This is a genomic window from Vibrio sp. 10N.222.47.A9 (assembly GCF_963872585.1).
Taxonomy (GTDB): domain Bacteria; phylum Pseudomonadota; class Gammaproteobacteria; order Enterobacterales; family Vibrionaceae; genus Vibrio; species Vibrio splendidus.
This window is the reverse complement of the sequence record NZ_CAWNBB010000056.1, coordinates 1-57671: the sequence shown is the minus strand read 5'-3', so window position 1 is coordinate 57671 and position 57671 is coordinate 1. Positions and strand designations below refer to the sequence as shown.

General features: G+C 44.2%; 48 protein-coding genes and 1 riboswitch (1 of these 49 running past the window's edge). Of the genes, 25 read left to right on the top strand and 23 right to left on the bottom strand.

What is annotated here, in order from left to right; genetic code table 11:
- Window positions 1-212, bottom strand: partial view of a carboxypeptidase M32 gene (locus AACT19_RS18400; protein ID WP_076647972.1) — the 5' portion only. Its footprint begins 1261 nt before the window's first position; only the first 212 of its 1473 coding nucleotides appear in the window; the start codon lies at window positions 210-212; its stop codon lies off the left edge, out of view.
- A 298-nt stretch (window positions 213-510) separates the two neighbouring features.
- On the opposite strand from AACT19_RS18400, the gene AACT19_RS18395 reads away from it, so the two are divergent.
- The gene (locus AACT19_RS18395; protein ID WP_017077131.1) at window positions 511-1146 is read left to right on the top strand and encodes a LysE family translocator; all 636 of its coding nucleotides are present in this window, start codon (window positions 511-513) and stop codon (window positions 1144-1146) included.
- A gap of 154 nt (window positions 1147-1300) precedes the next feature.
- On the opposite strand, the gene AACT19_RS18390 is transcribed toward AACT19_RS18395, so the two are convergent.
- The 4 genes from AACT19_RS18390 to AACT19_RS18375 all read right to left on the bottom strand — a co-directional run bounded on the left by AACT19_RS18390 (window position 1301) and on the right by AACT19_RS18375 (window position 6381).
- On the bottom strand, window positions 1301-2776 hold the full coding sequence (locus AACT19_RS18390) for an aerolysin family beta-barrel pore-forming toxin (protein WP_065607570.1): 1476 nt from the start codon (window positions 2774-2776) through the stop codon (window positions 1301-1303).
- Between the two features lie 557 nt (window positions 2777-3333).
- Window positions 3334-3795: a hypothetical protein gene (locus tag AACT19_RS18385; protein WP_076647969.1), complete on the bottom strand. Its 462-nt coding sequence runs from the start codon at window positions 3793-3795 to the stop codon at window positions 3334-3336.
- Window positions 3792-4634 carry a winged helix-turn-helix domain-containing protein gene (locus AACT19_RS18380; protein WP_076647967.1) on the bottom strand — a complete coding sequence of 281 codons (843 nt, stop codon included), beginning with the start codon at window positions 4632-4634 and terminating at the stop codon, window positions 3792-3794. Before AACT19_RS18380 ends, AACT19_RS18385 begins: the two co-directional genes overlap by 4 nt.
- 376 nt (window positions 4635-5010) lie before the next feature.
- Window positions 5011-6381 carry an alanine/glycine:cation symporter family protein gene (locus tag AACT19_RS18375; RefSeq protein ID WP_076647964.1) on the bottom strand — a complete coding sequence of 457 codons (1371 nt, stop codon included), beginning with the start codon at window positions 6379-6381 and terminating at the stop codon, window positions 5011-5013.
- Between the two features lie 128 nt (window positions 6382-6509).
- A riboswitch (glycine riboswitch) is annotated at window positions 6510-6643 on the bottom strand.
- Window positions 6644-6944: 301 nt separating this feature from the next.
- Between AACT19_RS18375 and AACT19_RS18370 the strand changes: the two genes are divergently transcribed.
- From AACT19_RS18370 to AACT19_RS18360, 3 genes are all read left to right on the top strand, one after another.
- Window positions 6945-7103 carry a hypothetical protein gene (locus AACT19_RS18370; protein WP_004733573.1) on the top strand — a complete coding sequence of 53 codons (159 nt, stop codon included), beginning with the start codon at window positions 6945-6947 and terminating at the stop codon, window positions 7101-7103.
- Between the two features lie 167 nt (window positions 7104-7270).
- Window positions 7271-8005: a chromosome segregation ATPase gene (locus tag AACT19_RS18365; protein WP_004733574.1), complete on the top strand. Its 735-nt coding sequence runs from the start codon at window positions 7271-7273 to the stop codon at window positions 8003-8005.
- A 263-nt stretch (window positions 8006-8268) separates the two neighbouring features.
- Window positions 8269-8535 (top strand): hypothetical protein, encoded by a 267-nt coding sequence (locus AACT19_RS18360; protein WP_242658965.1) that lies wholly within the window; start codon window positions 8269-8271, stop codon window positions 8533-8535.
- Between the two features lie 143 nt (window positions 8536-8678).
- Here AACT19_RS18360 and AACT19_RS18355 read toward each other — a convergent pair whose 3' ends face one another.
- The 6 genes from AACT19_RS18355 to AACT19_RS18330 all read right to left on the bottom strand — a co-directional run bounded on the left by AACT19_RS18355 (window position 8679) and on the right by AACT19_RS18330 (window position 16193).
- On the bottom strand, window positions 8679-10220 hold the full coding sequence (locus AACT19_RS18355) for an alanine/glycine:cation symporter family protein (protein WP_004733576.1): 1542 nt from the start codon (window positions 10218-10220) through the stop codon (window positions 8679-8681).
- 577 nt (window positions 10221-10797) lie between these two features.
- The gene (locus AACT19_RS18350; RefSeq protein ID WP_076647962.1) at window positions 10798-11952 is read right to left on the bottom strand and encodes an ABC transporter permease; all 1155 of its coding nucleotides are present in this window, start codon (window positions 11950-11952) and stop codon (window positions 10798-10800) included.
- Window positions 11949-13319, bottom strand: a complete 1371-nt coding sequence (locus AACT19_RS18345) for an ABC transporter permease (RefSeq protein WP_076647959.1) — start codon at window positions 13317-13319, stop codon at window positions 11949-11951. Before AACT19_RS18345 ends, AACT19_RS18350 begins: the two co-directional genes overlap by 4 nt.
- Before the next feature lie 7 nt (window positions 13320-13326).
- Window positions 13327-14301, bottom strand: coding sequence for an HlyD family secretion protein (locus tag AACT19_RS18340; protein WP_004733580.1), 975 nt, complete (start codon window positions 14299-14301; stop codon window positions 13327-13329).
- A 3-nt stretch (window positions 14302-14304) separates the two neighbouring features.
- Window positions 14305-15750 carry a TolC family protein gene (locus AACT19_RS18335; RefSeq protein WP_017093984.1) on the bottom strand — a complete coding sequence of 482 codons (1446 nt, stop codon included), beginning with the start codon at window positions 15748-15750 and terminating at the stop codon, window positions 14305-14307.
- A gap of 215 nt (window positions 15751-15965) precedes the next feature.
- Window positions 15966-16193, bottom strand: coding sequence for a hypothetical protein (locus tag AACT19_RS18330; protein WP_004733582.1), 228 nt, complete (start codon window positions 16191-16193; stop codon window positions 15966-15968).
- Between the two features lie 617 nt (window positions 16194-16810).
- On the opposite strand from AACT19_RS18330, the gene AACT19_RS18325 reads away from it, so the two are divergent.
- The 5 genes from AACT19_RS18325 to gnd all read left to right on the top strand — a co-directional run bounded on the left by AACT19_RS18325 (window position 16811) and on the right by gnd (window position 23379).
- Window positions 16811-18463, top strand: coding sequence for an ATP-binding protein (locus AACT19_RS18325; RefSeq protein ID WP_017093985.1), 1653 nt, complete (start codon window positions 16811-16813; stop codon window positions 18461-18463).
- Between the two features lie 72 nt (window positions 18464-18535).
- Window positions 18536-19231, top strand: coding sequence for a response regulator (locus tag AACT19_RS18320; RefSeq protein WP_004733584.1), 696 nt, complete (start codon window positions 18536-18538; stop codon window positions 19229-19231).
- A gap of 437 nt (window positions 19232-19668) precedes the next feature.
- A complete protein-coding gene (gene zwf, locus AACT19_RS18315; RefSeq protein ID WP_004733585.1) occupies window positions 19669-21171 on the top strand; it encodes a glucose-6-phosphate dehydrogenase in 1503 nt (500 codons plus the stop codon).
- Window positions 21168-21902, top strand: a complete 735-nt coding sequence (gene pgl / locus AACT19_RS18310; protein WP_076647956.1) for a 6-phosphogluconolactonase — start codon at window positions 21168-21170, stop codon at window positions 21900-21902. The genes zwf and pgl overlap by 4 nt, the downstream gene beginning before the upstream one ends.
- 28 nt (window positions 21903-21930) lie before the next feature.
- On the top strand, window positions 21931-23379 hold the full coding sequence (gene gnd, locus AACT19_RS18305) for a decarboxylating NADP(+)-dependent phosphogluconate dehydrogenase (protein WP_004733587.1): 1449 nt from the start codon (window positions 21931-21933) through the stop codon (window positions 23377-23379).
- Window positions 23380-23513: 134 nt separating this feature from the next.
- Here gnd and AACT19_RS18300 read toward each other — a convergent pair whose 3' ends face one another.
- Complete coding sequence (locus tag AACT19_RS18300; RefSeq protein ID WP_076647953.1) at window positions 23514-24674, bottom strand: HD-GYP domain-containing protein; 1161 nt, start codon at window positions 24672-24674, stop codon at window positions 23514-23516.
- A 425-nt stretch (window positions 24675-25099) separates the two neighbouring features.
- On the opposite strand from AACT19_RS18300, the gene AACT19_RS18295 reads away from it, so the two are divergent.
- On the top strand, window positions 25100-25513 hold the full coding sequence (locus AACT19_RS18295; protein WP_076647950.1) for a VF530 family protein: 414 nt from the start codon (window positions 25100-25102) through the stop codon (window positions 25511-25513).
- A 136-nt stretch (window positions 25514-25649) separates the two neighbouring features.
- Here the strand turns inward: AACT19_RS18295 and AACT19_RS18290 are convergent, their stop codons facing one another.
- From AACT19_RS18290 to AACT19_RS18270, 5 genes are all read right to left on the bottom strand, one after another.
- Window positions 25650-25841: a hypothetical protein gene (locus AACT19_RS18290; protein ID WP_004733590.1), complete on the bottom strand. Its 192-nt coding sequence runs from the start codon at window positions 25839-25841 to the stop codon at window positions 25650-25652.
- A gap of 319 nt (window positions 25842-26160) precedes the next feature.
- Complete coding sequence (locus AACT19_RS18285; RefSeq protein WP_076647947.1) at window positions 26161-26934, bottom strand: sulfite exporter TauE/SafE family protein; 774 nt, start codon at window positions 26932-26934, stop codon at window positions 26161-26163.
- A gap of 191 nt (window positions 26935-27125) precedes the next feature.
- A complete protein-coding gene (locus AACT19_RS18280; RefSeq protein ID WP_004733593.1) occupies window positions 27126-28646 on the bottom strand; it encodes a tripartite tricarboxylate transporter permease in 1521 nt (506 codons plus the stop codon).
- 10 nt (window positions 28647-28656) lie between these two features.
- Window positions 28657-29157 carry a tripartite tricarboxylate transporter TctB family protein gene (locus AACT19_RS18275; protein ID WP_004733594.1) on the bottom strand — a complete coding sequence of 167 codons (501 nt, stop codon included), beginning with the start codon at window positions 29155-29157 and terminating at the stop codon, window positions 28657-28659.
- 245 nt (window positions 29158-29402) lie between these two features.
- Window positions 29403-30374 (bottom strand): tripartite tricarboxylate transporter substrate binding protein, encoded by a 972-nt coding sequence (locus AACT19_RS18270; RefSeq protein WP_004733595.1) that lies wholly within the window; start codon window positions 30372-30374, stop codon window positions 29403-29405.
- Window positions 30375-30823: 449 nt separating this feature from the next.
- On the opposite strand from AACT19_RS18270, the gene AACT19_RS18265 reads away from it, so the two are divergent.
- Complete coding sequence (locus AACT19_RS18265) at window positions 30824-33994, top strand: HD domain-containing phosphohydrolase (RefSeq protein WP_076647944.1); 3171 nt, start codon at window positions 30824-30826, stop codon at window positions 33992-33994.
- Between the two features lie 31 nt (window positions 33995-34025).
- Here AACT19_RS18265 and AACT19_RS18260 read toward each other — a convergent pair whose 3' ends face one another.
- Entirely contained in the window at window positions 34026-34790 is a 765-nt protein-coding gene (locus AACT19_RS18260) for an AraC family transcriptional regulator (protein ID WP_054542144.1), read from the bottom strand.
- 98 nt (window positions 34791-34888) lie between these two features.
- Between AACT19_RS18260 and AACT19_RS18255 the strand changes: the two genes are divergently transcribed.
- The 11 genes from AACT19_RS18255 to AACT19_RS18205 all read left to right on the top strand — a co-directional run bounded on the left by AACT19_RS18255 (window position 34889) and on the right by AACT19_RS18205 (window position 48812).
- Window positions 34889-36010, top strand: coding sequence for a multidrug effflux MFS transporter (locus tag AACT19_RS18255; protein ID WP_146162380.1), 1122 nt, complete (start codon window positions 34889-34891; stop codon window positions 36008-36010).
- 379 nt (window positions 36011-36389) lie between these two features.
- A complete protein-coding gene (locus tag AACT19_RS18250) occupies window positions 36390-37109 on the top strand; it encodes a GntR family transcriptional regulator (protein ID WP_076647941.1) in 720 nt (239 codons plus the stop codon).
- 100 nt (window positions 37110-37209) lie between these two features.
- The gene (gene prpB, locus AACT19_RS18245) at window positions 37210-38106 is read left to right on the top strand and encodes a methylisocitrate lyase (RefSeq protein WP_009846616.1); all 897 of its coding nucleotides are present in this window, start codon (window positions 37210-37212) and stop codon (window positions 38104-38106) included.
- Between the two features lie 146 nt (window positions 38107-38252).
- Complete coding sequence (prpC, locus tag AACT19_RS18240) at window positions 38253-39467, top strand: bifunctional 2-methylcitrate synthase/citrate synthase (RefSeq protein WP_076647938.1); 1215 nt, start codon at window positions 38253-38255, stop codon at window positions 39465-39467.
- Window positions 39468-39568: 101 nt separating this feature from the next.
- The gene (acnD, locus tag AACT19_RS18235) at window positions 39569-42205 is read left to right on the top strand and encodes a Fe/S-dependent 2-methylisocitrate dehydratase AcnD (protein ID WP_076647935.1); all 2637 of its coding nucleotides are present in this window, start codon (window positions 39569-39571) and stop codon (window positions 42203-42205) included.
- A 9-nt stretch (window positions 42206-42214) separates the two neighbouring features.
- Window positions 42215-43387, top strand: coding sequence for a 2-methylaconitate cis-trans isomerase PrpF (prpF, locus tag AACT19_RS18230; protein WP_076647932.1), 1173 nt, complete (start codon window positions 42215-42217; stop codon window positions 43385-43387).
- Window positions 43388-43505: 118 nt separating this feature from the next.
- On the top strand, window positions 43506-45410 hold the full coding sequence (locus tag AACT19_RS18225; protein WP_076647929.1) for a propionyl-CoA synthetase: 1905 nt from the start codon (window positions 43506-43508) through the stop codon (window positions 45408-45410).
- 147 nt (window positions 45411-45557) lie between these two features.
- Complete coding sequence (locus tag AACT19_RS18220) at window positions 45558-46004, top strand: hypothetical protein (protein ID WP_076647927.1); 447 nt, start codon at window positions 45558-45560, stop codon at window positions 46002-46004.
- Between the two features lie 238 nt (window positions 46005-46242).
- On the top strand, window positions 46243-46644 hold the full coding sequence (locus AACT19_RS18215; protein ID WP_004733606.1) for a glycine zipper domain-containing protein: 402 nt from the start codon (window positions 46243-46245) through the stop codon (window positions 46642-46644).
- A 203-nt stretch (window positions 46645-46847) separates the two neighbouring features.
- Entirely contained in the window at window positions 46848-47327 is a 480-nt protein-coding gene (locus AACT19_RS18210; protein WP_076647924.1) for a GNAT family N-acetyltransferase, read from the top strand.
- A 72-nt stretch (window positions 47328-47399) separates the two neighbouring features.
- A complete protein-coding gene (locus AACT19_RS18205; RefSeq protein WP_076647921.1) occupies window positions 47400-48812 on the top strand; it encodes a bifunctional NUDIX hydrolase/phosphatase PAP2 family protein in 1413 nt (470 codons plus the stop codon).
- 100 nt (window positions 48813-48912) lie between these two features.
- Here AACT19_RS18205 and AACT19_RS18200 read toward each other — a convergent pair whose 3' ends face one another.
- Window positions 48913-49722 (bottom strand): Cof-type HAD-IIB family hydrolase, encoded by an 810-nt coding sequence (locus AACT19_RS18200; protein WP_076647918.1) that lies wholly within the window; start codon window positions 49720-49722, stop codon window positions 48913-48915.
- Between the two features lie 185 nt (window positions 49723-49907).
- Here AACT19_RS18200 and queE point away from each other — a divergent pair, with 185 nt between their 5' ends.
- Together queE and queC are read left to right on the top strand one after the other, a co-directional pair.
- Window positions 49908-50576 (top strand): 7-carboxy-7-deazaguanine synthase QueE, encoded by a 669-nt coding sequence (queE, locus tag AACT19_RS18195; protein WP_017077101.1) that lies wholly within the window; start codon window positions 49908-49910, stop codon window positions 50574-50576.
- A gap of 60 nt (window positions 50577-50636) precedes the next feature.
- Entirely contained in the window at window positions 50637-51332 is a 696-nt protein-coding gene (queC, locus tag AACT19_RS18190; protein WP_017082670.1) for a 7-cyano-7-deazaguanine synthase QueC, read from the top strand.
- Between the two features lie 7 nt (window positions 51333-51339).
- On the opposite strand, the gene AACT19_RS18185 is transcribed toward queC, so the two are convergent.
- The 4 genes from AACT19_RS18185 to AACT19_RS18170 form a co-directional block, all read right to left on the bottom strand.
- Window positions 51340-53325 carry a tetratricopeptide repeat-containing diguanylate cyclase gene (locus AACT19_RS18185; RefSeq protein ID WP_076647916.1) on the bottom strand — a complete coding sequence of 662 codons (1986 nt, stop codon included), beginning with the start codon at window positions 53323-53325 and terminating at the stop codon, window positions 51340-51342.
- Between the two features lie 162 nt (window positions 53326-53487).
- Window positions 53488-53838 carry a DUF2750 domain-containing protein gene (locus tag AACT19_RS18180; RefSeq protein ID WP_004733613.1) on the bottom strand — a complete coding sequence of 117 codons (351 nt, stop codon included), beginning with the start codon at window positions 53836-53838 and terminating at the stop codon, window positions 53488-53490.
- A 136-nt stretch (window positions 53839-53974) separates the two neighbouring features.
- A complete protein-coding gene (locus AACT19_RS18175; protein ID WP_076647913.1) occupies window positions 53975-54592 on the bottom strand; it encodes an OmpA family protein in 618 nt (205 codons plus the stop codon).
- On the bottom strand, window positions 54592-55857 hold the full coding sequence (locus AACT19_RS18170; protein WP_032555413.1) for a TolC family outer membrane protein: 1266 nt from the start codon (window positions 55855-55857) through the stop codon (window positions 54592-54594). Before AACT19_RS18170 ends, AACT19_RS18175 begins: the two co-directional genes overlap by 1 nt.
- Before the next feature lie 443 nt (window positions 55858-56300).
- On the opposite strand from AACT19_RS18170, the gene AACT19_RS18165 reads away from it, so the two are divergent.
- On the top strand, window positions 56301-57671 hold a 1371-nt coding region (locus AACT19_RS18165), incomplete at its 3' end, for an Ig-like domain-containing protein (protein WP_242658964.1).

The following is a 57671-nucleotide window of genomic DNA, read 5'->3' as shown; positions in this document are numbered from 1 at the left end:
GCTTCGTTTTCAGCATCTGTAATCCAATCGCCAAGCTGTGGTTGCGTCATCAACCCGTGAATATGAACCGAAAGTTCGGCCATCGCTTCACTACGAGCTTGGTTACCACCGGCAGGCATCATGGAAGCTTGGTCCCAACCACAAATAGAGGCTAGGTGTTGAAAGCGTGAACATTTTTGAGAGTGCTCGACTAGTTTTTTGAATGCGCTCATTTGACTACTCTTAATTTGGTTTCTTTAAATGATCCCTAGGACAGCGTCAGCTTTAAGGTTCATCTCTCATGTACTTTGATTATGGCTCCGCTTCTTAATGACGCTGACCTTCGGAGTTGAAGATATAGCGATAAAAGCATGAGGCAGTACGATGCCTAGAATTTACTATTTCTTAACAAATCAAACTGTTCCATTGTGCACAAAATCAGTGACTTGTATAGCAGATGGCAATTGTTGCTTGCGAATTGTTCAGATAAGCGGTATTGATGATAGATCGCTGAACAACAATGACAATAATATGGATATTTTGAACTTTGAGGCATTTCTAATTGCCATCACTATTTTAACGCTAACGCCGGGCTTAGATACAGCTTTGGTGATTCGCAACACGAGCCGCTCGGGTTTATCTGACGGTGTAATGACCAGCTTTGGTATTTGTAGCGGCCTCTATGTACACGCCTTTTTCTCTGCTGTGGGTATTTCTGCAATTCTTGCCCAGTCTGCTGAACTCTTTCAAGCCGTTAAGATGGTAGGTGCAGTTTACCTCATCTGGCTTGGCTTAAGCAGTTTACGAGCGTTGATGAAAAACGGTGGTGGTTTGAAGGTCGGTGAACAAGCTCAGCAAGCATACAGTGCAAAACGTTCTTTGCGTGAAGGCTTCTTGTCTAACGTTCTTAACCCCAAAACAGCGGTTTTCTATTTGGCCTTTTTACCTCAATTTGTAAACCCTGAAGGTTCGCCTTTATTACAATCTATGTTGATGGCTTCGGTCCACTTTATGATTGCGATGGTGTGGCAATGCGGCTTGGCTGGGGCACTTAACTCCGCTAAAAACTTACTCAAGAACGCGAGTTTTATGAAGTGGATGGAAGGTGTGACGGGCATGGTGCTGGTGGGGCTGGGTGTTAAGCTTCTGATGGAAGAGCCAGTATAACCTGAACCGTTTTGGGTATAGGTTATTGAGAGTCGTCCTAAAGGCTCTACACAATTGAATTAAAAAGAAGAAAGCCCACGTCAGGTTTGTATATAAACACTGCCGTGGGCTTTTTTGTTACTGGTAAATAGAGTGTTAGATGTGAGCCACTGCGTTATTCAACAACGCTAATGTTCATCTCAGCACCTTCAAAACCTAAGTCACTCAACTCATCTGCATTAAAGTTGGTGGTAACTTCGATATCGCCAATACGCTCAGTGGTTTCGTTGACTGAATCAACGCTTCTTTTGCTTCGAACACTGTTAGTAATTGGTGTCGCTTGGCCAATCTCAATGGTGCCTGCAAATTGAGATTCAGCGTTGAAATCACCGGATACGTAGGAGTGGAATGGGCGTAAGCTTCCTCCAGTCGCGTACTGCATGCTTGATAAACCGGCTTCTTTGATCGCCCAGCCCCAGTCCCACCATTTCGTTTCTCCTGGAATGTATCTGTGATCCCATTGGTAGCGAATATCGGCTGATTCATTGCTGCTGCGGCCCATAGTGAAGGTGTGAGCTTTGTAAGGGCGGTTGTCTGGATGGCTGTGCCATGCGTTACCACCCCAACGTAGGAAGCCGTTAAACTCAACATCGTAACTGATGTCGGCGTTGAATCGGTACGGATAAGAAATGGTTGAACGATATAGCTCAACTCGAATCGGCAGCTCTGAATTTGCTGGAACCATAGGACGAGCTTGAAGTGTGACTTGCTCGCTCGTGGAGTTACCATTGGTTTCAGCGAAGCTCTGATTCGCTTCTAATTTAATCGTTAGCTTAGTCTCGCCAACCAGAGGCCATTTGAATGTATTCTCTGTTTGAACACTTTCGGAGAACCCGTAGCTATTCGTTTTCGACCAATTTGTAGACTCATCGACTTTTAGGTCGACAACGACTTGCTGCGCGATGTCGCTTCTGTTTCTCGCGGTTGCGTAAACCGTTTTAACCAGTTCACGATCGGACTCGACGACATCGCCGTGCCAAAAGTTATTGTCATTAACGGTGTAGGTGAAGTTGTCGACGGTGATCTTAGTCTTTTCGTTACAGCGATAACCATCACAAGAACCACTGTTGTTACCTTGTATTATCCAAGAGTCACCCGAGCGTTTAATCGTCATGTCTTCGCCAACATACTGACTGTTGTTACCGCCAACCCATGCATAACCTAGGTTGTGAGCTAGATAGCTAAGAGGGCGTACAAAATCATTGCGGTTGTTCACTAAGTCATATTCAACGTCTATCTCGCTGCCTTCTGTGACGGCTTTAGCAGAGTAATTTGGTATTTCAGATTGGTCATTGTTCGGATAACAGAACGTCGACCCGCTGTTTGATTGTTTAATTTCGCCATGATAACCAGGCCCCATGATTACCCAGTTTCCTTTTAACCCGGTAATCTGCCAAGTGCCCATACGAGCGACCAAAGCACTCTTCTGCTCTTCGGCTTCATAACGGTCTAAAGGACGATAACCAGAGCGACATACATCTTCACCAAGTTGGTCAAACACTATTTGGTCTGGGTACACCTTTGCGTTTACACCGGTTGATAGAACAGACAACACTGCGGTTGCTAAGAGACTTCTGTTTATACTAATCATTAACAATTCCCTCGTTTGTAATTTTTCTATTTTGATAATGTTTTGTGTGCCGTGTAGTTAACAAGACAAGTTCACTTTTTCATGTTGATAAATAGATAGATACTGAAAAGGCTTGAATTAATTTACCCTTTGAATTCATCGAGTTGTATTGTTGAATGTGTTTATATGGTGAAAGTGTATGCAACTTAAAGGAAATTATTTGATGGGGCTCAAACCGTTTTTAGAAAAATAGAGTGTTATTATTTGGGCATAAACGTCAAAACGCTTTGATGTTATTTCGTTACGCTTGATGTGAATGGTTAAGTAGAAAGTTAGACATAACCATTCACAATTTTCGTAACTTTAAGGCGGGTATTTAGCCATAAGGAGTCTAAATCTAGATTGGATACCTTGATGTGCGACCTTTTTTAACACTGAAACATTTTAAGTCAGGATAAAATCGTCGTTGTATTACTGATAGAAGAATAAAAATAACCATCCGTTTTCTATGTGTAACATCGACAAGGATCATCATTTGATAATAATGTAGCGGTTACTGGTGGCCAAACTGTTCCTAATTATCGCTTAGCCAGAAGTTGTGTTCGGCCTGTATTACACGTTTTTATTATGGCAAATAAATCATTTGAACTTAAGATATCAATCTTTACCGTTAATGGGTCATTGTTGATTAAAAGATAAGGCGACAATAGGCTGTCATTCATTGTTTTATTTATTTTTTGTACAGAGACTAAGTCGATGGTGCCAGATATAGAAAAGAAAAATGATTGAGAAGGGTTAGCTTTTCCTTTGAATCTCAGGACTATCGGGTTGGGCATGTTGTCATCCTGGACTGACATAAGGTGCAGGACTTCGTTGTTACTTATTTTTGTTAATCCATCGGTACGTAATACATTGTCATCCACTATGAAGTCCACCACGCTATGTTGATAGCGATGCTCTTCTTTTGGTTGGGGCGAAGGGACATTCCATATACCAATTAATAAAGCGAATGCGGAAATGAGTGCAACGAATGGCATCATAGCTGGCCTCTCTCTAAGAATAGCGCCAGTTCGGTGCTGGCTTGATCCAATTGTGTTGACGTGTAAAAGATATTGACAGACTGGCGTGTTGCTTTGTTGAGTACGGAGAGTTCTGAATAGCCGGGCTCTTCGCTAACGTACGCCACACAATCACATTGATACTGATAGAGGATGCTTTCTAGCTCAGGAGTCATCGCCATTTCAGGATCTTGGAAAACTTGTACTTGACCAATCCACTGCTCGTTGAGTCGATTAACAGGGTTGATATCACTGAGGTTTCTCTCATTAACTTTAGCAAAAGCCAATAACGCGGATGCCAGTAGCAAACATCCAGTAGTGAAGTAACACAGTCTATTTCGGTATGAGCCGACTTGATGATAAACAGGTGTTGTCTGTTTAGATTTAGATTCATGGCTACTTGCAAGAGAGAGCGCAATACTGCTTTGACCTTGTGAACTGTCATGACCTAGTGAACTGGTATGACCTAGTGATATGTGGTCGCTCACTGGAGTGAGAGGAATAGTGGCTCCGCTTTGTGGTTGAGATTCGATCAAGACACAACCATCAATAAGGCGGTAACCAACCTTTGGCACAGTCACGATTGGCGTCTCTTTGATACCGAGCTTAACGAATCCTTGGCGAAGCAAGCTGATACATTTCGCTAGTGACGTATCACCAATGAATTCGCTTCCCCATGCGAAACTAATAATATCTTGTTTACGCACAATTTCGGGCGATTTTTTAAGTAATAACTCTAAAACGCGAGTCTCACGATATCCTATTTTAATAGAACGTTCGTCGTTATAAATACGGTTTTTAATTGGGTCAAATCTGATCATATAGCCAACATTTTATTTTTATTATAATTCTCTCAAGAGTGTAGATGACTATAAACTGACTCATATGTGAATTAAAGTCACATATTTTATTATGGTGTCTTTTTGTGTGGTTGGAACAAAATGTTTCTTATTCGTTTATGATAAAAATGACGCTATTTAGACACAATCTGTTAAATATAAGTAACATCTAATTAAGCGTTGGTTTTATTAGTGGCCTTTTTATTAGTCTTTGCATTATTTTAATTAGAACAGTCGCCGAATAAATATCTTATTATATTTGTGGGTATATAGGACAAGTAATAATGTAGTCACTTTAAGTGTTGAATCAATAAAAAAGCCCGCATTTATTGCGGGCTTTGTATTCAATCAATTCAAGTTATGCTTTAACGGCTTCACAATCATTTGAAGAAGTTAAAGGTTTGAAGAATAGCTTTGTTTCTTCGATGACAACGTGGCGTAACAAGATAAGACCGATTAGGTTAGGAATAGCCATTAGGCCGTTCACGATATCTGCCATCAGCCAGATCATGTCGAGCTTTAGGAATGCACCAGAAGCAACCAACGCAATGAAGATGATTTTGTAAGGCAGTACAGCTTTGGTACCTAGTAAGAAAACAACACAGCGCTCACCATAGTAGTTCCAGCCTAAAATCGTTGTAAACGCAAAGAAGATTAAGCCAATCGAAACTAACATTGGACCTAAAGTATCGGCGTTTAAACCCACAGCGAATGCATGAGTGGTCATCGCTGCACCAGAGAGGTCGGTTTGCCAAGCACCCGTTAAGATTAGCGCCAAGCCTGTCATCGTACAGATGATGATAGTGTCAAAGAAGGTACCTGTCATCGAGATAAGGCCTTGCTTCACACACGAGTCCGTTTTAGCCGCGGCTGCTGCCATAGGCGCGCTACCAAGACCAGATTCGTTCGAGAATACACCACGAGCGATACCTGATTGGATAGCAAGCATGATGCTTGCACCAAAGAAACCACCGGTTGCAGCGGTGTTGGTAAACGCAGAGGTAACCACAAGGGTAATGGCATTCAGTAGTTGGTCGGCATTTGAAACCAGCACGCTCAAACACGCGACGATGTACATAATTGCCATGGTTGGAACCACTTTTCCTGCCACCTTCGCGATAGATTGAATACCACCAAGGGTTACAACTGCCACCAATATCGTAAGAACGACAGCAGACATCTCACGAGAAGCACCAAATGAAATTTGAGTTGCGTCTAAGATAGCGTTGACTTGTGGGAAGGTACCAATACCGAAGCAGGCAACACCTAACGCGAAGACAGCGAACATTACCGCTAAGATTCGTGAGCCGACACCGTATTGCAGGTAGTACATTGGGCCGCCAACCATTTCGCCATTGCTATCGGTTCTACGGTATTTAACGGCAAGTAGACATTCTGCGTATTTGGTCGCCATACCAAATACAGCGGCAAGCCACATCCAGAATAGGGCACCAGGGCCACCAATCTTGATTGCGGTCGCTACACCTACGATATTACCTGTACCAATAGTTGCGGAAAGTGCAGTACACAAAGCGGCAAAGCTTGATACGTCACCCTTGCCGGATTTGTCTTTGGTGAACACCATTTTCAGCGCGGTTGGGAGGTGTCTAAACTGGAGTAAGCCTAAGCGAAAAGTAAAGTAGATCCCCGTTCCCACTAGCAGAATAAGCAGCGGTGGTCCCCAAACGAATTGGTTGATGGTTTGAAGTGTAGCTTGTAGATGGTTCATAGTTTCCCCTTAATAAATTAAAAATTTAAGGAGAAGAGGGAAGGCAGTGCAGATCACAGGGATCGATAGCACTACTTAATACATACGGATTTCTAGATAGAATTCTTTTGTTAATTAAGGCTGTTGCTTTCCACTCCTCTGTCCTTTTGCCTGAGAGTTTCACTTAGCGAATCACTTATAGATAAGTAACGGGCACTAAGCTTGCTCCTTCGGCGACCGCTTGCTACAAAAAAGTAGTACGGTTCTCTCCAGAGGTTCCTCCAACGACAGTCCTCACTTTTCTGGATTTCTCCAGCACAAAGCGCCTGAAAGATTTACTTCTTCGGCGGGTTTATCTAACTAAATGTTAATATTTAGTTAAAAACCACTCTCCTGCAGTCTTCATCGGAACAATTACCTAAATAGTTAGGTAATCTGTAGGCGTATCCTAGATCATATAAAATGTGATGTCAGCTACAAAATATCTGTTTGCTCAAATGTTGTTCAACTAAATGATCAAACAACGAGTCTCTGACGTAACTTGCTTATTTAAATGGTATAAAATAGAGAAACAAGGAGGAGTTATGACTCGATTAATAGCGATTGTTTTTTTATTGGCTTTGGCATTTGTGCTGTTTCGTTACCGGACAAACGAAAAACTGCAAAAATGGGTAGTGATTGTTATCGTTAGCAGCTTCCTTTTGTATACTGCCAGCCTGATGATTTCGGAGTTAACTCGTTAAACCTGTCTGTGAGCAGATAGGATAAACGTGTTGGCAAAGCTCAAGTGCTTCTGGCTTGGGCAATAGGTTTAACTGAGCTTAAAGTATCAGTATCAGTATCAGTATCAGTATCAGTATCAGTATCAGTGACCGTGTAACGTTAAACAAATTTTTGGGAGTACCCGCTAGTGAACCAGCAATCTGGACAAAGCGAACAAGATGAAGTGGTTGTTATTGAAGAACGCGATAAGCGCAGTCAGCTTTATATCGGCATTGCTGCGGTTATAGGTTTGGCGTTAGGTGGCTTGATCGGTTCTACAATCACGGCTTCGAAGTGGGAGTCCACTTATCAGGTACTCGAAACTCGTTATCAAGAACTGCATGACAGCAAAACACAGTTGATGACATCCGTTGAAACTAAAGTGGCAAAAGTCGATACCGAAATCGATGCAAAAGTAGAAGCCGCTCTAGTAAAACAAACAGAAGAACATCAAAAAGAACTCCAAGACCTAGCGAAGCAGTCTTCGGTTTTAGAGAAAGCGAACTACTCGTTAGAGCAGCAGCTAAACGAACAGAAGCAAACGTTAGAGCAAACTCAGCAAGACAACCAGAAACTTAATCGTCAGGCTGACATGCAATCGACCTTGTTTGAGCGTTCGCGTGAAGTTTTCCGAAAAGAATTACAGATCTCTCAAGAACTTGAAAAGCTTGAGAAAGAAAAAAATGAACTTGAGCAGAACCTTGGTTCTCTAAAGAAAGCGTGCGACGTTTTCTTAGATGGCACATCATGGGATGCTAAATCTGACGCGTGTGAGAAGCAGGATAACGCCAACTCTCGTCTGAGTGATATCAGACAAATGATTGAAGTCCACACCATGGATCTTAAGCAGATCAAAACGCTCACTGAAGAAATGGGTCTATAAGCCACAGGCTTTAATCAACCCAAAGATAGTTTACGGTAAATATTGAAACGCCCACATCACACACGTGATGTGGGCGTTTTGCGTTCTCTCGGGAGCATAGATCCGGTGCTTTCTCATTATTGATTATTTGAGTGTTTTCATTGTTTGCTTAGATATTTGTGACTAGTTACGTATATCCACAGCGATATGTTACTTGTTGTCTATTAAATGACTTTGCATACATATTTTCAGATCAGAGTCGCTGCATAATAGTGTTGTTCAGGATGAACACGCAGTCGATTGCTAGCTCGCATTTGGCTGCTTTGACGACAAGGGATGAAGTGATGCCAGAGTATCTTTGTGAGAACTGCACCATAGCTTATTGTTTCGATGATTGTTGTTCGCCATTAGCGCAAAAAGATATGATCGAAGTAGAAGAATTAGTTCATCGTTTCGACGTTGAACACGATGATGAAAAGAGTGAGCAGGACATTGAGGATAGCAACTCGCCTAATCATTCAGGCATAAAAAATCCCCACAAGCAAAGCTAGTAGGGATTTGGATAAGTTGCAGTCCTGTTCTCGCTTTCTCAAGCAAAGGGTCTTACAAAAATTTTTAGAACAGTCTCGTTTATTAGAACTGTATCGTTATGAGACCTAAATTAGTTATTAGATCAACATCATTCCACTAAACGTTATTTATCGTAAGTTTTGATTTCACCTGATTTCACACGAGCAACAAATGATTGCAGTTCTTTCTTCACAACAGGCATTAGGAAGTACAGACCAAGAATGTTGAAGATAGACATCGCAAAGATAGCCGCATCAGAGAAGTCGATTACCGCGCCAAACTGAATCGTCGCACCAATAACAACAAACACACAGAACATCACTTTAAAAATCAGTTCCGTTGTTTTGCCTTCACCAAATAGGTAAGTCCAAGCCTTAAGACCGTAGTACGACCAAGAAATCATCGTCGAGAACGCAAACATGATTACCGCGAGAGCAAGTGTGTATTTAAATACTTCTGCCGTTTCAGTAAATGATGCAGCAGTAAGCGTTACACCCGTTAAACCTGTTCCATCATATGGGCCTACGTTTAAGCCAGCGATAGTGATGACCAATGCCGTCATTGTACAAATGATTACCGTATCAACGAATGGTTCTAGTAGTGATACAAGACCTTCAGTGATTGGTTCTTTTGTTTTAACTGCTGAGTGAGCAATTGCTGCTGAACCTACACCTGCTTCATTTGAGAATGTTGCACGTTTTAGACCTTGGATTAGGGCACCAATAAATCCACCAACCACGCCTTCACCAGTAAATGCACCTGTAAAGATTGCACTGAACGCAGGGCCAACTTGATCAAGATTAGAACCGATAACAATCAGAGCCATACCGATGTACAGAGCAGCCATCCAAGGAACAACTTTTTCTGTTACGGACGCAATAGAAGGCATACCGCCAACGATAACGGAAAACACTAAGGTAGCGAGTACAAGTCCTGTGATGACACCGTATTCACTTGGTACATCGAATGCGTAAGTTAACATGGCATGTGCTTGGTTAGCTTGGAACATGTTACCGCCGCCCAACGCACCCAAAATACACATTAACGCAAAACCAATTGCAAGGGCTTTACCTAGTCCACCGAGTCCTCTTTCGCTCAGACCTTGGCTTAGGTAGTACATTGGACCACCCGAAACGACACCTGAAGGTAAGATAGTTCGGTATTTTACACCTAAAGTACACTCACAAAATTTAGACGCCATACCCAGAAGACCACACAAGATCATCCAGAATGTCGCACCAGGGCCACCAATCGCAAGTGCAGCACCAACCCCGGCAATATTACCAAGTCCGACAGTACCAGAAAGCGCGGTTGTTAACGCTTGAAAGTGAGAAACCTCGCCATCCTCTTTGGAGTTAGGGTCGGTATACTTTCCTTTGATAATGTCTATGGCCATGCCAACACGTTTAAATTGAACAAAGCCAAAATAAACAGTAAAGATAATCGCGGCGAGCAATAGCCAGCCAACAATGATTGGGAAGTTTGCTTCACCAAGTGGAACACTTTTAAATATTAATCCAACGAACCAACCTGTGTAGTCATTGAAAAAACCATCAACACTTTGGCTCAAGTTACTGATACTTTGACTAAATGATCCTTCTTCTGCAAATGCACTGGAACTAAACAATAATATAAACCCAAAAAATAATTCACGTAAGTTTTTCATGGTTTTCCCTGTCTTTTTATTAAATTATGTTTGCTGCTGTTGTGTTTGTTTTTTATTTGATTTTTTACATTTCAGTGATTTATCTACTTCATTCGACGGCAACATAAACGGCTGTAGCTAGGTCGAAAAACGAAATAAATATAAGTACTGCTCTTGCTTTGTATGGATATCCTTTTGGTATGTGAACCAATAAGACTATGGTATTCGGCCTACCAAGTCCTACTGATAATCCTATACATAAAAATAATACCCTCAAAGAAATTTTTACAATAAATTTACAATTGTTCGGGTTTTGTCATTGTTTTGGAATAAGTCGATGCTTTTTAGGTTGCAAAAGGCATATGCAGTAGCGGTTATAGCGACGGGCTAAGGTGAAGTATAGTGCGGGATCACAGGGAAGTGGCGAGTTTGAATATTCGATATGTGCTTGTGAAGTGTTTAAACAATTGATAGCTGAAGATGGAATCAGGCCTGAGGGCATTAAAAAGGCCCTTTATCAGAGCCTTTTTAATGGGTTACGATGAGCATGAGCATGAGCATGAGCATGAGCATGAGGCTTAGCGTTTAGAGACTAGAGTTAAACCGAGCCAGTGATACGTTTACTCGACTTGTGGTAAAGCTTAAGTGCTAATAACGAACCCCATAAAGCGACCTGTCCCCATAGCAATGTCCATTGAGACGCTACTTCTTGCCAAGATGCACCCATCTGATTAAGCGCTAAGAAACCTTGGATAGCTGGTGTGCTTGGGAATAACTGTGACAGCAGTACTAACCATTCAGGCATCATTTCAACAGGCCAGATAAAACCTGAAGAGAAAATCAGCGGCATTGAACTGATTAACACCACAACCGTGACTAACTCTCTTCTTGGCACTAGCTCACCAATAAAAATCCCGATCAAACAACTGGCCAATAAGAAGGGCAACAGTAAGGTCAAAATTTGTGTCGTTGAGGCGAGCAAATTTATTCCATACATCGAAAAGCTCGCGCCGAAGTAGTACATCGACAACAAGTAATAAATGCCGACCAAGGTACAACAGCGAGCAAGCATCAGTTTTGCTGGAGAGGTCTTACTCCAATAGCCAAACGTAGATTGAGCGTTTTGGGTTGCCCCAACTAAACCAGAAGCCATGGCTAAGGTTTGTTGCAAGATCAACACAAAGACGGCTGGAACTACGTAATCGATGTATCCCATGCGGCTATTGAACGTTGGTTTTAGGTTCAAGCTGAATGCGCTGTAGCCTTTGGCTGCGGATTCTAAAGGCACTCCTTCGACTAACAAGTGACTGACCTTAACTTGCGCAGCTAACGTGCCACCTGCCTTGGCAAGCCCTTCAACTATGGTTCCGTACACTAAGAAGTAAGAAGCATCGCCAGCGTAAGAAAGCGTCGGGCTCTTACCGAGCAGTAAGTCTTTATAGAAGTTCTCTGGGATGACGAGGAACCCACCGATCTCTTGGTTAAGCACGGCTTGTTTTGCATCAGCGATGCTGGAGTCTCGACGTACCAACTCGATTTGAGAAGTGGCATCCACCATTCGTTCTAATTGGTAGCTGCTTTGACTCTTGTCCAAGTTTACTACCGAAGCTTTAAGCTGTTGAGGAACTTGGTGCGCGTAAGGCAATGGATACAAGAATGAATAGAAGACCACACCACCAAATACCGTAAGAAGTACAACAGGGTTACGCAATACCGCTAAGAATTCTTGCTTGAGCAGTTGAGTAAAGCTCATCGTTTTACTCCTTGTGGTGCTGATGCTTCTGGTTTCTCTTGCTGTGTTGCTTGTGTTGCTTGTGTTGCTTGTGTTGCTTGTGTTGCTTGTGTTGACGATGTTGCTTTTGCAGATAGAGCTGCTTGGGCTGTTAGATCCGTTTGTGCAGACAGAGCCGATTGCGCCAAGTGTTTCTTAATCAACAACATCACCACGAAAGCAGGAATCGCATACCACAACATCGAGGAGAGGCTGATAAGCGATTGTGCCGCGCTCGCGCCATAACTTGATTGTGCTGTTTGTACTTCGATGTAGTGACTCACGGGCAATAAGCTTCTCCAGATTTGCGCTGCAGTGTTCATGTCGGTTACTGGAAAGGTAATGCCCATGAACGCAAAGCTTGGTGCTGTAAAGGCGCCAGCGAAACTCATCGCCCTTGCTGGATCAAGCGTTAAGAAGAAAAACAAACACCCCATGATGATACAACTGATGACGGTAAGCAGTTGGGCGACGGTCAGTGCCACAAAACTGCCGTTAAACGGCCAGTCTAAGAGGACATAGAACCAAAAGCTAAACGCGATACCAAACATCAAGAACAAGACAAGGTAGGGCGTTAATGTTGATGTTAGTGACTTCATCGGGGCGTTGGATAACCAAGCATGAAGACCACGTGCTCTAACGTTCGCCGTCAAAACCAATATCGTGCCCACCACAATCATGATCTGCCATAGCGCTGGAATAACCGCAGACACCAAGAACTGAGCATAACTGGTGTTCTTGTTGAACAATGGCGTGATCTGGCTTTGCACTGTTACTGCTTGGCCTAATGCGGATTGCACCGTGGTATCACCGTGTGATAACTGCTTAACGACCTCAAGTTGCGCGTTAAAAGTCCCCTGAGCCTGCAACAACGCCGAATTCACTAGCTTACCTATCAAGATAAATTGGCTGTTGTAGAACACAGACACTTGCGGATTCAATCCGAGCAGAAGGTCTCGGTCAAAATGCCTTGGTATCACAACATAACCGTAGATATCACGTTCAATCATCGCTTTCGCCGCTTCACTCGCAGAGCTGTATTTCTGAGTGACTTGCAGCGTTGGTGATGCATCAACAAGGCGTGTGAACTGCTGCGAAATTTGACTGTGTTCCAAGTCAACAACCGCAACCGGTAAGTCACGAGCGATCCCTTGCGAAAAAATCAGCCAAATACTGGCAGCAAGAAGCAAAGGTATCCAAGTTAGGCAAGACAACAACCATTTGTCTTTGCGGACAATCGCCCACTGCCTAAGCAAGGTATTCTTCGCTCTATGATGCTCAGTTGATTGCGAGCCTCTAGATTGCGAGGCTGTAGATCGCGAGCCTATCGATCGAAAGTTAGCAGACATACGTCACCTAAAGCTCAACCACAAGGCTCATGCCCATACGCAGTGTTTCGCTAGTATTAACAGGGTGCGCTTCTACTTCAAAAGTACGTAAGTCGAAGCCTTGCGCTGCGTCTGTTGAACGCCAAGTTGCGAAATCACCCATTACGGCAATATGGGTGACTTGGAAAGTTAATGATTTGTCCAGAGCTGGTAGGTATGCCTCAAACTGGCTGCCTTTCTCGAAATGCTTAAGCATATCTTCACGCACATTGAGCACAGCCCATGCATCCTTGGTGTCGATAACAGTCACAACAGGGAAACCTTGTGGTGCGAGCTCACCGCTGCTTAATAGCACCTGAGACACTTCGCCATTAAACCAACTGTGGATCTGCGTGTCTTTTGCGTAAGCTTCAACTTCCGCTACCGCGCCTGCTGCCATTAATGCTTTTTGAGCGGCTGCTACTTTGGTTTCGTCACGAGCGCCTTCTCGTGCTAATTGATACATTTGGAACGCAGCGCTTTCCGTGTACTTCGCTGCTTGCCACTGTGTTTTGGCTTCATCGCGTTTTTGCTCGGCAACGACACCATCGTTGTAAAGGTTATTGACACGTTGATAAGTTTTGTCCATGAGATCGGCTGCTGCTTTTGCCTTCAGCCACTGGTCTTTAGCAGCTTGGATCTGTTGAGTACGGGCACCATTCTCTGCTTGTTTTGCTAATGCGCCAGCCGCTTTTTGACCTGCTTTTGCTTGTTCTAGCTTCGCGTCAATCTCAGGGCTAAGAAGAGAAAAGATCAATTCGCCTTTTTCAACTGAATCGCCTTTACGCACGAATATTTCATCAATTCTGCCAGGTACTTTCGATGAGATACTGTATTGCTGCGCATCGATTTGACCTTGAAGCTTAACCGGCTGAGGTTGGTAAGCTTGGTAGAAACTGTATCCGACCCAGCCAATAACGCCGATACCAACTAAAGATAGAAGAAGGGGCTTAATAGGTTTCATGAATTATCCTTTTGACTGGCTATCGGTGTCTGTTTTTGAGTCGAAGTCAGACGGAACAGAAGAGGTTAAGTAACTCGAGTAAGCATTCATTTCGCTGGTTAGCGCTAATAGCTTGTTCAGAGAGATTAGGTATTTGAATCGCGCAGCAGATTGCTGGGTTTTGATGCTCGCAAGGTAGAGCTCTGCATCAACCACTTCTAGCGAGTTCGAAAGTCCTTGAGTGAAGGCTTTTTTACGGAGTAATAGGTTTTCTTGAGCCAAAGCCAAGCTTGAGTTCAGGCCTTGAACCTCTTCAATTGCTTGGTTCGCTTCAAGGTAAGTCTTCTGTACCAACACGGTTAAGTCTTGCTTAGCTTGCGACTTCAGGAATTGAACCTGTGAGACAGCACTGTGAGCGGCGGCTACTTTGTCTGAACGGCCAGAAGTATCAAGTAGCGGCACATTCACACCAATGCCAACTAACCAATCGGGTTTCATTTCGCTGGCTAGAGAGTCATCTTCATACAGGCTGTAGTCACCGTAAAGGTATACCTCTGGATAGTATTTACCTTTCTCTGCCTTAATTAAGCTGCTTGCTTGTTTCTCTTTTGCATCAAGAATCTTAAGGCCGGGATAGGTCATGAGTGTTTGGTCAATGAACACATCCATATGAGGCAGGTTCTTATTGATAAACAGTTGCTCTGAAGGTTCTACACTTTGGCTCTGACCAAGGATTTGAGTCAGCGCTAATTGAGCAATCTTAAGATCGTTTTGAGCTTTAGTTCGCTCGACAACCGCTTTGTCTAGTGACGCATCCGCTTGCAAGCGTTCTACTCGTGCGATTTGCCCTTGTTGTTCAAGCTTGATGGCGAAATCACGATGCTGAGTTAAGCCAGCTTCAACGGCTTGACGCGTTTTCACTACGTCTTCCGCTAAGATCACCGAGAAGTAATATTTACTTAAGTCTTCGTAGCGAGCTTGTCTTTCCATCAACAGCTGGCTTTGCGCTTCTTCGCTTTTACCTTCAGCTGCATTTTGCGCAGCGGTAATTCGACCACCAGTAAAGATAGGCCAAACCGCGCGAATAGAAGAGCTAAAGATGTCTTGTTCTGTAATCGTTGAGGTAACGCCACCTAATATGGGCTGAAGAATCCCTCCAATAGCCCCCAAATTTGGTACGCCACTCAAACTGTTTGAAAACTGTTCACCATTAATCGTCACGTCACTATCAAGGTGCGTGTAGTTAGCCCCTAAGGTGATAGAAGGCAAGTTGAGGCTACTCGTTGAGTTCTGAAGGTGTTGATAACGTTCAACGTTGGCTTGTTGAGCCGCAAGTGAGTTGTTGTTTTCTTGTAATATTTGCCACGCTTCAGAAAAAGTGAGCGGGGCAGCATAGCCTGGCGAAGCCATAGTGCCGAGAAGCATACTGGCGATCGCAAGGTATCGAAATTTTGGTTTGGTCATCTGCATTAAATACCAATTAGAGTATTAACTCTAATGTTAACAGGGCAATAGTCATTTGTCTTGATTAGATTCTCTCACACTTAGAGAAAGTCTCATAACTCGTTAACCAAGTGTAAATAGGATTGAGTGATGAAGATATCAGAGATAAATGAAACTTAAAAAGCACGCATAAGCGTGCTTTTTAAGTTCAGTATAGAAGCGTTTTTACAAAATGAAGCGGCTTATTTAAAGCCAGGACAATGGTGATCGGCGCGCCACACCAATTGTCTTGAACCTTGCATTGTTTGTAATAAATCTCTGCCCGACATTTGCGGGAACGCTAACAATACCTTGAGATCGAGAGGGGAGGTACCGTCTTTCTCATAGGCTCTTACGTGAGTAAAAGTCGATTGCAAGTGTTTGAACAGCATGGTCTTAGTAAGACAAATTCCAAAATTATCGCGTTTCATTGCCTGGTTTCCTTTTCAACAATGTTTATACGTTATGTTTTTAATCCTGTTTCTATTGGACGTTGCCACTGATCGATACTTCCTGCTCATCAATGTTTTATTATTGGGCGCTGCTTTATCAGGCACCTCTGAGTTGTCATGCTGGCCTATAGTGTAAATAGAGATGTATGAATGAGGTTAGGTTGATAACCTGTTTGTTCAACAATCCTAGCGGCGAGCGTGCAACGTTTCGTTATAGATACGTCCAGTGAGCGAAGAGTTGTTGTCTTTTTGTTAACCGAAATTTCGATTTAAAGCAGAGTCTGAAAATCATGACTTATGGCTTGGCAACAATAAACTTCTTCATATGCAACTATTATAATTGTATTTATTTTAAACAACCTAAAAAACACCTAAAAGCTTAGTGATCCAGCTCAATATTTATTCGTTTATTTTGATTTTTAAGCTAATCCGTTCTAAAAGCGAACGATTGATCGAGGTGAACAATGTAAAGGATTATCAATTAATAATCTGCTCAATTATTTAGTTGAGTAACAGTCACAAATTCGCGTACGTAGAAAGGTCATCTAATTAACTTGGTGTTAACATTGCTCGTCTAACACTAGGGACGGTGGAATATGAAATGGAGTAGTATCAGCTTCCGTAAAAGGCTGCTGATTATCATGACGGTCACTGGTCTTGTTGAACTTTTGATACTTTCAGCGGCTGGTTTTTATTATATCAAACAATCTCAAGAACAAGAGATGGGTTTGAAAGCGTTAGGTGTTGCTGAATTTCTGTCTGAATCGCCACTTGTCACCAGCATTATTCAAGAAAATGGAACGATGGGCCCTAATGGCGCTCCCTACGTTCTGTCTGAAGAAACTCAAGTTAAATTTCGAAACCTTACCCAGCTCATTGGCGCGGCGTTTATCGTTGTGGGAGATGATAAAGGTATCCGCCTGATTCACCCTTATGATGACAGGCTTGGTAAACCAATGCGCGGTGGTGATAACCAAAAAGCATTGGTGTTGGGTGAATCTTATGTGTCGACGGCCAAAGGATCACTTGGCTTCTCTGTCCGTGGGAAATCCGCGGTTAAAGACCCACAAGGCACTGTCATTGGCGTGGTGTCGGTTGGCTACTTGTTGGACTCGTTACAAGACAGAATTGAACCTTATTTAGCCTTTTTGATCGTCATGGCATTGCTGGTGGTTGCGGTCAACGCTTTGATTTCAAGCTATGTGTCTCGTCGCTTTCAACGCGCTATTTTAGGCTTTGAACCCGAAGAGATCGGCCGACTGTATGTCGAGTTAGATGTGACTATGAGTACCGTGAAAGAAGGTATTCTGAGTATCGATAAGCACGGAATTTTACGTTCTATTAATAAGAGTGCCTGCGATATTTTGTCTATCGATAGAGAGTCTGCACTCAACCAACAGCGCCTTTCAGATGTATTGGCCGGCAGTGATTTAGAGCAACTGTTATCCACTGGTGAAACCGACCACGACGTCGAGCTGTACCTGAACAATAAGCGAATCGTTGCCAACCGCAGCCCGATTATAGTGGCAGGTGAGGTGGTCGGGGCGGTATCCAGTTTCCGATTACGAGATGAAATCAACGACTTAACAGACCAGCTCTCACAAACTAAAGAGTATGCAGATCTACTCCGTTCACAAACCCATGAGCATCAAAACAAGCTCAACACCATTAGTGGCTTGATCCAGATGGGCGAGTTGGATTCAGTACAACAGCTGATTGGCCAAGAAACAGCACACTATCAAAGCTTGATCGAGTTCTTGCGTGAAACCGTTAAAGACCCGCTCATTGCAGGCATGCTCTTGGGGAAAACGGAGCGTGCAAGAGAAATAGGTTTAGAGCTCAAAGTCGAAGAAGGCTCAAGGCTTGAAGCATTGCCTAGCTGGCTGAACGCGGATGACGTTGTCACAATTCTTGGCAACCTGATTGATAACGCCTTTGATGCCACCATGACGGCTATTAAGCAAGAGGGTCAAATTACTCCAGCGCGTCGAGTTATTGAAGTTTCAATCAGTGATTTTGGTAATGAAATTATCGTAGAAGTAGAAGACAAAGGGTGTGGTTTGCCGAAAGACTTGGCGACGAAAGCACTCACCGAAAAAGGCGTATCGAGCAAAGCGAAACAGAATCGCGGCGTCGGTTTGTATTTGATAAAGCAACTGGCAGACCGATATCAAGGACAGCTTGAAATGGTCGACAACCACGATTTTGGTACGCGAATGACGGTTTATCTGCCAAAAGAAGCACAATAATAATTAAGCGCGAAGTGATCGAGTAGTGAAGATCATCGTGACGGAAAAAGCATGGTTAAAGGAAGAACATAAATGAGCGCAATCACGAGAGTCATGGTCATTGAAGATGATATTGCGATTGCAGAGCTACACCATCGTTATTTAGAACAGATGGGTGGCTTTGATGTGGTGGGGATTGCGACCACGCAGTCTGAAGCGTTAATGCAATTAGACATATTAAAGCCTGACTTGGTTTTATTGGATGTGTATCTGCCGGATGGATGCGGGCTTGATATTTTGAACCACGTTCGTGGTAGTAATCAGGGTTGTGATGTGATTTTGATTACTGCTGCGCGAGACGTCGATACCTTGCAACAGGCAATGCGCGGTGGAGTCGTGGACTATCTGCTGAAACCTGTGATGTTTCCTCGCTTAGAAGCGGCGCTGAAAAAATATCAATCGCAGCTGCAAGAGTTTGAAAGTGTGTCTGATTTGAACCAAGGTTTGGTCGATAAGATGCTGCAAGCCAACGCGAAAGCGGACTCAGGAAAAGTGTCAACCTTACCCAAAGGGATTGATGGCGTAACGCTTGATAAAATTAGAGCCATTTTTCAACAAGCCGACATTGCTGATATTACAGCAGATGAAGCAGGTGAACGTATTGGAGCAAGCCGAACCACCGCTCGACGCTATTTGGAATTTCTAATCACGACTGGTGAGTTAGTGGCTGACTTAAATTACGGGTCAGTAGGCCGCCCAGAGCGCTGCTACAACAAAGCTAGAAGATAGATTTAGCGACAACAAATCACAAAGACAAACGCGATGCTGTCAAATAAATATAAAGCCAGTTGAATAGGCTGGTTTTGCCTTTCTCTCCATTTCCTATTATTCACTCCACCGACCAGATACCGTTCTTTCTTGACTACAATGTTTGAGAATACCGATTTGCTTCACTCTCGGGCTCGGCGAACTGAGCTATCGATTAGAATTTGTTCGAAATGAGTCAATATTTAATCGATTGCTTTCACAGTGGTTGATGTAAATCAAATACTCATAGACAATACTGTCCCGAATAGAGGTGATAGCTTTCACCCTCGTTTACCAAACGCATTCTCAAGTGTAATAGGCACTCGCTATTGATGTAATAGCCAAGACCTATTATCTATTTTCGTATGTCGCTGATACCTTTGGCGAATACTAAAAACCTTGTTTTTATAGGAAAGATGATGGTAATACCTGAAAACAGCAGCATCGTTATTTTTGGTGCATCGGGAGATCTAACTTACCGCAAGTTAATTCCTGCTTTGTACCACCTGTATGCTAGCAATCAACTACCAAAATCCTTTGCGATTCTTGGAGTGAGCCGTACTGAGTACAGCGATGAGTCTTACCGTGAGAAGCTGAAGAAGTCTCTTCAGGAAATGGAAAAAACTGAGCCAGAGACGCTGAATGCATTTATTGAACATCTGCATTACCAAGCGATCAACACTTCAGATGTAGACGACTACGCTCGTTTAGCACAACGTCTAGACAAGCTTGAGCAAGACTATCAATTCGAAAACCATAACACATTGTTTTACTTGGCAACCCCGCCAAGCCTATACGGTGTGATTCCAGCAAACCTTGCTGCGCATGGCCTGAACGATGAAAAGAACGGCTGGCGTCGTCTGATCATCGAGAAACCATTTGGTTACGACTTAGCATCAGCTCAAGCGTTAGATGAAGAGATCCATCATCACTTCCAAGAACACCAGATCTACCGTATCGACCATTACCTTGGTAAAGAGACGGTTCAAAACCTTCTAGTGCTTCGTTTCTCAAACGCGATGTTTGAACCACTGTGGAACCGTAACTTCATTGAATACGTTGAAATCACAGGTGCTGAGTTCCTTGGCGTTGAAGAGCGTGGCGGATACTACGACGGTTCTGGTGCAGTTCGTGACATGTTCCAAAATCACTTGCTACAAGTATTAGCAATGGTTGGCATGGAACCGCCTGCACAAATCAATGCGGATTCTATTCGTGACGAAGTGGTTAAAGTACTTCAGTGTCTGAAACCACTGGAAGAAGACGACCTGCGTAAAGATTTGGTTCTAGGTCAATACACAGCATCAGACGTTCGTGGTCAGCACTTGCCTGGTTACCGCGAAGAGCATGGTGTCGCAGACGACTCTCGTACTGAAACGTACATTGGTCTTAAAGCACACATCAACAACTGGCGTTGGAATGGTGTTCCTTTCTACGTACGTACGGGTAAACGCTTACCAACACGTGTGACTGAAATCGTGATTCACTTTAAGAACACGCCACACCCAGTGTTTGGTCAAGATGCACCAGAGAATAAGCTGATTATCCGTATCCAACCGGATGAAGGTATTCAGATGAGCTTTGGTTTGAAAGAGCCGGGTGCAGGCTTCAAAGCAAAAGAAGTGAAAATGAACTTCTCTTACTCTGACTTGCCTGAAACTCAAATGCTGACGGCTTATGAGCGTCTTCTTCTTGATGCGCTGAACGGGGATGCGACTCTATTTGCACGTACCGATGCAGTAGAAGCATGTTGGAAGTACGTTCAACCGATCTTAGATCTCAAACAAGACCCTCAAGCACTGTTTGGCTATGCTTGTGGTACTTGGGGCCCGCAAGAAGCCGATGAGCTTCTGCAGCGTGATGGCCGCGCATGGCGTTTCCCATGCAAAAACTTAACAGACACGGATTACTGCGAACTATGATCAATCACAAGATCTTTGCAACGCCTGAATTGGTCGTTGAAAACCTAGCAAATGAAATGAAAGCATACAGCGAGCAGGGCAAACCTGTTCACATTTCATTGTCGGGTGGCAGCACGCCAAAAATGCTTTTCAAGCTTTTAGCTCAAGCACCATACGCAGAAGGTATTCAATGGAATAACCTTCATTTCTGGTGGGGCGACGAACGTTGCGTGGCACCAGACGATGCGGAAAGCAACTTCGGTGAAGCGAATACACTCTTATTTTCGAAACTAAAAGAGTTTACAAACGTAAACCTGCCTGCAGAGAACATCCACCGCATCCGTGGTGAAGATGAGCCTAAAGCAGAAGCAGAACGTTTCGCGAAAGAAATGGCAGATGTGATTCCAACAGAAAACGGCACGCCAGTTTTTGATTGGATTCTGCTAGGTGTTGGCGCAGACGGCCACACAGCTTCACTATTCCCGGGTGCAACTGACTACCAAGATGAGAACCTATCTGTATTAGCTTCTCACCCAGAGTCGGGTCAAATCCGTGTTTCTAAAACGGCGAAAGTTTTAGAAGCAGCAAAACGAATCAGCTACCTAGTACTGGGTGCAGGTAAAGTTGAGATCGTTAAAGAAATTCATACAACTCCTGCTTCAGAACTGCCTTACCCGGCAGCAAAAATCCAGTCTAAAACTGGCGAAACAGAGTGGTTCCTAGATTCAAATGCAGCAAGTGCTATCGCATAAGTGCGAATAGCCGCAAGGAGATAAAATAATGAAAGGTGATATCGGTGTAATTGGCCTAGCAGTAATGGGTCAGAACCTTATCCTAAACATGAACGACCACGGCTTCAAAGTTGTGGCTCACAACCGTACTGCTGCTAAAGTAGACGAGTTCCTAGAAGGCCCAGCTAAAGGTACTAACATTGTTGGTGCTTACTCTCTAGAAGAGCTAGTTGAGAAGCTAGAAGCGCCACGTAAAGTGATGCTTATGGTTCGTGCTGGTGACGTTGTAGACACGTTCATCGACAAGCTTGTACCACTTCTAGACAAAGGCGACATCATCATTGATGGTGGTAACACTAACTTCCCAGACACTAACCGTCGTGTTGCTGCTCTTCGCGAGAAAGGCATCCACTTCATCGGTACGGGTGTTTCTGGTGGTGAAGAAGGCGCTCGTTTCGGTCCTTCTATCATGCCAGGCGGTTCTCCTGAAGCTTGGGAAGCGGTTAAGCCTATCTTCCAAGGTATCTCTGCGAAAACTGACGCAGGTGAGCCTTGTTGTGATTGGGTTGGTAACGATGGTGCTGGTCACTTCGTTAAGATGGTTCACAATGGCATCGAATACGGTGACATGCAGCTTATCACTGAAGCATACCAGTTCATGAAAGATGGCCTAGGTATGAACCACGACGAAATGCAGGCTGTATTTGCTGACTGGAACAAAACTGAGCTAGACAGCTACCTAGTAGAAATCACTGCTGACATCCTTGGTTACAAAGATGAAGACGGTGAAGCGCTAGTTGAGAAGATCCTAGACACTGCTGGCCAAAAAGGTACAGGCAAATGGACAGGTATCAACGCACTAGACATGGGTATCCCACTGACTCTAATCACTGAGTCTGTATTCTCTCGTTGCCTGTCTGCACTTAAAGATCAACGTGTTGAAGCTGAGAAACTGTTCGGCAAGACTGTTGCTCCAGTTGAAGGCGACAAGCAAGAGTGGGTTGATGCAATTCGTCAGGCTCTACTTGCTTCTAAGATCATCTCTTACGCTCAAGGTTTCATGTTAATGCGTGAAGCGTCGAACGAAAACGGCTGGGATCTAAACTACGGTAACGTTGCTCTTATGTGGCGTGGCGGTTGTATCATCCGTTCTGCATTCCTAGGCAACATTCGTGATGCTTACGAAGCGAACCCAGAGATCGCATTCCTAGGTTCAGATGCATACTTCAAAGGCATCCTAGACAACTGCATGGGCGCTTGGCGTAAAGTTGCAGCTAAGTCTATGGAATCTGGTATCCCAATGCCATGTATGACTTCTGCACTAACGTTCCTAGACGGCTACACTACAGCTCGTCTTCCAGCGAACCTTCTACAAGCTCAACGTGACTACTTCGGTGCTCACACTTACGAGCGTACTGACCGTCCACGTGGTGAATTCTTCCACACAAACTGGACTGGTACAGGCGGCGACACTGCTTCTACAACTTACGACGTATAATCGTTAGTTAGAATCAGTAAAGAACACGTTCGTTCTTTCAGCTGAAAACTAGAAAACAAAAGGATGCCAATTGGCATCCTTTTTTGTTGGTTCACGTTCTCTTACTTAGGCCTGAATAACAAAGGTGTCATAGTTTAAGCTGTCATTAAATGCGGCTGAGCATCGTCATTGTATTGCTCCCGAATTGCCATAAAGCCGTCTAGGTTCTGTTTAAGAGCCACAACACACTCTGGGTCGAACATTGAACCGTTCTGCGCCTCTATGTATTCCATCACTTCATCGAGTGACCACGCGTGCTTATAAGCTCTTTTGCTCATCAGCGCATCGAATACATCGGCTAATGTCACTATTCGAGCCTCTAGCGGTATCGCTGTGTTACTCAAAGCATCAGGCAATCCAGAGCCATCAAACCGTTCATGATGGTGGCGCACAATATTCTTGATGAATTGAATCTCTTCGCTGCACATCGAGCTGTGGTGGGAAAGGGCAACCACGTCATCAATCATCTCTTCGCCATACAAGGTGTGATTGTTCATGATGTTTCTTTCTTCTTCATTGAAACGCGCGCTACTGAATAGCACCTTATCTGGAATTCGATACTTTCCGATGTCGTGAAAGGGCGCATATAACCGGATTCGATGAATGAATTGATGGGTAATTTCTCTTTTGGTGTGCGACAGAGTTCGAGCAATTTGTTCACTGTATTTACCCATGCGAATTAGGTGTTCTTTGGTTTCTGGATCTCGAGCATGACCCATATTTAAAGCGATCGCTAAAGAAGATTGAAAGTGACGCTGGCGCTCAAACCACTGAACGAAAAGGCTAGAGATGACTTGAGTGAGATAGGCGATATCACACTGAATAGTTTGGTTAGCAAAAAATCCTGTCGATGAAGCATTGATAAACACAAACCCAAGATTACTTTCTTGATGATGAATCGGTGTTGTATAACTGCTTTGATGACCGAGATCGAGTAGGTGAGATATTTGTTTGGTTGAGCTAATGGTGGTGAGGTCGTTGATGATCCGGGTATCTAAAGACTCAGCCATGCGCGACAAAGCCGATTCTGGCGTAAGTTCTTGCTCGACATGGCGATGTTCGGCTTCTTGGCACAGAGTGTCCGAAACAAAGTAATTCGACGCTCTATTTTCGTTGCATAGCACAACCGAGAGCCTAGACAGAATGGGGTAATGTTCGCGAGCTAGCCGAAAGAGATCATCAACGATGGCGATAATGTCTTTATCTTGGGCGGCTACTCTACTGATTTTGGAGTAGTCAAACATGGTCAAAGCCAACCTTTATTTATAATTATATCATTGTTTAGTATCGTTATTTGTAGGTTTCTATACCACTTCTAACATAGCATCGCGCTGTTAATTAGCAACACTGCGTTCTAATAAGTTTATAATTCATTACTTAAATTAGGGATATTTCATGCTTCTATCATGGTTTTTGTTAACTTGAACGAATTTGGTCGAAATCTAAGAGAAGTACTCGTCGGGAGTGCATGGCGGTATTGCACGCAACCTTAGGATGATAAGTGACCATTTTAAAATTAAATTGAAAGATAAATAGGATAACGAGCATGCTTTATGCCATCATAAAGGCATAGATAAGGGCAATGGATGATATGCCCAAATGATTGAGCTAGATATGGTCAGTGATGACGGTGTTCTAGAGTATATTCAAGGCCTTTAGTTGCCTTGGAAAAGGTAAAGATATGACTGAAGAAGAAAGAATCGAACTGCAACAAAACAACCCACTGCACGGCTTAAAGCTAGATGCTATGATCACTGAATTAGTGGATCATTATGGTTGGGGAATTTTGGATGCAGCAATGCGCATGAACTGCTTTAACACTAAGCCGACAGTAGCAAGCGCCGTTAAGTACTTGAAGAAAACAGAGTGGGCTCGTGAGAAGGTTGAGAACTTCTACCTTTACCGTTTCAAGCGCATGCCTAAAGCTTCAGATATCGAATACCAGATGCCTCCGCGTTCACGTACGTTCCGCCATGGGTTAGAACCTCGTGAGCCAATGGAATTGACGGTTGAATCGATTCTAGCATCACAAGCTAAAGCAGCGTCTGCATTTAAAGAGCGCCGCGGCGGTAACGGTCGTAACTTTCGTCGTTAATAGAAATGCGTCGCTAAGTAAGGCTATCGCTAATAGAAAGCCGTCGAAATAGCCTAATCAACTAAAGCGATAAGCATAAAATACAAAAGGAGCCTAAGTGCTCCTTTTTTAATGCGTGTCGCTTTAGTCGTTCGTCTTAAGCTTCGCGGTTCTTTCTTTGATTCTTCCAAAGGTCAACGACATAAACAATGGCGCTGATCAGCAAGAATAGCGCTGACACAGAAAACAGAGCGGGCATTTTTAAGATCCACGCGAATGTGGCAGCAAGAAAAGCGACAAAGCAAATGAGTCGACTTGATGACATGACATGACCGAGTTTAATGTTCATAACGCCTCCTAATGAAGTCTCACCTTCGACAGGAGAATTATCCCACCTTTGGCAAAATAAAGGCTAAAAAACAGTCTAAATTGTTATCAAATTTGCTAATTGAAGGACTCGCCTCACACATTTTGCCTTGGCTATTTTATAAGCAATAAAATAACGAGATAGATATTAAGAGGGTGTTTGTTTCGGTCTCTCCATCCGGTTTGAAGCCTAGAGCAGCACTCGGTTTAGTTGACATTAAATCCAGTTAGCATAGAACTTAGTTGGTACAAACCTAGCTAGCATAGAACCTACTTAACACAAGACCTAGTTGGTATAGGGCCTACTTAGCATAAAACCTAATTTGTATAAAAAAGTAAGCGGTGATCAAAAAGCTCGCGATGATCACTGTGGTACGAACATATTGTTGTGGGATACGGCGAGAAACTTTTGCTGAATAGTAACCACCAACCAATGTCCCAAACAAAACGGCCATGCCTGACGGCCAATCAATCGAACCATTCACAACAAAGAACACGATTGCCGCGAGTGATGCACACGCAGACACGAGCAATTTGATGCCATTCATTACGTTGATGTTGGTGTAACCAGCCAGAGCTAAGTAACTCAACGTTACTATCCCCAAACCTGCGTTAAAGTAACCACCATAGATACACACGACCAAAAGCAATAAAGCGGAAAAGAATACCCCTGCGCTGGTGGCGTGCTTATGTTTTACTGTTGCTTGCTTAAGCCATTTATTGAGTGTGCCACCAAACGTGAAAAGCAAAGCAGCAAATAGCAGTAGCCAAGGAACGGATTGAGTGAACAGGGCTTCTGGTGTGTGCAGCAGTAGAAATGCTCCGATGCCACCACCAATTACACACAAACCAATGGTCAGTTTTAGCTGCTTAGTACCAGATTGAATTTCGTGGCGTAGAGCGTAGGCTCCGCTAATGTAGCCAGCGCATGAAGCAAAGGTATTGGTCGCGTTGGCTGCAATTGGTGGAACTCCAGCGAACAAAAGAGCAGGGAAGGTGATGAAGCTACCGCCACCCGCAATTGAGTTGAGCACACCGCCAGTCACTCCCGATAAGAATAGAATCAACCAATCCATAGTTTTGAATCCAATGCGTTAAATGATGAATCACCTTACTTGATTTTGTTATTAATATCAGGGATATGTGTTTTTCAGGAGTCGGATTGTGAGTTTGCTACCATCTTAGAGCTGCGGTTTTTTTGAAGTGCTGATACGAAAAAAGGAGCCAATGGCTCCTTTCGTTGAGGTTTCGTTGAATTGGTAGAGTTTTACACTTCTACTGGCTTCGATTTAAAGCTTCTAAATAGTTTTACTAAGATTGGGCTAGATAGTACCAGCACAGCCAGAATAGTGAACGTCATCGTGATTGGTCGTTCCCATAGGAAGCTCAGCTCGCCATCGCTGATCATCAATGCACGTCGTAGGTTCTCTTCCATTAATCCACCAAGGATAAAACCTAGGAGTAATGGGGCAAGTGGGAAGTTAGCTAACCTCAGCGCAATCGCAACCATAGCAACAATGAGCATTACAAAAACATCCATCGTGTTGAAAGACACCAAGTACACGCCTGTGATTGAGAAGAAGATAATCATTGGCAGTAGTACCGTTCTTGGTACCGCGAGCAGTTTAGAGATGTAAGGGATTAAAGGCAGATTCAAGATAACCAGTACGATGTTACCAAAGTACATCGAGATAATTACTGACCAAAATACATCTGGGTGTTCAACGAACAAGCGAGGGCCCGGCTGAATACCGTATGCGATTAGGGCGCCAAGCATGATTGCGGTAGTACCAGAGCCGGGAATCCCAAGCGTCAGTAGCGGAACGAATGAACCACTCGAAGCTGCGTTGTTTGCAGATTCAGGAGCAACAAGACCACGAATACTGCCTTTACCAAACTCTTTCTGTTTGTCTTTTGGCGCAAGGCTACGTTCCATACCGTAACTTAGGAATGCCGCAATAGTGGCTCCTGCGCCCGGTAGAACACCGGTAAAGAAACCGAGAATAGAAGAGCGAATCGAAACTGGCGCCACTTCTTTGAACTCTTCTTTGGTAATTTTCATGCTACCAATATCAGCCATCTTTTGGCTTTCTTCGCCGCTAGTGTCTTTCTCCGGTTTCAAAATACCCATTAAAGTCTCACCTAAAGCGAAGGTTGCCATAGCAAGAAGTAGGAAACTAAAGCCATCCATCAGGTCTGTTAGACCAAACGTGAAACGCTCAACACCAACGCCTTTGTCGATGCCAACAGTAGACAGCATCAAACCAAGAATGGTCATCATCCATGCCTTGATTACCTGACCTGGGCCCGCAAACGCCGCTACTGCCGATAAACCTAACAACATCAATGCGAAGTAGTCTGAAGACTGGAAGCTCAATGACACGCTGGCTAAAGCCGGAGCCGCAATCAAAAGCATGATTGCCGAAAGTGTGCCACCAGTGAAAGAAGAGTAAGCCGCGAGTGCAAGTGCTTTACCCGCTTGGCCTTTTTGTGCCATCGGGTAGCCATCGAATGCGGTTACTACCGTTGAAGAACAACCTGGAGCGTTGATTAATATTGATGACGTCGAGCCACCAAATACAGCGCCGTAGTACACACCAGCCATCAAGATTAGGCCAGAAGAAGGGTCTAGGCCGTATGTAATCGGGATCATCAACGCGATTGCTGAAATTGGACCGAGTCCCGGTAGCATCCCAATAAAGGTACCAACAAAGCAGCCAACAATTACCATCATGATGTTCATTGGCATCACGGCGGTCGAAAGTCCTTGTAAAATTCCGTCTAACATAATGTTATCCCTACCAAAGAGTGAAGATTAAACCAGGCTCTAGGTAGATATCTAAGCCTTGAGTTAATAAAAGAAAGAACGCGATAACGAAAGGAAACGACGCGCCAAATAAGACAGCTTTGCGGCGCTCACCCAGTAGGTAAAAGCCTGCAAGTAAGAAGAAGCTGGTTGCTAAAACAAAGCCAAGATAAGTCAGCCCAACACCGTACAGAGCCATTAACACCAAGAAGCCAATAAGCAGTTTCCAGTTCAACGGCGTAGTGTCGCATGTGACTTTTTTATCTGGCTGTCCGGTTATAAGCAGGATCAACGAAAGGCCAATGCCGATAAACGTTAGCAGGATAGGTAAGGTTCTTGCTGTGAAGGGTTCGTACTCGTCACCGGGGAACAAAGGAATCAGCGTGGTTTGGTAGCCATAGCATAAACACGCAAGCATAAAGAGCATGGCTCCGATGCGATCCTTCGAAAGCAAAGATTCCTTACTCAGAAATTTGGTTGGTAAGTCCGACATATCCAACTCCATTTGGGGTGGTATAAAAAGTAAAAAAGCCGTACATGAGCGAGTTAATGAAATGTCTGGGATCACTAACCAAAGGTAAGCGAATTACGGTACTGGTTTATCAGCCACTTGCGTTTACAACGAATCGGCAAGCGTTAGTAATACGTCTACGAATAAACAAAGGAGTTTGAAGTTAACTCATGCACGGCGAAACAAGGAAAGAGTAAGAGGGCACATAGGCCCTCTATGGTTGTTGGTTATTTCAAGAAACCAAGCTCACGCATTAGGTCGCCCATCTGTTTTTCTTGATCTTCTAGGAAGGCGTAAAAATCTTTGTCAGCTTTGTAGTTGTCGATCCAACCGTTACGGTCACGAACCACTTGCCACTCATCGGTTTTGTACATTTTGCCAAGCGCTACATTCCACTCGTCGATCTTCGCTTGGCTTGTGCCAGGTGCTGCAAAGAAACCACGCCAGTTAGCGAATACGGTTTCGTTGCCGTACTCAGTCAGTGTTGGGATGTTAGGTGCAGCGTCAAGACGCTTTGGCGCCGTCACAGCAAGCACTTTTACTTGGCCAGATTTAGACATCTCTAGCACTTCACCAAGGCCAGTAGAAAGCAGCTGTGTTTCGCCAGAAAGCAGTGCCGCCATCGCTTTACCGCCAGCATCGTAGGCAATGTAACGTACTTTTTTAGCATCAAAACCTTCGCCTTTGAACGCTGCCGCAACCACAAGGTGGTCCATGCTGCCACGAGCTGAACCACCAGCAATTTTCACTTTACGTGGGTTGGTTTCGAACTCTTTAACGACGTCTTCCCAAGTATTGTACTTAGAATCCGCAGACGCGACGATTGCACCGTAATCGGCAATGGTTGCTGCTACAGGAGTTAGGTCACGGAAAGATTGTGGGAAGATCCCCGTTAGTGAACGAACAACGATAGGCGTTGAGTTCACCATTAGCGTGTCTTCTTGGCGTTGAGCCGTCTCGATTAGGTGAGCAATCGCTTTACCGCCGCCACCACCAGAAAGGTTTTGGAAAGAGACATTTTCTACGATGTCTGATTTCACCAATACATCACCCGTACCACGAGCTGTCATATCCCAACCGCCACCAGCGCCGCCAGGGATTAGGAAGTGGATTTTTTCTACGTCAGCAGCAAAAGTGTTGAAAGAAAAGGTTGCTGCGATAATAGAAGCCGCAAGAGTAGGTTTCAGTGCCTTGAACATGGTTCACGTTCCTTATGTAGGGGATCTCTTCAATGGAGAGAAACTTATGTTTTATATCCAGCTACTAAATACACGAATAGGGTATTGCTTAGTAGATGACGTTAAAGTTAACGGTGTGTTAACGAAATGTCTGTAATGCGGCGATATTGAGAATAAAGAACATTGGATTAATATTGTTCATAAAGTTCACGGGGACGTGGCTGTAGGATTCTTCTAGCAATAATAACTAGGTTTTTCTTGAGTTTATGTGAACATTTTTTTGACTGTTGGTCGCTTTATACTGCTGTGTATCATTAAAGAGGGTACTTATTGCGACACAAAGAGTGATATGGAGAGGCGCTCTTTAATATATAGAATAATATGTTGCTAGGTGTGCAGTGCTACTGTAATAATATGATTATAGCTGGCACGTTACATTTCTGAGCTAGTGGTTATTCAAGGATCGAATAATGACAGACAAAAAAATTTCGTTACGATTTACTGTTGGAGGAATGTTTTTACTCGCGACATTTCTTACCGCTGTTGTTGCGGTTTCACTGCAATATTACTTCAGTAAAAAAATGGCGACTGAGAATACCCTATCAAAGTTGACGATGGTGTCCCAAGAGCTGAGTAACTATATCGGCGCGGTTGATTCTGACGCAGCCAATACCGCGCGTTTACTTTCTTCAGTGAAACGTTCTATAAGTAACAAAATATCGAAAGAAGAGTCGCGTAGTATTCTTTCAGAAGCAATTAAAGATAACCCTCTCTTTTATAGTATTTACATTGGCTCATCTAATGAAAACTTCCTCCAAATTATTAATCTAGAATCTGCCCCTGTCGTTAGAGAAAAAATCGGTGCACAACAAAAGGACCGTTGGGTTGTGGTTGAGATTCATAATATAGGGGAGGAGCGCGTCCGTACGACGAAATATTTTGACCAAGAGTTTACGCTAAGAAACTCAACTACGGAGCAGAGCAACTACCTTCCAACAACCAGGCCTTGGTATGTTTCTGCCAATGTTCAGTCGGTCGAAAAAACTCAGCCATATCTTTTCCAGCATTTACAAATTACCGGGCAAACTTATTCTTTAGCGTTTGATTCGAAAATCGAATCTGAAGTTCAACATGTGATTGGTATTGATATTGTGTTGTCTTCTTTAGCTAGCAAACTATCGGGTACGGCGCTTGGCTTAGCAGAAGACAGTAAGGTTGAGTCTTTCTTATATTCGAAATCGGGTAATATTATTGCGTCTAACCTCAAGGTTAACAATCAGGAATCGGAGTTTGATGTATCAACATTGATGCTATCGTCTGAGCAGCAAGCCTTGATTAACGATACCCCTCCGCTGTTAGTGTCTAATCAAAATGATTGGGGGCCGATGGACTTTTCAGTGGCGGGAAAACCAAACGGCTATGCGATAGACCTTCTTAAAATGATTGGTGAGATGACAGGGATCAGGTTTGAATTTGTTAATGGTTTCTCTTGGGGCGAGCTTGTCAGTAAGTTTCAAGAAGGAAGTATTGATGGCCTGCAATCGGTTCAACATTATAAAAATAATGGCATAGATGGCCTATACACGACTCCAATTTATGAATTGCCATTTTCTATCGTGACAAGGGTCGGCGCGAAGGTTGTCACTAATTATGCCGAGCTTGAGGGTAAAAAAGTTGCCATTTTATCTGGGTGGTCAATTATTCCTAAGTTGAGAGAGGATTTTCCGAACATTGATTTAGTTGAATTTGAAAACCTAGAGTCTGCATTTAATTCAATTGAAAGCGAAGAGAACTTTGCTTTCTTAGAAGCAGAACCCGTACTCTCGTTTGCATTAGATAGGTTTTTCCAGCCAGGCCTTGTTGTCAATGGGACTCTAGAAGATCTAAAACAGAACTACTCAAACCAATTCCATTTGGTGCTGCAGAGCAAGCATAAACAATTGCTCCCAATCATTGATCAAGCTATCAGTAAGTTAAGTGGTGAACAAATTGATGCCTTAGCGAAAAAGTGGCTGCATGATACCGGCTTTAATACGAATACGACGGTTCCTTATACTGAACTTTATGATTTGACTAAGGAAGCAACGGTTGAAGGCAGTATGGTAAGGGTAGAGTTGAATGGCGAGATCAAGCATCTCTATTTAAAGAAAATAGACACGGGCGAACACTACTCTGAGTATTTTGCGGTATTGATTCCCGAATCTGAAGTCTTCAGTACAGTCAATAAACGTCTAGCAACCTCTGTTGGTGTAACGGTGTTACTGATGAGTTTGACGTTGCCTATTGCTTGGGTTTTTGGTGCGCCGATAGTGCATCCAATTCGCCAATTAGAGGAAGAGACTCATAAGGTTAAGCTGCGTGATTATGACAACGTGACAGTTCTTGATACTCGAATCAAAGAAGTGTGGGAATTATCTGTTGCTGTAAAAGATATGGCTATGGAGATTAAACGACATGAACAGATGCAAGAGGCGTTTGTTGAGTCGTTTATCAAGCTCATCGCTCAAGCGATCGATGATAAGTCCGCTTATACGGCAGGGCATTGTAATCGTGTACCAGAACTCGGCTTGATGCTGGCTGACGCGGCGGAACAATCGCAGTCTGAGCACTTCAAAGACTTTGAGTTTAAAAATGATGACGAACGCCGTGAGTTTAGAATTGCGGCTTGGCTTCATGATTGTGGCAAGATCACGACACCGGAACACATCGTCGATAAAGGTACGAAGTTAGAAGCGAACTACAACCGAATCCACGAGGTGAGAACTCGATTTGAAGTACTTTGGCGTGATGCGGAAATCACCGCTTTGAGAAAACAACTTGATGGTACGCTATCAACGCAACTGATAGCCGATGAACTTACGGCAACGAAGCAGCAGCTACAAGATGACTTTGCCTTTATCGCTACGTCGAACGTTGGTGGTGAGTTCATGAGTGACGACAAAGTTGCTCGTATTCGTTCGATAGCTGAGACGACTTGGATGCGTAATTTTGATGACCAACTTGGTCTATCACCGATAGAAGCCTTGAATCGAGAATCGAGTTCAAGCTTGCCAGCGACAGAGCTGCTGTTAAGTGATAAGCCTGAACATATAGTGAAAAGAGATAGGCCGTTAGAGTTCGACCCGAAATATCAAATCAAAATGGATGTGCCGGAGCACTTATACAACTTAGGCGAAGTCTACAATCTGAGCATTGCACGTGGCACGTTAACTGCTGAAGACCGATTCAAGATAAATGAGCATATGCTTGGCACGATTAAGATGCTTGAGAACCTGCCATTCCCGAAAGAACTAAGCCGTGTTCCTCGCTATGCTTCGACGCACCATGAAACACTCAAAGGCACTGGGTATCCAAGGAGGTTAACTGGCGATGATCTTTCAATTCCAGAACGTATTCTCGTGATATCGGATATTTTTGAGGCGCTAACTGCTGCGGATAGGCCGTACAAGAAAGCGAAGCCAATCAGTGTTGCTGTCGACATCATGTACAAAATGGCGTTGGACGAGCATCTCGATATAGAACTGTTTAGGTTGTTTCTAACTAGCGGGACACATATCCGTTATGCCGAAACGTATTTAAAACCGGAACAGATCGATCATATAGACCTATCAAAATATGTAGTTGAAGGCGTCGCTGCTTAACTTTGCCAGAAAGCATGAATGGCTGTTGACGTCACTTCATGTAGTGAGTTGGGGTTTCTCCGGTGTGTTGCTTAAAGAAATGAATAAACGCACTGTCACTGGAGAACTCTAACTCGTGGGCAACCGCAGAGACACTCTTTTTTTCTGACAATTGCTCAATGGCACTTAACAGCCTCCATTGTTGACGCCAAGCTTGGTAAGGCATCCCCGTTTCTTTGATGAATAATCGGCTTACGGTCTTGCTGCTTGCTCCAATATGCTTGGCCATTTCATTGAGTGGTTGAGGTAACTGTGTTCCTAGTTTTACTTTTTCTAACCACAACGCTAATCGTTTATCTTTGGGTAAAGGCAGCGTTAGCTCGTTCCTTTCTGCGTAAGAAAGTTCCTCGCAACACAACGCCAATGTGTTTTGTTGCTCTTCATTAGGTTTATCCCAATCCCAAAAAGCCATTCGTTCGATCAACTCCTTTAGTAGTGGTGTGACGTTAAGAATACTTAACTCTTCAGGCAAGTTTTTAATGCGAAGAGGATCAAAATAAAGCGAACGATAGGCCACGACATTGGTCATGGTTGCACAATGCTCAATTCCCGCGGGTATCCAGGCAACTTTGGTGGGCGGCAACACACAATGCATTCCGTCGAGGGTAATACTGATGCAACCGTGTGGTGCAAATAACAATTGTGCACGGTTGTGTGTATGCATACCAGAATCGTGCCTGCCGACTTGGGCGGCAATGCCGACAAAGGGATAGGGCATTCCATCAACATAAAAAGGTGTGTTGTCATCGATCAACATGATTTGTCCTTATTTTGATGTTTGTTGTTCTACTGTTGATATTTGAACACAAATGAAATCCATATACTTCTCTTATTCCAGTTTTAGAAGAGAATAATATGAATAAAAAACCCCATATGGGACTGATCATCATTCTGCTGATGTTCCCCCAAATTGTTGAAACTATCTACAGCCCAGTATTGCCGCACTTAGTTGATTATTTTGGTGTATCAATGGCAAGTGCAAGTCAAACCTTGTCGATTTACTTTATTGCTTTTGCTGTGGGTGTTGTTTTTTGGGGGCGAGTTTCTGATCTTATTGGCCGCAGAAAAGCGATGTTGTGTGGTTTGTTTACTTATGGTGTTGGTTGCCTGTTAGCCATCACGGCAACTCAATTTGATATGGTCATGATTGCGCGGGTTGTTTCAGCTTTTGGGGCAGCGGTAGGTTCAGTTATTGGTCAAACAATACTGCGAGATAGCTATGAAGGCAAAGAGCTAGGGAAAGTGTTTTCGCTAGCAATTGTTGCAGTATCAATCAGCCCTGTTGTTGGCTTAATGTCAGGAGGATTGATTGCTGAATATTTTGGACACTTAGTGGTGTTCAGTTTACTGCTTGTCATGGCTTTTATATTGCTGATCGTATCGGCCTTTTCTTTACCCGAAACGAAACCTGCTGATACTAAAACAGTCAGCTTTATTGGTATTTTCACGGTAATGCTAAAAGATAGGGATATTTGGAAAAGTGCGATTCTTGTGGCTTGCTTTAATGTCATGATGTTTAGCTATTATTCTTTAGCACCATTTATGTTCAGCCAATTTGGCTTAAGTTCCATAGAATTTGGTTACAGTGGCGTGATCTTGGCGGCTGCCTCCGTTTTAGGAAGCTCGATGAATAAACGATTGCTAGTAAAAGAATGGGGTTCCCAACGACTCATTCAGATCGCGGTGTTAATCAGCTTTGTTGGGGCTGTTCAGGTGTACTTTTACCAAGACAGCCTTTGGTTTCTACTAGGAATGGCTGCTGTGGTTGTAGGGTTTGGTATGGCAAGTCCTAATATATTCAGTACGGCGTTGGTCAATTATAAACAGCAAGCAGGCACGGCAGGGGCGGTTCTAGGATTGTTTTATTACTGTTTAATTGGTGGGGGACTAGGACTTGCTGGTGAGATTGGTAACTTAGGGGTTGTGCTAATAGGAATGTCGTTATTGGCAAGCACCATGTTGATGTCTCGTGATTAACTTATTTTAAGAGTGTTAACCTTGTGAATAATAAAGAGAGGCGATCATTGCTTCTCTTTTTTTTGGTCTAAATCGCTGATGAGTAGAAATGAATACTATCTCTAAAAGGTGGATGGCAAGTTGTCGACACATCGGTTTCTAATAATTGTAGGGTAAGTAAGGGTTTGTTGAGCTTCTCCTAGGTTAATTCATTTATTAACAGTTGGTTAAGTCATTATTATCGTGTTTTCTAACAAACTTTATCGTCTATAAAAAATACTACCTTAGTCTAAATTGTCGACAATCTACTTGATTGTCGACAATTCGATCGTGTATTTTATGTTCATGTTATGAAATTGTTGACAGTTAGAGTCGGCAATCAGAAGTGAGCAGCGTGAATATGAATACTGCGATAAAAGATCTCACCTTAAGTGCAAACACGAAAACACGTGTGAGCGACAAAGAAAACACCAAGTCGGAAAATCTGACTGAGTACCTCGTTGAGGCGATTGTTAACGGTGAATTAGCACCGGGCAGTAAGATCTCGGAGCCTGAACTGGCTAAACGCTTCGAGGTAAGTCGAGGTCCATTACGTGAAGCGATAATGCGTGTGGAAGGGCTAGGGCTTATTGAGCGAATTCCTCATGTCGGCGCTCGAGTTATTACTTTTTCTGCAGACAAACTGCTAGAGCTTTACGCGGTGCGAGAGGCATTGGAAGGCATGGCGGCTCGCCTAGCAGCGCGACATATCACACAAGAAGAGCTTATCGGGCTTGAAGGATTATTGTCGACACACTCAAAGCACATCGATGAAGTCGAAGGTTCTTCTTACTTTCATCAACATGGGGATTTTGATTTCCATTACCGCATTATCAAAGCGAGTCGTAACAGCAAACTCATTTCGCTGCTGTGTGATGAGCTTTATCACCTATTACGCATGTACCGCTATCAATCGCCTAGGGCTCAGTCTCGACCAAAAGAGGCGCTCGATGAACACAAATACATCCTACAAGCGATTCGTAATCGCGATGAAGAGCTAGCAGAAATGCTAATGCGACGACACATCTCGGGTAGTCGATTGCTTATAGAAGAACAAATTCAATCCAAAGATCTTGATTAAGCGACCATTGGAACCTGTCAGCGGATCAGTGCTGGCGATAACCAAAAGCCGTAAGTCTTAAAGATTAGCTAGAAATAAACAATTAACAGGGAGCGTCATTATGAAGTTATCAGCAGGAGCAAAGTTCCGACAAGCTGTGCAAGACAACGACCCATTGCAGATCGTGGGTACGGTGAATCCGTATTGCGCGATGATGGCAAAGAACTTAGGGCATCAGGCGATCTATTTGTCGGGTGGAGGCATCGCCAATGCGTCTTATGGTTTGCCTGATTTAGGTATAACGACATTGAACGATGTGTTGGTCGATGTTGAACGTATTACCAACGCGTGTGATCTGCCATTGCTGGTGGATATCGATACGGGATTTGGTGGCGCATTCAATATTGCACGTACGATTCGCGCTATGGAGAAGGCAGGCGCAGCAGCAATCCACATGGAAGACCAAGTCGCTCAGAAACGCTGTGGTCATCGACCAAATAAAGCGATTGTAAGTCAGCAAGAGATGGTCGATAGAGTTAAGGCTGCAACTGATGCTAGAACCGACGAAAGCTTTGTGATTATGGCTCGTACGGATGCATTGGCGGTTGAAGGAATAGACAGTGCGATTGAACGAGCGATTGCGTGTGTTGAAGCGGGCGCAGACATGATTTTCCCTGAGGCGATGAATCAACTCGACCAATACGTGAAGTTCTCGGCAGCTTTGAAATCAGCAACGGGTAAGCATGTGCCTATTCTCGCGAACATAACTGAATTCGGGCAAACGCCACTTTACAACTGTAATGAGTTAGCGCAATCAAGTGTCGATATGGTGCTTTACCCATTGAGTGCGTTCCGTGCGATGAATAAAGCGGCTGAGAATGTTTACAAGCACTTGTTAGTTGAAGGTAATCAGGAAGCTCTGTTGGATTCAATGCAAACCCGTAAAGAGCTTTACGAACACCTTAATTACCACGACTACGAGAACAAGCTTGATCAGTTGTTTTCAAGTGAAGGGTAAACCAGTTTCAATTAATCAAAAATCAACTTAATCCAATAACGTGAAATGGTTAGTCGCCATATCCAGTACCGATGATAAAGATCATCGGACACATAAACAGGCAGCACCAAAGAGTGCAGGCGGCTAACACAGAAAAGGAGTTCACCATGTCTGTATCTTTGAGTGATAAAGCACCTGTCGAGAAGGTTTCAACAGAAAACCAACAACAAAGCGCAAAAACAGCAAGTGCACCAGTAAGCGCACCTGCAATCGGTGGCGCTGGTCTACGTGGGCAGAGTGCGGGAACCACGGCGCTATGTACGGTAGGCCAGTCAGGAACGGGTTTGACCTACCGTGGCTATGACATAACCGACCTTGCTAATCATGCTCAGTTCGAAGAAGTGGCGCATCTGCTACTAAGAGGTCACTTACCCACTGAAAAAGAGCTCGATGATTACAAAGCCTTGTTAGTTGGTCTGCGCGGCTTGCCTCAACCTTTGAAAGTAGCATTAGAGCTTATCCCTGCTGACGCTCATCCGATGGATGTGATGAGAACGGGCTGTTCAATGCTAGGTAATCTAGAGCAAGAGTCTGACTTCTCCGAGCAACTGCCTGCGACTGAACGAATGCTCGCGCTTTTCCCTGCCATTATTTGTTATTGGTACCGCTTTAGCCATGATGGCGTGCGAATAGATACTGAAGATCAAAGTGAAGCCTGTCTGGGTGGCTACTTCTTGAAAATGCTAACGGATAAAACACCTAGTGAACTTCATAAGAAGGTGATGCACTGCTCGCTAACCCTTTACGCGGAACATGAGTTTAATGCTTCAACCTTTGCCGCTCGTGTGTGTGCATCCACACTGTCAGATATCCACTCTTGTGTCACCGCAGCGATTGGTACGTTGAGAGGTCCTTTACATGGCGGTGCGAATGAAGCGGCGATGGAAATGATCCAAGATTGGCAAACCGCTGATGAAGCAGAAACTAACATCATGCAGATGCTTGCTAACAAAGACAAAATCATGGGCTTCGGTCATGCCATTTATCGTGAGAGCGATCCACGAAATGCGCTAATCAAGCGTTGGTCAAAAGAGCTAGCTCAAGAGGTGGGTGATAAACAGCTTTACGCCGTTTCAGAACGTGTTGAAGCGGTTATGAAGCGCGAGAAAGGCTTGTTCTGTAATGCTGACTTCTTCCATGCATCGGCATATCACTTCATGGACATCCCAACCAAATTGTTTACTCCGATCTTTGTGATGAGCCGCCTTACAGGTTGGACGGCGCACGTGTTCGAACAGAGAGAAAACAATCGCATCATTCGTCCAAGTGCAGACTACACCGGGCCAGAGCATCAAGACTGGTTACCTATCCATTTACGTTAGTCCTCTATATCGAGCCGACTTATATCTCGAGGTGACTGTTATCTTCATGTGATAAGGCCTCGAGAACCAACGAATAGAATTTAACAGATAATGGTGGATGTATGTCTGATGTAAAACTTGAACAAGCTCAGTACCTTGATAAAAATCAGTACCGGAAACTTTTACCCGGAACCCATTTAGAGTATTTCGATGCTTGCGAAGCGGTAGAAGCGATATCTCCGGGCAGTTATAAAACCTTGCCTTATACGTCGAGAGTATTGGCAGAGCAATTAGTAAGACGCTGTGATCCTGAAACCCTTGAAGACAGCTTAAAACAGATCATTGAACGCAAGAGCGACTTAGATTTTCCTTGGTATCCTGCGCGCGTTGTATGTCATGACATTCTTGGTCAAACAGCCCTAGTAGATTTGGCTGGATTAAGAGACGCGATTGCCGACCAAGGCGGAGACCCTGCCAAGGTAAACCCAGTGGTCGAAACCCAACTGATTGTTGATCACTCTCTGGCAGTGGAACACGCAGGCTTTGATAACGAAGCGTTTGATAAAAACCGCGCGATTGAAGAGCGCAGAAACGAAGACCGTTTTCATTTTATTGAATGGTGTAAAACCGCGTTTAAAAACGTGAGTGTGATTCCTGCTGGTAACGGGATCATGCACCAGATTAACTTGGAGAAAATGTCTCCGGTGATTCAATCTAAAGAAGGCATCGCTTTCCCTGATACTTGTGTTGGTACCGATAGCCATACACCGCATGTTGATGCGCTAGGCGTTATTGCGATTGGTGTGGGCGGCTTGGAAGCTGAGACTGTGATGCTTGGTCGTCCGTCGATGATGCGATTGCCTGATATTGTAGGCGTTAAACTGACTGGTCAACGACAAGAAGGCATTACAGCGACTGATATTGTGCTCGCAATTACAGAGTTCCTTCGCAATGAGAGAGTGGTCTCAAGCTATTTGGAATTCTTCGGTGAAGGGGCTCGTGCACTGACCATTGGTGACCGCGCAACCATCTCCAACATGACGCCAGAGTACGGTGCGACAGCGGGTATGTTCTATATCGATGAGCAGACTATTCAATACCTGAAACTCACTGGTCGAGAGCCTGAGCAGGTTGAACTAGTCGAACGCTACGCCAAGCAAACCGGGCTATGGGCTGACGATCTAGACTCAGCTCAATACGAACGTGTATTAGAGTTTGATTTATCGAAGGTTGAGCGCAATCTAGCAGGGCCATCCAATCCACATCGTCGTTTGCCAACCAGAGAGCTGGCTGAACAAGGTATCAGCCAAGCTTCTTGGAAAGAGCAGCATGCTAAGCAGTACAGCGACGAGCAGATGCCTGATGGTGCGGTGATTATCGCAGCAATTACCTCTTGTACTAACACCAGTAATCCGAGAAACGTGGTAGCCGCAGCATTGGTGGCTAAGAAAGCCAATCAGCTTGGATTAGTTCGTAAGCCGTGGGTGAAAACGTCATTTGCGCCGGGCTCTAAAGTTGCCAAGCTCTATCTTGAGTCGGCAGGTTTGCTACCTGAGCTGGAACAATTAGGCTTCGGTATCGTGGGTTATGCGTGTACTACCTGTAACGGAATGAGTGGGGCGTTGGATCCTACAATCCAACAAGAGATCATCGACCGCGACCTGTACTCAACTGCTGTGTTGTCAGGGAATCGAAACTTTGATGGTCGAATCCATCCCTATGCCAAACAAGCGTTTTTAGCCTCACCGCCATTAGTGGTTGCTTATGCCTTGGCGGGTACGATTCGCTTTGATATCGAGAAAGACAGCTTAGGCACTGACAACTATGGTAAGCCAATCTACTTAAGCGATTTATGGCCGAGTGATGCAGAGATCGATGCTGTTGTCGGTGAGCATGTTAAGCCTCAGCAATTCCAACAAATCTACGTAAAAATGTTCCAGCCAGACGAGGAGCAGGTGACTACTGAACCGCTTTATGACTGGCGACCTCAAAGTACCTATATCCGAAGACCACCTTATTGGGAAGGGGCTCTTGCGGGGGAACGAAGCCTTTCAGGGATGAGACCTTTAGCTATTCTGGGTGACAACATCACCACAGATCACTTATCCCCTTCAAATGCGATTCTCGCTTCGAGCGCTGCGGGGGAATACCTCACCAAAATGGAAGTGCCGGAAGAGGATTTTAACTCTTACGCGACCCATAGAGGTGATCACTTAACCGCACAACGAGCAACGTTCGCTAACCCTAAGCTGTTTAACGAAATGGTGAAGGACGCTGGAGAAGTCGTGCAAGGTTCATTAGCAAGAGTTGAACCCGAAGGTCAAGTTACGCGAATGTGGGAAGCGATAGAAACCTACATGAACCGTAAACAACCCTTGATTGTCGTGGCGGGGGCCGATTATGGACAAGGTTCATCACGTGACTGGGCAGCCAAAGGGGTGCGCTTAGCGGGTGTTGAAGTGATTGTGGCTGAAGGGTTTGAACGAATTCACAGAACCAACTTGGTTGGCATGGGCGTGCTGCCTTTGCAGTTCAAAGTAGGAACGAATCGCAATACCTTAGAACTGGACGGCACCGAGCTTTACGACGTGTACGGCGACATTGAAGCAGGTTCTGATTTGGCTCTAGTCATCACTCGTAAAAACGGTGAAAAGCTTGATGTTCCTGTGACCTGCCGACTAGACACCGCAGACGAAGTGAATGTTTATAGCGCTGGTGGCGTATTGCAACGTTTCGCCAAAGACTTTCTTGCAAATTAGGAGCTAGTTATGAACATCAAACAGATAAAAGTACCTGCTACCTATATGCGGGGTGGAACAAGCAAAGGTGTCTTTTTCAATTTAAGTGACTTACCTGAAGCTGCGCAAGTTGCCGGAGAAGCTCGAGACGCATTACTTCTGCGCGTGATTGGTAGTCCAGATCCTTATGGCAAACAAACCGATGGCATGGGTGGTGCAACATCCAGTACCAGTAAAACCGTTATTGTTTCGAAAAGCAGTAAAGCCGATCACGATGTTGATTACCTATTCGGCCAAGTAGCAATAGACAAGCCGTTCGTTGATTGGAGCGGTAACTGCGGTAATCTGTCTGCTGCAGTGGGCCCATTTGCTATTCATAGTGGCCTAGTCGACTCGAATCGTATTCCAGAAAACGGTGTGGTCGAGGTGCGAGTATGGCAAGTGAACATAGAGAAAACCATTATTGTTCATGTACCTATCGCTGGTGGTGAAGTCCAAGAACTGGGTGATTTTGAACTCGACGGTGTGACTTTCCCCGCCGCGGAGATCCAAGTTGATTTTCTAGACCCCGCCGACGCGAGTGGCTCTATGTTCCCAACAGGGAATGTTGTCGATTTTTTAGATGTTCCAGATCTGGGGTGCATTAAAGCGACATACATCAATGCCGGAATACCCACCATTTTTGTTGATGCTGAATCGGTTGGTTACCAAGGCACTGAACTTCAATCAGATATCAATAGTGATACCAAAGCCTTGGCTCTGTTTGAATCCATCCGAGCACATGGTGCAGTAGCGATGGGTCTTATCGATTCCCTAGAGCAAGCTGAATCACGCCAGCACACTCCTAAAGTCGCGTTTGTTACTAAGCCTCAAGCGTACCAAGCTTCCAGTGGTAAATCGGTTGCTGCCGAAGATACTGATCTTCTGGTGCGAGCTTTGTCTATGGGGCAATTGCACCACGCCATGATGGGTACGGCTGCGGTCGCCATTGCTTCAGCGGCAAGCGTCCCGGGGACGTTAGTGAACTTGGCAGTCGGTGAGGGTTCCCGAGATTTTGTGACCTTTGGTCATCCATCAGGAACCTTAAAAGTGGGTGCTAAAGCGATACAAGGCGAAAGTGGCTGGAAAATTGAAAGGGCGATTATGAGTCGTAGTGCCCGAGTGATCATGGAAGGTGCCATTCGTGTGCCTTTTCCCAAGTAAAGCGACTGTCGTGAACGGTTAAATGTTCACGAACACAACGCTGAGAAAAGAGTGCAATCAAGTGCTACTGCCAAAAGCTAGGCGCTTGGAATAATGGATAAATCATGGAGGAGGCACTATGTCTGCTACGAATCGAATGAACAGAAAAACAGATTACATCACCGAGTATCAATGGGCTAGGGAAGACCCCAATTCGTTCTGGGAAACGCAAGCACAAGCGATAGATTGGTTTGAACCACCAAAAACGATATTACAAACTGACGATAACGGTATTGAACGTTGGTTTCCTGATGGGGTGATGAACACCTGCTGGCTCGCGCTTGATTACCATTGTGAAAATGGACGAGGTGACAATACGGCGCTGATTTACGATTCTCCAGTTACAGGAAATCAATCCTCATACACTTACAATCAATTGCGTGACCAAGTGGCTAAAGTTGCAGGTATGTTAGCGACGCAAGGCGTTACCAAAGGTGATCGTGTGGTGATCTACATGCCAATGATTCCTGAAGCGGCAATGGCAATGCTGGCTTGTGCTCGACTAGGCGCGGTGCATTCGGTGGTGTTTGGTGGGTTTGCTCCTCATGAGCTTGCCGTTCGTATCGAAGATGCTGAACCGAAGGTGTTGATTACTGCCTCCTGCGGTGTCGAGATAAATAAAGTCCTGCCATATAAGCCGATGGTCGACAGGGCGATCATGGACAGCCGCTGGAAGCCTGAGAAAGTGGTGGTATTCCAAAGAGAGCAGTCTCTAGCCGAATTGAACAATGAACGCGATGTACTTTGGCAACAAGCGGTTGAGGATGCTTTGCCTCACGTATGTGTGCCTGTTCTAGCGACTGACCCACTATATATATTGTATACATCAGGGACGACGGGTAAGCCAAAAGGCGTGGTTCGTGACAATGGTGGTCACGCGGTCGCGATGAAATACTCGATGAGCACTATTTACGATATGCCGCAAGATGGTGTGTTTTGGGCAGCTTCTGATGTCGGCTGGGTAGTGGGGCATTCCTACATTGTGTATGCGCCATTGATTCATGGCTGTACGACCATTTTGTTTGAAGGCAAGCCAGTACGAACGCCAGATCCCGGGGCATTCTGGCGTGTGTGTGAAGAGTACAACGTCGATGTATTGTTTTCTGCGCCAACAGCGTTTAGGGCAATCAAGAAAGAAGATCCTGAAGGCGAGTTGCTCACCAAGTATGACTTATCATCGCTCAAGTTGATTTTTATGGCGGGAGAGCGTTTGGACCCGCCAACATTGGATTGGGTTGAATCTCATACCAATAAACCGGTTATCGACCACTGGTGGCAAACGGAGACTGGTTGGGCTATCTCTGCAAATCCTACAGGGCTGGAGTCTTTGCCAGTGAAAGCAGGTTCTTCAACGAAACCTGTACCGGGTTATCAAGTGGAGATCCTCAATGAACTCGGTGAAATCGCACAAACGAATCAACAAGGGTTTGTGGCACTTAAACGACCATTGCCGCCTGGTTGTTTACCCACGGTATGGCGCAATCATGATCGGTTTGAATCCGGCTATTTGAGTCAGTTCCCGGGCTATTATGTTTCTGGGGACGGTGGCTATCTTGATGAAGATGGGTATCTATTTATCATGGGCCGTATCGACGATGTGATAAACGTAGCGGGACACCGTCTGTCGACGGGAGAAATGGAAGAAATCGTGGGTGGTCACCCAGCCATTGCAGAATGCGCGGTAGTCGGTATTCACGATGACTTAAAAGGACAACTTCCATTAGGTCTAGTTGTGTTAAAAGATGGCGTAAAAGTCGATGGCATTAAGTTACAAGCGGAGTTGGTTGGCAAGGTTCGCAATGAGATTGGCGCGGTCGCCTGTTTTAAGCAAGCCTTGGTTGTTGAGAGACTACCCAAGACACGTTCAGGTAAGATCTTACGCAGAACTATCCGACAGATCGCAGAAGGTGAACAATATGTGGTGCCTTCGACGATTGACGACCCTACCAGCTTAACTGAAATTGCTGAAAAGCTCGGCAAATAGACGTCGCAGTTTAGGTAATCTCACCTTCGGCTTGTTTATTAATGCATAACCCAGCGTGATGGTTTACCTAAACTCTACTTTATTCATCCGCTTATCCATTGCGTTTACTATGACCTCATTATGAATCCCACATATTGAGGTCTTTTTATGCGAGCTTACTTTTTGTTGATTGCTTTACTGGTCAGTGGTGCTGCTAGTGCCAGTATTTCAAAGGATGAAGCGAGTAGGGCGTTGCTAGAGCCATTGAGTCATCCCAAGATATTTAAATGTGTGTCCAAGACTGGCGTCGATCTCTATCAAGCGGTTTTTGATATGGGCGCGGGGTATGAAGCCGACCCGATTAATTCGAAGATGATCGTTAATTCAAGGAAAGGTCGCTACGAATATCAAATCTTAGGCGCGGTAAGATCTGAAAGAGCTGGTGAAATTGTTGTGTTGACTCGTCATGTGGGAGACGGTGTTAAAGTTGCCGCTATGATTGATGACGAAAATGGCAAGATACTGGGGATCGGCGATAAAAATCATTATCGAGATTGCGGTGTTAGGCCACCACCTAGCGCAGAAAATATGCAAAACTTTTGGTCCAAAGGCTAATTGCGGCATCTGAAAGAGAAGAATTATAGAGAAAGTTCGATTGAGGCGACCTTATTGGTCGCCTTTTTTGTTTGTCAGGCTAAGGCGAGCTCAAAGATATATATCAATAAGTACTTATGCGATGGTTGAATGATACATAACTGAACATGATGTATCGTCTAAACGTGGCTTTATTTATCTCATTAACGGTTCTGCTTAAGATGGCTCTACTCCAAACGAAGAACTAAGCGAGACTCCTATGAAATTCACTAAACCTTTTCTTTTAGCGACACTGATTGTGACTCTTTCTGGTTGCGCATCACCAGCAATGGATAACGAAAATGAGAATGCTGCACGTAATCGTGGTGCTGTGGGGGGTGCTTTATTAGGAGCGACAGCAGGCGCTCTAACTGGAGATGCGAGCTTAGCCGCGAAGGGTGCTGCATTGGGTGGTGTGACCGGTGGTGTTGCTGGTTCAATGAAAGATACGGACGATGCAAGAAACGCACAACGAACCCAAGTCACTGCTGATGGTCTGGCGCAAGACAATCGCACCGATGCAGAAAAGCGAGTTGCTGAAGTAGAGGCTGAAATTAAGCTTATTGAACTAGAACAACAGCTTGCTGATCTCAAAGAAGAGAAAGAGGACAACGGCGCATAAAGCTGAAGCTACAACTAAAGCTAAAGCCTAGATATTCGTTTAATTGAAAATCATTCAAACAGAATGGCCACATAATGTGGCCGTTTTTGTATCTAAAATACGCACTTCAAACAATGAATTAATTCAATAACTTGTATAGATACTCACGGCAAGTAAACTAGACTCAGTTTAGATATTAATTTGGTTTGAGAAGCGCAATAGTCATGAATGTCACCTTAAGGGCTGCAAAGCACACGGATTTGGAACAACTTAATGAGTTAATGTTCGATCTCCACCATCACCACCACCTTGCTAGCCCAGAGCACTTTAAAACGGCAGAAGAGATTGAGCAGGAAAAAAGCATTGCACGTTACTTGGATGATCCTGAATGCTTGGTTTATGTGGCATTAAAAGGTGAGCTCATTGTTGGCTTTATCTCCGGACATTTTTGTGAGCTTATCTCAACGGTGAGTAAACCGGTGCCGATGGGGAGTGTCGATGAGCTGTTTGTCTTGCCTGATTATCGAAAAGAATCGATTGCTGAAAAGTTGTTTAGCAAAGTTGAAGCGACTTTTGATGATTATGGGGTTGAACAAATCTTTGTAGAGGTTTGGGACTTTAATTCACCTGCCAAGGACTTCTATCAAAAAATGGGGTTCACACCTCACATTCAATGGATGAGGAAGGCTTTGCACAAAACGTAGACAGCGATTTTGTGCGTGTTTGATTACACTAGAGCAGTCTTTAACTTTTTCTCTTATTTTTAGGTAAACTCGTTGGTTATTCGATATTTATTAGTTTTCATATTGTCTCTTTTGAGTACTACTTCCGCTTGGGCGAGCAACACTTTGCCCGATCATATCGCGGGCGCTTTGTGTGTAGTACGTGCTGATAACCAACTTGTGTTGGTTGATGAGTTGATCACAGGTCAATTGTCTCTACCGGGAGGCACTGTGGTTTCTGGTGAGCCGCCATCGGTCGCGGCGCAACGAGAAACGTGGGAAGAGGCGGGTTTGTCCGTGACGGTCGGTGATGTGTTGGGATATACCGACAGTGCCGTTGTGTATGATTGTGTCTCTGACTCTGAAGTGATCAGTTACAAAGCTCGAAATGAGTTAGGTGGCTTTGAGCTACCAATCTGGTTTGCTCCTCATTACGGTGTGGAAATCAGTCGCGCGATGTTATTGCCACCTACGGAGTTGCAAGCTGACCAATATCGTTACCCAGAGCAATGGTCTGAGATTAACGAATTCTTTCTATCCGCGACAGATCAACCTGTGACGTATGTGACTGAGCTGGTGGGCGCGGCACCGAAAGTCCATCAAGTTGAATTAAATTGGATTGTGTCGCTTCAAAACGCGTTCGATAATATGCCAAGCGTGTTTGCGAATACTGTGCTTTTAACTGACTCGTTAGCGAAGCCATGGATTTTCATCGTGATATTGCCGCTAATTGCTTGGCATTTTGGCCGTAACTTCGCGTTGAAGTTTGGCTTCACTTTGATCTCGGTGACGTTGCTCACTTTAATCGCCCATCAAGGGTTTGGTTTTCCACGTCCGCATGCTTACTTGCCAACATTGAAGCTAGTGATGAGCAGTGGCTATAGCTTTCCAAGTTTATTGGCTGGCTTGTGGGTGAGTTTAACCTTGTTAGTCTTTTGGAAACTAAAGCGCCTCTTGGAGCAAAAATCGATTTTGATAGTGCTCGCGGGCCTACTGTGGATTATGCTATTTACGTCTTATTCAGGCAGTGCGTTCTTTAGTGATGTCTTAATGGGAGGCGTATTGGGCGCGTTAACGACTTGGCATATCGTAAGGTTAGATGCGAAACCTGATGTTAATATTAGTGCCTTATTAAGCTCTAAAGGTGTCTGGTGGGCACTGTGCTTACTGTCGATTGTTCTCACGGTGATATGGCCACTGCCAACATTCTCTTTCTGGGTAGCAATTTTGATGACGATTGCATGCTTAGTAACGCTAACGAATTCGAAGCCTTTGGTCGGCCAGTTCTCATTCAAGATTGTATTTGGAGTGATGGCGATGTTGTTAGCGGGGAATCTGCTGATTAGCTGGGCAGGAAGTTTCGTCTCATTCAGTGGCATCGCTTCATTTATCGTTGAGACCTTACGTTTCCCAATCTTGATTCTATTTGGTGTAGTGGCGTTTCGTCTGCCATGGAAAAGAGAGTAGGCGAACCGACTAATATAAAATCAAAAAGGCTGTGCAGTGCACAGCCTTTGTCATTTGTGCAACAAGCAAAAAAGTAATTCTCACTATAGCTGCTGAGCGTTTATGAGTTGAAGATAAACTTCTCAATCGCGACTGCGACACCATGGTCGTCGTTGCTCGCTGTGATGTGATCCGCCAGTTTCTTGGTTTCTTCCATTGCGTTTTCCATTGCAATGCCAAGGCCAGCGTATTCAAGCATATGATGATCGTTTTCAGCGTCACCCATGCAGATTACTTCTTCTGCTGTAATACCCAAGTGCTTAGCTATCGCCTCAATACCGACACCCTTGTTTGAATTCGGGTTTAGGAACTCTAAGAAGAATGGTGCACTTTGCACGATAGTAAATTGAGTCTTAAGCTCTTGTGGCAACTTGCCGATGATTTCAGTCAGCTTGCTTGGTTCTGCGACAATCATAGTTTTGATGATTTCGTGGTCATCTTCTAGTTGAGAAAAGTCGAACTCGGTAATCTCTAAGCCATTAATACGCGCTTCAATAGCTGTGTACTCATTGTTTTCAGGCGTGATTAAGCCATGAATCTTGCTGAATGCATGAACATAACCGCCAAACTGTACAGCGAGGGCAGCGATCTCTTTCGCGGCTTTACCATTGCTGATCTCACTGTGAATGAGTTCTTTTGTCGAGACGTTTTGAACCATAGAGCCGTTGTAGAAGAGCACAAAGTCATCTTCGCCGTTGATTGAAAGCTCGTCTAACTTACTCTGCATGCCTTCTAAAGGACGACCAGAAGCCAGAACCACTTTCACACCTGCAGCGCGTGCTTTGGCAATCGCGTCTTTGTTCTCTTGAGAAATTACTTTATCACTGTTGAGCAGTGTGCCATCCATATCAAGAGCAATCAGTTTGTACATGTTGTTCCTTACTAAAAAATTAAAAGCTAACGAAATCTAATGGGCGAAAGGATAAGGGAACTTGAAAGTTCAGGCTAGGGCTTTGATCAACTCATTTATCAGTACTCATTTGTTTGACCAACAGGGGCAAGTGCTTTAAGGTCTGCGGTTGATTAATTTCATCAAATGATTGAGCTGAGGGTAAGTTGTACAAGATTAATGAAATGTTTGAAACCATCCAGGGCGAGGGCGTATTTACCGGCGTTCCTGCTGTTTTTGTTCGACTGCAAATTTGCCCTGTAGGCTGTTCTTGGTGTGATACCAAACAGACTTGGGAAGCGTTGCCGGAAGATGAAACCAGCCTTGGTGATATTATGGTTAAGACAGAGGATTCACCGACTTGGTCTGCAATTGATGCGCAAGGAATCGTGAATGAATATATCAAGCAAGGTTACACCGCGAAGCACATTGTGATTACTGGTGGTGAGCCGTGCATCTATGATCTTGTCCCTCTTACTGAAGCATTTGAGCAGCACGGTTGTCGCTGTCAGATTGAGACCAGCGGAACATCGGAAGTAAAAGCCACACTGGGTACTTGGGTTACGGTGTCACCAAAAGTCGCAATGAAAGCCAAATTGGATATCCTTGATAGCGCACTCGTTCGTGCGAATGAAATCAAGCACCCTGTTGGTACAGGTAAAGATATCGAGCAACTAGATGCTCTTATTGCTAGAGCCGATGTTCCTGAAAATACAGTCATTGCACTTCAACCTATTAGCCAAAAAGAACGTGCAACGCAACTGTGTATTGATACCTGTATTGAACGTAACTGGCGTTTATCTATTCAAACTCACAAATATTTGAGCATCGCATAGGTTGCATTTGTTTACTGGTCTAGATAAGTCGCTAGTAGAAGATTCTCGTAAGGATTTAAGATGAAAAAAGCAGTCGTAGTATTCAGTGGTGGTCAAGACTCAACAACGTGTCTTGTTCAAGCTTTAAAAGAGTATGATGAAGTTCATGCGATTACGTTTGACTATGGTCAGCGCCATAGACTCGAGATTGAAGTTGCGGAGTCGTTGTCGAAAGAGCTTGGTGTGAAAGCGCACAAAGTGATGGATGTGACTTTGTTGAATGAACTGGCTATCAGCTCTCTGACTCGTGACGATATTCCTGTGTCTCATGAGCTACAAGAGAATGGACTACCAAACTCTTTTGTTCCTGGTCGTAATATTCTGTTCTTAACTTTGGCGGGTATTTACGCTTACCAAATCGGTGCAAATACCGTAATCACGGGCGTGTGTGAAACTGATTTCTCAGGCTACCCTGATTGTCGTAATGACTTTGTGAAAGCGATGAACTCTGCGCTTGTACAAGGTATGGACAAGCCGCTTGATATTAAAACACCGTTAATGTGGCTCAACAAAGCTGAAACATGGGCGTTGGCCGACCAGTACTCAGCACTTGAGCTTGTTCGCAATAAAACACTGACTTGTTACAATGGCATCATCGGTGATGGTTGTGGCGATTGCCCAGCGTGTGAACTGCGTAAAGTTGGCCTTAACGATTACCTAGGTGATCGTGAAGGTATTATGGCTGAGTTGGTTCGCAAACAGACTGAGAATAAATAACCTCAGGTCAATCAATTGGTTCGTTGTAAGCATCAATGATGCAGTTTCGGCCGTTGCTCTTTGCTTGATACAGTGCTTGGTCAAGCACAGAGTACAAGTCATCAAAGTCACTTAACGCGTTTGAGGTTGCTAGATAAGCAAAACTCGCGGTTACATTAAGTGGCTTTTTGCTTTCTGTTAAGAAGACGGTGCTTGATATGGCGTAATGTAGCTCTTCGACGCGCTCTCGCACGTCTACAGGCTTGGTATTGGTTAGCATGATGAGAAATTCTTCGCCTCCTAAGCGACCAAACAATTCGTCATTCATTAAGTGTTTTCGTATTTGCTGACTAATATGGACGAGTGCTCGATCACCAGTAGGGTGTCCATTCTCATCATTGATCGTCTTGAATTTATCCAGATCAAGCAGAACGAGGACATGTTGCTTTTCCGTTCCTTTACAGCGTCTGACTCTTTTGATTCTTCGTATGATCTCGGTCCGGCCATACGCTTTTGTCATAGCATCGATGGAAGCTTTTGCGCGAATCGTTTTGTTTGCTAATACCGTAAAGCTTGCAGCACAAAGCAACAGAATAACAACGATGTTGTACATCCATCTTTGATGTTCCATTTTTTCAATTTGAACGCGGTCGAGCTTTGCCTGATGTGTCAGGAAAGAGCTCTCAAGTTCCTGCTCATATTTGGCGTGCGTTAAGCCGAGGGCTTCGAGTGCGAGTCGATTGTCGATGTCTCTAGCTTCCATTTGTATTGACGAGTATCGCTGGTAGAAATAGAAAGCTTGTTGGTAATCGCCGAGTGATTGATGAATATCAGAAAGCTGCAGGAGTGACTGAGCGATGTACTTGTGTCTTGTGACTTGCTCGGATACTTCTAGAGCTTGCTGAGCATAATTGAGCGCCTCGGTTGTCAACTTTTGCTCTTCGAACATATCGCTTATCGCCAAGTAAGCGTTAATACGAATGACGTCGTTACTTAATTCATTCGAAGCTGACAGAGAGTTGACTAAGTAACCTCTTGCCAAATCATAGTCTCTAATTTGAGTGTAAGCTTTTCCTAAGCCAAGACTTGTTAGTGCGATACCGTAGCTATGCGACGATGAGCTCAGCAGTGTTCTTGCTGTTTGAAAGTGGTTAATTGCTAAGTCACTTTGCTCTTGGTTAAGGTAGAGATCTGCAAGACTATGATGCACTTGTGCTTTCATCAAATCAGAAGCACTTTCTCTTAATGTGAGTGCTTCTTTGAGATACTCTGCCGATTTTTCATATTGCTTTAATTCTTTAAGCAAATTACCCACATCGTTATAGATCCCCGAAATATCATGTCCTTGTGGGAACACGTTTATCAGTGATAGGTAGGTATCTAGCGCGGCTTGATAGTCACTGCGGAAATGGTGATTGTTAGCGATGACTCTATAAGTTCCAAACTTTGGTAACACAGGGTCAGCGATGTTATGTAAATCCGATTGAAGTGCAGAACAATAATAGTTAGCTTGATGATATTTAGCTTGCTCGTTAAGAGAGCGGCATAGCTGATATTTTAGTAGGGCTCTTCCAGTCAAATCACTGCGTGATTGCATCTTCGCCAATAGCGTCAGAAAGCTTTGTTGCGCTTCCTCATATTGGCCTTGGCCATCTTTCATTAAAGCATAAATAAACGTTTGTTCAATCGCTTGGTACTCACTGTCGTTTGAAGCGATTCCATAGAACGGTTGATCTCGGTGGCTCATGTATTGATATAACAGAGATGAAAGGTAAAGCTTATCCCCATAGACGGTTGAGCCAGTGTAACGGGTTTGCAGCATGTTTAATGCACGCGATGGGGAATGAGTTAGAGTCGAGAGATAGAGTGCGTTCCAATCAGCATTTGGAGTCGTGTTTGAATCTAAATCAGATGAGTTGAAAGGAGAGTCCTGGTGACGATCTTGTGTTGATACTTGGCCATGAGAATAAAAGCTAATGAACAGTAGAAGGGCAATAAAAACAGAGTGAGTCACAAGAAACGATCTATCAGATAAAGAACGATATTCTATTATTAGTTTGATGTTGCTTCAATTTTTGAATGGAATGGGTAGGAGGTTATGCGAGGTAAGTCTCTAATTTGTTGATATTTATCAGAGGTGTATCGGTCGTACTGTTCGCACGACCGATATCGGAAATTAGATGTATAATTTCGCTAGGTCAGAAGGCTCAAGTTCTTTGCCTTCTAATGTTGCATTCCAGTTAATACCAACAAGAACGCCGTCTTCAGCTAGAGTCAGTAACCAATCTTCTACAAAGATATCTAGTGGAATTTCTAATACTTCGAAGTCAGCCCACTCTTCAACGTTGTGAGTCTGAGCATCTTCTTTTGAAGACCAAAAAGGCATCACTTCGCTGCTTTCGAATTCACTTGAGTCACATGCTAGCCAACCTTCTTCATTGCGAAGGCCCCATACCAGTTTAGTTTCTTGTGTTTCAGAAACGAAAAGTTCTAGATTTGCTTGAGTATCAGCTGTTAGTTTGCTCATGGATTAATTCTCTATGTTGATAACGACGCAAGATTAACATTATAGATGGCTTAGGTACATGCTATTCAAGGAATTATCACCATACTGAAACGTTAACTTGAGATCACGTTTCAGTATGGTAAACGCAGGATAGAGCCTACTTTTTTATTTTGGTGAAGATGTGCCACTCTTCTTTGATATTACCTTTAAACCCAGCAACAGAAGCGACAACTTTTCTGTTAAGTGCGTGATTAATTTGGCTGTTGTCACTGCTGAATTCAGAATCGCCATGACCCACGATGTTGACTCGAGATGGTTGAATACCATTACTGATAAGGGCACGCCTTACGTTGGATGCTCGTTCTTTTGACAGTTTTAAATTGTGTTTGGCATTGCCCACTTTGCTGGCATAACCTTGTAACTCAATCGATGTACCCTCGTAACGCTTCAAAAACGCAGCCATCTGGCGTATCTGCCCTAGGAAAACAGGGTTAATTTCCGTAGAGTTATTAGCAAAGAGTATGTGGAGCTCTTTCTTTTCTGACGATTCAAAATATGAACCACAACCGTCGTTATCGATCTCTGCACCAATTTGCGTATCGGGACATAAATCTCGCGCGTTAATTACGCCGTCATTATCATCATCTTCGAGATCATAAATTTGCGTGATGTCTGGAAGAGCTCGATATTCAAATTCTTCATTGCTTGTTTCAGCTAAAACGTTGGCAGAGACAATCATGAGACAAAGCGGAAATACAGTCTTTATCAGCTTCATTAGTATTCTACCTTTTCATTCCATTCTTGAGGGGTTTCGACGCGTAACCCAGTTAACAGGTTTCCTGTTGCATTCATTACTCGGTATTTCGCGTACTGTTCGTCGTATTTGGCATCCAGATAGCCCTTGCGGGCTTCGAATAGTTCGTTCTCGGTGTTAAGCAAATCGAGAAGGGTACGTTTACCGATACGGTATTGTTTCTCATAAGAGATAACGGTGTCTGATGCCGAGTCTACGTGATCTGACAAGAACTCTTTTTGTTGAACGGTTAAATCAAGGGCACTCCAAGAAAGGCGTAAACTTTCTTCTACGTTTCGGAACGTACTTTCACGAAGGTCTTTAGCTTTGTTTAGTTGATAAGCGGCACTTTCTGCACGGTCTTGGTCTGAACCGCCGTTGTAAAGGTTGTATCTTAAACGAACCATCGCAGAAAACTCGTCGCTGCTGCCTGGAGTGCCTCCGGCATCATCGCGCCAGGTTTGAGCGGCTTCAAAAGAAACCGTTGGGTAGTTGGTGCTCTTAGATTGCTTGTATTGAAATTTCGCAGAGTCTACATCGGCTTGTGCAATCTTAATTACTGGGTGCTGATTAAACGCTTTTGCTAATGCGCCATCAACCGTGTAAGGGATAGCGCCTGCATCTGCGCGAGGGAAGGTTAACCCTAGCGGAGATTGACCCACAAGCCTTTTGAATTGCGTATGAGTGTCAAAAAGGTTGTTTTGCGCCGCAAGTAAATTACCGTGCGCTTTAGCAATACGTGCTTCTACCTGTGACATATCTGCCGTTGAGCCAATACCTGACTCAACACGCTTGCGAATATCGCTGTATATTTTTTTGTGTGTTGCGAGGTTATTTTCAGAGAGTGAAAGCACTTCATAGGCTTTTACCGCATCGAGATAAACTTTGGTCACTTCTAATGCGATATCTTGAGCATTAGATATCAATTGATAACGCACTGATTCCGCATCAGCCGCAGTACGGTCAATATCATTCGATGTATTAGCCCCATCCCAGATAAGCTGAGTTAGCGTAATTGTCGCTTCTTTCCGAGTCAGATCGGTCGTGCTTGAGTTAGTTGCTAGATCGGTATGCTCGTAACCAATACCTCCATCCAAGTCTATACTTGGACGATAAGCACCACCAGAAGCATCATTAAGATATCGCTTACTAACGTACTCATTGTATGCACTTTTAATGTCAGGATTGCTCTCCAACGTAAAAGCGACGGCTTGCTCTAGAGTTTGTGCCGCAGCTGGAAAGGCCATTGCAATGGCTAAACTTAATGTAGTTGTTTGAATCCTATTCAATTTGCATCTCTCCAAAATGAGTCACATCTGAGTTTTAATTTTGCTAGATAATATACAAAGTTTAGATGAACCGCCAAAAAAATCACGATCGCTAAAATAGCGCTCGCAAATGGTTGTCAATTTGTTACCGATTATTGTGCGTTTTATGGTGTTTTGAAGCACTTGAAACGTCTATTAATATCTCAATTATTTTACGTTAGCACAATAACTTATCTCACTTTTGAGAGTATTTTAAATGTTGTCCTGTGTGACCCTTGTTATTGTGGAGTATATCACTTTGTTAAAAAATGCATTCATAACTATGAATTATATAGTTTTAAGTGTTATATTTTATCTAATATTATAAATATAATGTCACCATTTTGACGTTAATGACAAGAAATGCTTTTTTAGGGGTTTATATGGACATGACAACATTGAATTTGGGTGGTGCATTAGCACTTGGCCTGCGCATTGTTATCTCGGTAGATGGTACGATTAAAGTCTTAGAAGAAGGCCAACCACTACAAGCAGGGGATGTCGTTCTTGAATCTCAGAACGGGTCCAATGAACCTCAGGTATCGGCAAAACGCTTCTCATCAGAAGAAGGCGAAGTTGAGCTCGACCAAGATATTGCGAATATCTTTGCCGCATTAGAAGAAGGTCAAGACCCGACCGAGCTAGGTGAAGAGTTCGCAACGGCAGCTGGTCAAAACGGTTCAAGTTTGGCTTCTAGCGGAACTATTGAACGTGATGGTGAAGAAACCATTCCTGGTACAGAGTTCGTTACTACGGGTTTCGAATCATTGGGTATGTCTCGCACTCAGAGCCTGAGTCTTCTAGATGCTTTCCGTTCGATTGACCAACCTAACACCGACCCCACTTTTGTTGATAACAATAACTCACCTGTCGGTGACACTGTCTCTTTTTCAACAAATGAAGATACCCCAGTAAGCGGAACATTATCTGCTTCAGACGAAGACGGTGACTCTCTGTCTTTCACCAAAGCCACTGATCCCTCAAGAGGTTCTGTTGTAGTAGACGAAAACGGCGATTGGACTTACACACCTAATGAAAACTACAACGGCGATGACAGTTTTACGGTTGTTGTCTCCGACGGCCAAGGTGGCACAGATACGTTGACAGTGAATGTGGGTGTTACTCCTATTAATGACTCACCTGTCGGTGAGGATGTCTCAGTCACCACAGATGAAGATACTCCAATAAGTGGTTCACTCACTGCAACAGATGCTGATAACGATCAATTAACGTATAGCAAAGGCACAGAACCATCGAACGGCTCTGTAATCGTCGACGAAAATGGCAACTGGACATATACCCCAGATGAAAACTACAACGGTAGCGATAGCTTTACAGTTGTTGTTGATGATGGCCAAGGTGGTACAGATACCATTACGGTTGATGTTGGGGTTAGTCCTGTTCCGAGCGTGAGTATCACAGAAACCGTGAATGTGAATGAAGGCTCAGCGGCCGAGTTCACCGTGAGCCTAGATAAGGTGGCGGACACGGCAGTGACGGTGAACCTGACTAGCTCAACGGCAGGTGCTAATACAGCGGAATCGGACGACATCGGTAATATGGTAGTGACGTTGTCAGATGGTGTGATGGTCGTGACACCGAACGATGACGGGAGCTACACAATCCCAGCGGGTCAGACCGAGCTGAAAGTGAGCGTGGCAACCACAGGCGATGACGTGTATGAAGGCGACGAGACGTTCAGCGTGAGCGTTGAGGGCGGCACCGGCGCGACAGGCACGGCGACAGGCGAAGCG

Bases quoted from the DNA above. Each gene is read 5' to 3' on its own strand.
- AACT19_RS18395 (WP_017077131.1), top strand. From the start codon at position 511: ATGGATATTTTGAACTTTGAGGCATTTCTAATTGCCATCACTATTTTA.
- AACT19_RS18390 (WP_065607570.1), bottom strand. From the start codon at position 2,776: ATGATTAGTATAAACAGAAGTCTCTTAGCAACCGCAGTGTTGTCTGTT.
- AACT19_RS18385 (WP_076647969.1), bottom strand. From the start codon at position 3,795: ATGATGCCATTCGTTGCACTCATTTCCGCATTCGCTTTATTAATTGGT.
- AACT19_RS18380 (WP_076647967.1), bottom strand. From the start codon at position 4,634: ATGATCAGATTTGACCCAATTAAAAACCGTATTTATAACGACGAACGT.
- AACT19_RS18375 (WP_076647964.1), bottom strand. From the start codon at position 6,381: ATGAACCATCTACAAGCTACACTTCAAACCATCAACCAATTCGTTTGG.
- AACT19_RS18370 (WP_004733573.1), top strand. From the start codon at position 6,945: ATGACTCGATTAATAGCGATTGTTTTTTTATTGGCTTTGGCATTTGTG.
- AACT19_RS18360 (WP_242658965.1), top strand. From the start codon at position 8,269: ATGAACACGCAGTCGATTGCTAGCTCGCATTTGGCTGCTTTGACGACA.
- AACT19_RS18355 (WP_004733576.1), bottom strand. From the start codon at position 10,220: ATGAAAAACTTACGTGAATTATTTTTTGGGTTTATATTATTGTTTAGT.
- AACT19_RS18350 (WP_076647962.1), bottom strand. From the start codon at position 11,952: ATGAGCTTTACTCAACTGCTCAAGCAAGAATTCTTAGCGGTATTGCGT.
- AACT19_RS18345 (WP_076647959.1), bottom strand. From the start codon at position 13,319: ATGTCTGCTAACTTTCGATCGATAGGCTCGCGATCTACAGCCTCGCAA.
- AACT19_RS18340 (WP_004733580.1), bottom strand. From the start codon at position 14,301: ATGAAACCTATTAAGCCCCTTCTTCTATCTTTAGTTGGTATCGGCGTT.
- AACT19_RS18335 (WP_017093984.1), bottom strand. From the start codon at position 15,750: ATGCAGATGACCAAACCAAAATTTCGATACCTTGCGATCGCCAGTATG.
- AACT19_RS18330 (WP_004733582.1), bottom strand. From the start codon at position 16,193: ATGAAACGCGATAATTTTGGAATTTGTCTTACTAAGACCATGCTGTTC.
- AACT19_RS18325 (WP_017093985.1), top strand. From the start codon at position 16,811: ATGAAATGGAGTAGTATCAGCTTCCGTAAAAGGCTGCTGATTATCATG.
- AACT19_RS18320 (WP_004733584.1), top strand. From the start codon at position 18,536: ATGAGCGCAATCACGAGAGTCATGGTCATTGAAGATGATATTGCGATT.
- zwf (WP_004733585.1), top strand. From the start codon at position 19,669: ATGGTAATACCTGAAAACAGCAGCATCGTTATTTTTGGTGCATCGGGA.
- pgl (WP_076647956.1), top strand. From the start codon at position 21,168: ATGATCAATCACAAGATCTTTGCAACGCCTGAATTGGTCGTTGAAAAC.
- gnd (WP_004733587.1), top strand. From the start codon at position 21,931: ATGAAAGGTGATATCGGTGTAATTGGCCTAGCAGTAATGGGTCAGAAC.
- AACT19_RS18295 (WP_076647950.1), top strand. From the start codon at position 25,100: ATGACTGAAGAAGAAAGAATCGAACTGCAACAAAACAACCCACTGCAC.
- AACT19_RS18290 (WP_004733590.1), bottom strand. From the start codon at position 25,841: ATGAACATTAAACTCGGTCATGTCATGTCATCAAGTCGACTCATTTGC.
- AACT19_RS18285 (WP_076647947.1), bottom strand. From the start codon at position 26,934: ATGGATTGGTTGATTCTATTCTTATCGGGAGTGACTGGCGGTGTGCTC.
- AACT19_RS18280 (WP_004733593.1), bottom strand. From the start codon at position 28,646: ATGTTAGACGGAATTTTACAAGGACTTTCGACCGCCGTGATGCCAATG.
- AACT19_RS18275 (WP_004733594.1), bottom strand. From the start codon at position 29,157: ATGTCGGACTTACCAACCAAATTTCTGAGTAAGGAATCTTTGCTTTCG.
- AACT19_RS18270 (WP_004733595.1), bottom strand. From the start codon at position 30,374: ATGTTCAAGGCACTGAAACCTACTCTTGCGGCTTCTATTATCGCAGCA.
- AACT19_RS18265 (WP_076647944.1), top strand. From the start codon at position 30,824: ATGACAGACAAAAAAATTTCGTTACGATTTACTGTTGGAGGAATGTTT.
- AACT19_RS18260 (WP_054542144.1), bottom strand. From the start codon at position 34,790: ATGTTGATCGATGACAACACACCTTTTTATGTTGATGGAATGCCCTAT.
- AACT19_RS18255 (WP_146162380.1), top strand. From the start codon at position 34,889: ATGAATAAAAAACCCCATATGGGACTGATCATCATTCTGCTGATGTTC.
- AACT19_RS18250 (WP_076647941.1), top strand. From the start codon at position 36,390: ATGAATACTGCGATAAAAGATCTCACCTTAAGTGCAAACACGAAAACA.
- prpB (WP_009846616.1), top strand. From the start codon at position 37,210: ATGAAGTTATCAGCAGGAGCAAAGTTCCGACAAGCTGTGCAAGACAAC.
- prpC (WP_076647938.1), top strand. From the start codon at position 38,253: ATGTCTGTATCTTTGAGTGATAAAGCACCTGTCGAGAAGGTTTCAACA.
- acnD (WP_076647935.1), top strand. From the start codon at position 39,569: ATGTCTGATGTAAAACTTGAACAAGCTCAGTACCTTGATAAAAATCAG.
- prpF (WP_076647932.1), top strand. From the start codon at position 42,215: ATGAACATCAAACAGATAAAAGTACCTGCTACCTATATGCGGGGTGGA.
- AACT19_RS18225 (WP_076647929.1), top strand. From the start codon at position 43,506: ATGTCTGCTACGAATCGAATGAACAGAAAAACAGATTACATCACCGAG.
- AACT19_RS18220 (WP_076647927.1), top strand. From the start codon at position 45,558: ATGCGAGCTTACTTTTTGTTGATTGCTTTACTGGTCAGTGGTGCTGCT.
- AACT19_RS18215 (WP_004733606.1), top strand. From the start codon at position 46,243: ATGAAATTCACTAAACCTTTTCTTTTAGCGACACTGATTGTGACTCTT.
- AACT19_RS18210 (WP_076647924.1), top strand. From the start codon at position 46,848: ATGAATGTCACCTTAAGGGCTGCAAAGCACACGGATTTGGAACAACTT.
- AACT19_RS18200 (WP_076647918.1), bottom strand. From the start codon at position 49,722: ATGTACAAACTGATTGCTCTTGATATGGATGGCACACTGCTCAACAGT.
- queC (WP_017082670.1), top strand. From the start codon at position 50,637: ATGAAAAAAGCAGTCGTAGTATTCAGTGGTGGTCAAGACTCAACAACG.
- AACT19_RS18180 (WP_004733613.1), bottom strand. From the start codon at position 53,838: ATGAGCAAACTAACAGCTGATACTCAAGCAAATCTAGAACTTTTCGTT.
- AACT19_RS18175 (WP_076647913.1), bottom strand. From the start codon at position 54,592: ATGAAGCTGATAAAGACTGTATTTCCGCTTTGTCTCATGATTGTCTCT.
- AACT19_RS18170 (WP_032555413.1), bottom strand. From the start codon at position 55,857: ATGGCCTTTCCAGCTGCGGCACAAACTCTAGAGCAAGCCGTCGCTTTT.